Raw genomic sequence first — 57,671 nt, forward strand, 5'->3', positions numbered from 1 at the left:
GCCAGGTAATCCACCACCTCTTTCACGTCCCGCAGTTCGCCGTGGGTTACTGTCCCGCCGAGCGTCGGCACCTCATCTTCCATCCCAAAATGCGCCAGCAACACAGTCCACGCCGGTTCCCCATGCATCTCATTCGTCTCCTTGATCCCCTTCGCCACTTGCTGGAGCGCCTGGTCTGTCTTCGCACCGCGCCACTGCAGCCCGAACACGCGAATCGGCCCGTCTACGTCCGCGGCATCAATATCATAAAACCCTGCAGACTGCCCCGGCTCTTCCGGCTCGTACGGATTGAACCACGCTGTCCCGGGATCCGCATTCAGTTCGGCCTGCAAAAACACGATGTGTCCGCGCTGATGCAGGTAATTCAACCACGTCACGTCACGCGGCGTCAGATTTTCATCGTGGTTGCCACGCGAGACTAACACCGGCACCTCATCAGGTATCCGTTCAAGTTCCTGTTCGATCTGATGCAGGATCTTCGGCCGCAGATCCCGCGAGTGGAACAGGTCACCCGGTAATAGAATCGCATCCGTCCCGCGCTCCTCAATCATCTCTTGGAACGCAGCACGCGTGGTCGATACCATGTCGTCCTCGCGTTGTTTCAACCCGTACTGTCGATGGCCAAGATGCGTATCAGCGATGTGCGTGAGTGTCAACATTCTCAGTGTATCGTGGAGGGTACTTGTTCAGCCGAGCGTGCTACCAAATCACGGGCCTGAAAGTATGTGACTACGTGTAACCGGACGGCTATTAAATGCCAGTCAACCAGGGTGAAAGTGAATTAGAGACGACATACAATCATCAACCGCGCTCGTGACGCCGTCAAACAAGGCCGCAAAGACAAACTCGGCCTCTTCATAATCACCCAAACCCCCGAAGACATCGACGGCGACATCCTCAAACAAACCAACACCAACATCTTCCTCGGCCTCCGCAAAGAAGTCATCACCAAAGTCCCCTCCATCCCCCGCGGCTACGAACAAGACCCCCAAATATACGGCAAAGGCCAAGCCGTCATCAAAGCCCCTGACGTCGAAGCCGTCGAAGTCAAAGGACTCCCCTACTGCCTCACCCAACACAGCAATTGAGGCTAGACAAACCATCATTTAATGGATAGAATTAAATGACTATTCTTCCACATAACGCAGTATGAAACGGGTCCCCGTCTCCTCAAGTAACCTCAGCAGTGTTGGGTATGATGAGTCGAACCAAGTTCTAGAGATTGAGTTCCACGGTGGAAGAGTCTACCAGTATTTCGATGTCCCCAAACGAATTCACCAGGAACTCATGAGCGCCAATTCGCACGGGAAATACTTCCACCGGAATATCGAAGATAAATACCGATACGATCAGATCAAATAATGCGTGTCAATTTAGTCCGTGTCCAAGATTCTCAAATCGAGAGGGCGGAGCCGTGAGTGACAGACGGACTCACGTTTCACGACTCTCAGTCGAGAACATCGGGAAATTCGAAGACTTAACACTCCAGCTGACTCCGTTCACACTCTTAGTGGGTCCTAACGACGCTGGAAAAACCACTCTCTTGGAGGCATTACAGACTGTATACGATCATTCGAGTCTGGACATTAAGCAGATCCGGCGTGATGTGACACGAGACACTGGAAGAGCACCCGACGCCTCAATCGAGGCGGTCATTGAAAACCCGCCGGACGATCTGGCAGATCGTGCCAATCTTGAAGAGGGTGATGCTGCAGGGCTGAAGATGGAATGGGAAGTAACTGGAGATTCAGAAGAAGATGTTTATTTGGAGTCCCCAGACCATTATCTGAGAGAGCGGGTTCCCGAAGATGAACGGCTCCACGAATGGCACTATTATGCGGATGGCGAAAAGGAGATTCTGGAGGATTACGATATTGAGCCAGGAAGCAACGCTGATGAGCGGGAAGAACAGTTTGAGGAATTAAAAGCTGAGATCCTCGAAAATCCCGAAGACACCGGTCTTGATTGGGTCTCTTGCGGAACCAGAGAATTCAGTCGTTTAGCTCCAGCCAGTGAGCAAATCGATACCGAGGATGTAGACAGTCCAATCAAGCTACTCTCAAAACTACTCCGTCAAGAAACCAAATCCTTCCTCTATGCCGAGGATGAGGATGGTGAGAAGAGTGGAGTTGACGAACTTGTCGAAATTGAGGAACAGGCGACGGATGCGCTTAACGAACGACTCGAAAGCCTCTCCGACAGGATGGTGCGATACCTTCCCGGTCTGGATAAGATCACAGTAGATCCTGATTGGAGTTTTGTCAACGGAGCAGATCTCTCCAATATCGTGCTTCGCCGAGATGGTGAACAGATCCCGCTTCAAGAACTGGGTGGGGGAACTAATGCCCGCTCGGCCCTCTCAATGCTTGAATGGAGCGCAGAGGCCAATGAAGGAAAAGAATCCGTCATCCGGACGATGGATGAACCGGATCACCGCCTCCATTTTGACGTCCAACGGAGGCTGGTCAATCTTCTCCGGAGCGACATCTCGGATGAAGATAGTTATCTCTCCCAGTGTATCGTCTCGACTCATAGTTTGATTATGGTCGATGGGACCCCCTTACACGAAGTAGTATATCTCCCTGAAGAAGTGGATACGAACGACGAACGAGCGCCGCTAGTTTCGAAAGACGAAGCAGAGGCTGAGGATTTCATGGGCAACATCATGGCCGGTTTGGGACTCTCTGCTAGCTGGGTCTATCTCGAACGAGCGATGATTGTCGTAGAGGGTGCAACTGAACACAAATATATCGAAGAACTATACCATCGAGTCACCGGTAGTACTCTCGTCGAGGATGGAGTCCAGATCTGGGATAGCCAAGGGTGTGGTCATATCGTTAAAACTCTCAAACGACTTCAGGATAGCGGCCGAGCACGAACGTTCGTCATCTTGGATTCCGATGCAAAAGAGCGAACCTATTCTGAGGATACTCTTGAAGATCATCTTGAGGAAATGTACGAAGTCGGTGGTTCAGAACCAGAAATCGCCTGGGTCGGTGACAAAGAACTTGAGGACACGTGGAAGAAGGACGACTTAGTCCAACTCGCTGAAAAACACTGGCCGCGTGCAGATGGCAACGACTGGGAGGAAATCCATTTTCAGTCAGTAGACGAAGCGGAGAAACCGAGTGGGAAAATAGTTGATGTTATTCAAAGTGGTTGCGCACGCAATATTCAAGACTGCCCTAGTGTGACAAAGCCAAATATTGGACTTAGGATGGGAAGATTAGAAGATGTGGATCACCCCACAGAGATTGTCGATCTTTTGGAACATGTGCATGAATACTGTAATCGAGAACGTTAGAGATTAGTTCTATATTGAGGTGGGGCTGGAGTTTTAAGAACAAGCGCAAATCTTTCCACTATTCACTGGATACCACGGGGAACCTTGAAAAAGCATTGTAGTCGCAGTTACAGTCAATCTCTTCTACTGGAGCTATCGGTGACAGAGGCGGCCGTGGGTTTAACACACGTCAGAACGTCAGCCAGTCGTCCTCTGCCTCTTCCGGGAAGAAGCTCTCTGCGTCGGGGAGCAACGGGTTCGACCCGCTTTCGGCATCGACGCCGGGCATACTAAATCCATCTGCCGGCGGCTCCGCAAACTCGTCTAGACCTAACATCTCTGCACCGAGTTCCGGATCCATCACGGGTTCCTCCATCGGCACATCGGGATCCAAGTCAGACATTCCAAATCCGAGACCTGGCTGTTCAACCGGTTCCACCATTGGCTCCTCGACTCCGGAGAATCCCGCGGCGACGTCGGTTAGTCCGAAGGGATCGCCATCCCACCGCAGAGGTGAACGATCCAGACCCGCATCGACCGTCGGCTCATCGACTATACCCACGTCTTGCGGTTCAATCGGTCCTTCGTCCATGACTGGCTCCCAGCCAGGGGAGCGACGGTCACCGAAACGGCCGAAACTCGGTGCGGTGGCATCTGAACAGTTGTCGTAGCCGGCTGTGTCATCGGTGGCCTGGCTGTCATCCACCGGTTCCCGGTCGGATGACCGCGGCCATGTTTCCGCCGGTTGCTGCCTTCTATCGGCGGCTGTCAGCGGGTTACGACGGCGGTCCACGTGCCAGTCCTGCTCACGGTGCCGCGTTTCCTGGGTATCGCGGGTAACCTGTCTCTGCCGGGCACGGGTATCGTCTCTCCAGTGATGTGCGCGACCGTCCGATGCATCCACGGACTGCATCGTCTCGTCCCGAGCATCGGCGCCAGCATTCCCGGGCGAGGGCATGAAGAGCGATTTGATGAACGACGAAATCTTGATCTCGATCGGACTGCGAACCAGTTCGTGACTCACGGCACTCGGCCCGACATCGACCTCAACGAGATCCGGGATCGGATCGAGACTGATGAATTCCGGTCCCCAGTCGACGTCGAGGTAACTGAATCTCGTGTCGACCTGGATAAACTTGATCGCGCGGCTTGAATCGACCGGCTTGAAATATGGGTTGTCGGTCTCGGTGGATAGGTTCCGGCGTGGCGACGCTGTGGCGGTGACGTGTCTTTGCCGGTGGGTTGACGTGCTCGTCTTTTTCCCCGCCCGAGAGAAATCGGTGTACGAAGCGGTTCGTTGCGCCGTCTCGATGTCGTCCGGGAGTGACCGTGGCTTATTCACCGTGGTCGACGCAGGTTCTGGTTCCTCCGAGGCCAGCGGCTCTGGTTCTTCCGATATTGGCGGCTTCGGTGGATTCGGGTCGTTGTCGCCTGCTGGCTCAGGTTCCTGCTCGGCAGATGCTGTGGACTCGGCCGTATGTTCCGTCTCCGTCGGCTGTGAGTCGATCTGCTGCGTCCCCGACTCCGTCGTGGACTCCTCGGATGTGCCCGGAGGCGCGGGTTCAGGAGCAGGCTGTGGACGCCGAGGAGGGGAAGGTGACGAAACCACCGTATACAGGACCATCGTCGTCCCGGCGGCGATACCTGCGGCCGCGTACCAGAGACCGGGAGGAGAACGCAAGCCGTCGACGAGCAGGAAGGCTGCCCCACCGAGGACCACGAACAGGGTGCCAAGACGGCCGAACACCGTCATTTCCCTATGATACCTTATGTTTCGTTAAATATCTGGTCCTAATACAGACCGTCTACGTGCGGGTCGCATTCGAGATTTTGACCGGAATAAAGCTTATACGTCCTTCAGCGGTTGGTTGACACATCAGATGGCGCCGGGACTGCTCAAAGCCCTCCTACAGACGGCGAACTACTTCCGGAACTGGCGGAATGGTGACCCCGAGAGTGCCATTCAGCGAGGCCGCAAGTATCTATTCTGGATACTGGTCGGTGGCGTCACTATCCTATGGATCCTCTACCAGCAAGGGATCGCCGTCCCAGTCGACTTCGCCATGTTCACCGGCGGCCTGCTACTTGTCGATATGTTCCAGTTCGGGACACTGCTCCGGATCGGGATGGCGGTCGACCCGCTGGTCGGCGGTATCCTCGGCACGATAGGGCTCGGCACCCTGGCGAAGTTCTTCCGTGACCTTGGCGGGCTATCTGCCGCCATCAATTACTTCTTCTCCATCTGGTAAGCGCCCACACCTTCACTGATTCAGACACTGTATTCCGGGCTAAACAGATCCATATCCAAATCCAACGACCACAACGACTCTTCATCACCGACGTGCTCGTCAAGATCATCAAGCAGCTCCTGTGGAATCTCGACGCTGACCTTCGGCATACGCCCGTATTCGCAGACGAATATCTTCATGTTGTCGCACATCATACCGAACTCACTAGCAGTTCTTTCTAATACACAGTAGAGTACCGATGTGGTTAGTCTGGTCTGTGGAAACTCACAGCAACTAATACAGTTTGATCCGGGTGCGGTCAGTACAGAGATTCAGTGTAACAGTGGGGGTTAGGTTTTTTATTATTTTAGTGAGCATTCGCTCCTATGACACCATCACCGGATACCGTTGTAAACTATGTGGAGGATGCTCTTGAAACACTATTTGAGGATGATAGGCCGCTCCTCGTCAATGACTCTAATGAACGAAGTATTACCCACAGGCTTGCCATCTATCTGGAACAAGAAATTAAAGATCTGGAACCAGACTATGTGGTTGATGTAGAATACAATAGGGTGACTGAGGAAAACGGTGCGACCGATTCTATAAAAAAACGCGTTTCATATGATGAACTTACCGATTCGTGCAGAGGCAGAAGAATACAAGACGATGACACAGATGCTCAAACCGTTTTTCCGGACATCATCGTTCACGAGCGGGAATCAAGTGATCATAACCTCCTTGTAATTGAACTTAAGAAAACATCCTCTACTGAATCAGGCGATTGCGACAAAGAAAAGATAGTGCGTTTCCGAGAGGATTTGTGCTATAAGTATGGTATCTTTCTCCAGTTGAGGACCGATAGTGAACCTGAGATCGCAGAGTGCGCTCTATTTTTCGACTGATTATTCAATATTCATTCCAGTGTATATGTCTATTTCAATCATATGTAACCGATTATATGTTCGCAGGATTCCGTGAGTGGCTGTTTCATACGAGAATGGATCTGATGACCGGATTTCAACGGAGCTGGTATTGACCAGTAGACTACGAGAACTCCGGCCGCTCAGCATACGCGATCGGATCACGTGACCCAGCATTCCGGAATGCCTCAAGGCGGAACGCACACGCATCACACGACCCACACGCCGGCTCCTCGTCACGGTAACACGACCACGTCATCTCGTACGGTACACCGAGCTCTAACCCACGCTCCGCAATCTCTGTTTTCGACCATTCGACGAACGGTGGCTTCAACTCAATCTCTGTCTCCGGTTTTGTCCCGACGTCGATTACGTTCTGAAAGGCGTCGAAGAACGCCGAGCGACAATCAGGGTACCCGGAGAAATCCTCGGAATGCGCTCCGATAAACAGCGCCTCCGAATCAGTCGCTTCCGCGTACGAGGTCGCCATCGACAACAAATTCGCGTTCCGGAAGGGGACGTATGACGTCGGAATCTCGTCACTCTCCAGATCCGCGTCAGCCACGTCCATCTCCTCGTCCGTCAAACTCGACGCCCCGATTTTCGAGAGGTGCCCCGTTTCGATGTGTAGGAAATCCGCCGCGTTAACCTCCTCAGCAAGCGCCTGTGCGCACTCGTACTCCTTGTCTTCGGTGCGCTGCCCGTACGACGTGTGCAAGAAGTACGGCTCATACCCTTGCTCCATCGCTTCGTACACCGCTGTCGCACTATCCATCCCGCCCGACACCAGAATTACCGCGCTCTCGTTACTCATGAATTGTCAGCCTCGTCGAATTGATTGCTATCCTGTCCACCACGCCACGGGCGACATCCGCGCCGCTCTCGTGGCACCACACTGCTTTGACCGGGACAACGTCGTGTCGTGCTCATGTTCCAGGCGCGTCGTTCCACAGGTCCACGTGGAGTCGCGGCGTGTACCGGTACCCGTACTCCATCGCCAACTCCGCGGCTTCGCTTCGCGTCCCATCGAGTTGCTCCCGCGTCATCCCTTCCGGCATCAACAGGACGTCATCGTCCGCCACGGTCGTCGCGGTCGCTGCCCGCACCCGCTCAACTAGGTCCGTGATCTCCGGCAGATCTGACTCGTCCGTCACGACGAACTTCAGCTGCGTCTCGTACGCATCGACCATCCGGGAGAGCGCGCCCATGTCGATCCGGTTCGCTTCGTGTTTCTCCTCCCACTCACCGTCACCTTTCGGGTCCCGATCCGGCGTCGGCGTACTACTCGCCAGTTTCGGACTGATACTCGCCAGATCGATCGTCGCATCCCGGTAGATCGTCCCGTTCGTCTCCACCGTCGTGTGATACCCTTCCGCGGCCAGTCGTTCGAGGAGTTCAACAGACTCCTCGTGGATCAGTGGTTCGCCGCCCGTGAGCACGACGTGGGTGGCTTGCTCGTAGGACTGGATTTCCTCTACGATTGAATCGACGTCGCGCCACGCCCCGGTCGGCTCCCACGACGTATGATACGAATCACAGAACCAACACCGCAGATTACACCCAGACGTCCGCACAAACACCGAGGGCACGCCAGCAAGCGTTCCCTCGCCCTGCAGCGAGTAGAACACCTCGTTAATCGGGAGGCCCTCACCAGCCGCATCAGCGTCCGCAACAGGTTCCTCTGCGTCACTAGCGACCGGCATCAGTACGATGCACAGAGCTCGCCAGTCTCGCTCACCGACACCGACACGTCCGACACGGTGTCTGGGAACGCCTCAAGCATGCGTTGTTCGAGCAAGACGCTCATCACCTCCGCCGTCGGCGGGTACTCCAACACGACGAGCGCGTCGCCGTCGCCCGACGCCTCAAACGCGTCAACGAGCGGATCGCCTTCCTCGACGAGGAACCGATGGTCCCACGCGTCGATGACGTCCGTGACGTCCCCTTTGTCGACGACCCAGCCCTCCTCAGTGAGTTCCCCAGTCACTTCCACAGTAATCTCGTAATTGTGGCCGTGTGGCCGCGAGCACTTCCCATCGTGATGCAGGATCCGGTGACCCGAGCTGATCCGAATCGGCTTATCATCTCCAATCAGCAGCGTTCGTTGCCCTGCTTCCTGAAGCGCATCTGCTTCGGATTCGTCTCTCGATAAACTTCGGGCCATACTCGAAGAATATTCGGGGAATATATAAATATTGAGTTTCGTTACTCCACCGATGGAACAGCAGCACCACCCGCACTCACGGACATCCCACCACCAGACCTCTTGTCGCCTACGTGTGACAATCCGATCCGAGTCGCACCAACGCACCACACGCACCTGTACGGTCACAGACGGTGGTGGCAGCTAATGGAGACTGAGGATACACGTGCGATCTTCACTGCCGTGTTCGCCGGCTCAATCGTCCTCGCAAACGTACTCGCCGCGAAACTCACGTGGATCGAACTGCCAGGGCTTGGCGGCGTCGCCGTCCCCGCCGGGTTCGTCGCGTTCGGCGTCGCGTACCTCGCCTCAGACCTGCTCGTCGAGTACCACGGGAAAGACTACGCTGCGACCGTGGTCAACGGAACCGTCGTCACGCTCGTCATCGCGTACGCACTCGTCTTCCTCGCCATCTGGATGCCATCCGCCCCGTTCTACGGCGGGCAGGAAGCATTCGTTTCGACGCTCGGCGGCTCCGCATCAATCATCCTCGCCTCAGTCGTCGCACTCGCCGCCGCCCAACACCTCGACGTCCGACTCTTCGCCAATCTGAAAACTCGCACCGGCGGTCGTCATCGCTGGCTCCGAAACTGCGGATCCACTGCGATTAGTCAAGGTGTGGACACAGTCGTGTTCATCACGCTCGGCTTCGCTATCTTTCCGGCACTCGGCCTCGGCGGAGACCCGACGTGGGGCTGGGCACTCGTCTCGATCGTTGCTGGACAGTACATCGTGAAATTGCTTGTCGCGCTGATTGATACGCTCCCGTTCTACGCCGTTACGGAGTTCGTGGAACGGCCAGCTTAAATAGACGATAGGTAATATCACCGGTGATCTGCAAGAGTGGATGTATTGAGTCGAACCTTATTTACTAACTGATCGTCGAAGTCAAATTTGCTAAGATCTCCGAAGTTGAATGTGGAGATTTAATCGTCAGAATCAATTCTAGTGCGTATTTTGTAGCCGAATAAGGAGTTCATGTGTATGCTACTGAGGTTGCACACCGAAGATGGTATTGAACAGATTTAGATAATATTGGACTAATTTTATGTACGGTCCTATGATGGGATTAGAGGATGAGTTCCAGATCAGATGTTCCACTGTCAGTTAGAAAAGTTCTGAGATATGGGGAGAGACAATACGGCCGCGAATTCGATGATAAAGATGTCGAGCTACCCGGAATTTTATCACAACTTGATGAGGAAATAGACAGCTCTAACGTAGATATTGATGACTTCTCGGATTACTTTTCCTCACTGACCAGGCGGGAGTTATACACAGAGGGACTGTTATTGGGGGCAGTTCTCAATGGTCCATATACGAAATTCACAATACCAGATTATCAGCGGAATTACTCGTGGGATAAAAAACAAAATCAGCGATTCTGGCTCAGTCTCTCTGACGCTATTAATAATATTGGCGGTGACGATGTCCCTGAATTCTACATGGGCTCGATGTATGTTGCTGATGAGCGGAATACTCTCGAAATCATTGATGGACAACAGCGGCTTACCACTTTACTTGTTATATTACTAAACATTCGTCGATATCTAAAATCACTTGGACAATATACGGATGTGGGTTCGCGTGGTAACGTATGGGACCTTGCTGAGTTCATTGTCGGGCCGGAGTGTCTCAAAAGGATGCTCTATGATGGTAATAATCCAGTGTTGCGCCCCAGCGATGTCGATGAACCATATCTGAACCTGCTATTCCGCGAAGAGCCTGACCGAATCGTCTCATATGCAGAGAGTATTGACATCGAATCAGGTAGTCGTCGAATCGGTGTCGAGACCCTAATTAATAGGCATCTCGGTCTTGACCCAATAGATATTGAAGACAATCTATCCTCTTCTGAACCTGGAACCCTCTATTACGGCAAATCACATGAAAGGCTTCTCAACGCAAACCACACTTATCGACAAGAGATCGGGAAGCTGATTGGAGCTGTCGATGGCTGCATCGAAAGAGAGCTTGACGCATCGGTTGAGCAAGTTGATGGTGACGAGGTGACGATTAACTGCACTACAAAAGGGTATCCGGCGATGAATGTGGAGGTTATCGTCAAAGATGGAGATGATGTAGCTCAACGAACTCGAACAGATGAAACCGGAACTGCAGTGGTCGACTTATCTTCCGCCCCTGATGGAGGTAAACTCATTGCACGCAGGCATGATGCACAGCAGACATTCTCATTTTCTAATGCTTCAAGCCTGATATCCAAAACGGACCGTCTCAAGGTGCTAGATTGCGATACCGATCAGGAAGAGGTGCGCCTGCAGATATGCCGAAACGGAGAACCAGAACCCGATACTGATGTTTCGATTAATAAACTAGAGAAGTTGACAGATCATGAAGGTATTGTTGAGTTTACCATCGAAGAAGTAAACGCGGCTACAGACGACACGTCTTTGGATGATGAAGATGATCCATATGAGTTCAAAGCGCTAAGTATAAAGAGACAATTCGGCAGTGTTGACGACCTGCAAAAGGTGGAGCCAACGCTAGATACAATATGTTCAGACAACGATCAGCGGGCCAACGTATTGATCAATCTATTTCAGATATTATTGCATGCAATGCGTATTGTCTATGCTGAATTCTCGCTAACTGACGATGAGTACAAAATCGAGATTTTTCAATCACTGAATGACCGTGGAAAAGCTCTCGATGTTTCCGATATTATTCGTGCACGAGTCATCGCTTCTGACGCTTCAAACCCTGAAAACTGGAATGAGATAGTCAAGCGATTTAACGACGATGATGATACTATCATTCAATTCCTGAAAAACTACATAGTCGCCACACAGGGCATTGAAGCTCCAAGTGAGGAAGATGTCAAATCTCTCTTCAGTCTACGGAGAGTTGGTGACCCTGAGATCTCGTCTCTCCTGTTAAATGATCCTGACGCAAACCTCGAAAAACTAAGCGAATACTCAAAACGCTATTATGAGATTAAAGAGGCCAAAATTCCAGACGATACTAGCGAGATTAATAGTCTTGACAATGATGATAATACTGACCGTAATTTGAAAGCTGAATGTGAAATAGCTTTCAAGCATCTCAATAAAGTTGGAAATGTCTGGGAGCCGTTTGTTCTGTCTGTGTATAAAAACTTCTCTGACGAGACAAATCAGGGAGAGTCTATGATAGAAATTTTCCGTATTGTCGAACGAATTATTTATCGATACTCATTTTTTGGACAAGATATCGCATCAACAGTTATCTCGGATTTATTCCCGACTGCCTGTCAGGAGTACAACTCAGGAACCGTTGATAAATACGACCAAGACGAAGTCCGAGAAATGCTCAAGAGAGAACTTCCAAACGGACTTGAAGGAGATGCAGTAACTAATCAGCTTGTTCGTAAAGAGGGTTGGACGACAAAGAAAGTTGAAACTCTATTCCTAAAGCTTCTGGAGGATTCACTTCTTGAGACCCGCACCCGAGGTACCTATACTTCTGGCCATTTCATGGTCGACCCGGAAGCTGACCTCACAGTCGAACATATCTTTCCACAGACGTTCGTTATTAGTTCCGATGTTGAGAACAAGATCGCATGGTTAGAACACTTTTTCGACGGTGTTGACAGTGGGAAAACGGTTATGCAGACAATAGATGGAATTGATCCTGATGATCCGGAGCTTTCCCAGGCTGACAACGATGATATCTCTGATTTATTTGTAGATGATATCGGAAACATGCTTCTGCTAATTCGGAGCGATAACTCAACCGTCAAAAACAAGTTATTCTCGAAGAAGGCATGTTTCTATTACCTAGTCTGCCGTGGTGATCTACGGCATTCTAGTGAGTATTTATTGCAAAACAGCATACATATGTTAGATATTGTCAATTTGATCGAAGAATTTGCTGACGAAGCAAGTATGAGCGACGGTGATCTCGCCAACATCCTGGGATTACTTATTGATTCACCCAGTGATGGAACCATTCCAGCGATAACTAATGAATTGGACCGAAGTATTTCGGGGAGTGACTTGGAACCCACAGAGTACGACGGTGAAGTCAAAAATGCAGTCTCAGAATTAATGTCATTCAATAATGTTGATGAAACTGATTCAAGTAATACACTTGTGTCGGAATACAACGAGATGTGGGATTATGAGTCAATGATTCAGCGAAAGGTGTATATTATCGAGAAATTACTTGAATCCGTTACGATCGAGGGCTACCCAGATGAGTTTGATTCCGATATTGAGCAGCTCGTAAAAGAGGATATGCAGCGACGGCTTGACTTACGCCGAACATCCTAGTCGAAAATATCGACAAAATTAACAAATTTACACAATTGGCTCATCTGTCACTGCGTCTTCGTCGTCATGAAGCTCTACGTCCAGGTGTCCTCGGCCAAGGATGATATTAGCGATGCGACAGTGAGCTTGATGAGAACCGCGGTGAACATAGACATGGTGATCGGGAGTCCCTCAACTGATTCACCGATATACTCAAACATCCTCATGAACAACAGAGAAGCCATAGAGAACTTACGGACCGTGATTTTCAGCAATCGGTAAGCGAGCTAGAAGGCCACCTCAAACGTGATATTTATTCGGATACCTGCTAGCGGCTCGGGGGACGGAGCGGTATAACTTGGATTCCGGTCAATCCCGGAATCCGGTATACACCTGTACGGAGACGGTCCGCCCATCGAGTTCGGGAACCTTTGTGCGAGAGAGTTGTATCGTCTCAACGGGGTCTCGGTCAGCGATGAGCGCTTGGTAGAGCTGCTTCCACGCTTTCTGTTGCTCGTATTTTTCGGGGTCACTGCTGACAGCCCGAAACAGGGATTTCGAGACGACGATGAAGAGCTTCCGCTTCATCCGACTGGCACCGACGTTGAACCGGTTCGCATCGAGCAGAAACTCAGAGATCTGATTCACGTACCCTTGGTTGCCGGCAGTCATCGCCAGCGCCATCACGTCACGTTCGCCGCCCTGGAACCGTTCAACGGTATCGACAGTTAGGTCAACGTGGTTCTGCATTCGCCGACGCATCAAGCGGAAGGGAACCACGACGCCCGCGCTCAGTTCGTCGGATTCGGGTTCTTGGGCGACAACTGGAAGCGGATCAAGCACCCTACCAGCCAAGTAGGCCTCGACGGGGCTGTCTTTGGTGTAGACGTTATCGTCGTGCAGTAAGACGGTAACACGCGTTTCTGGATCGAGCGCGGCGTTTACCCAGGGAGGGAGATCGTCACTGCGGACGTCCGGAATCGTTTGTGCCGACCCGGCCGACTCGAGCGTGATGTTGTCCCGGTGGTAGAACAGCTCGGTTTCGAAACGAGCCATTGCGGGAGGAAGCCGATAGGTTAGTTTCAGCTGGTCCATCGGGAGTACCGCATCCTTTTCACTCCAAGTCGGCGGTTCACGATCGAACTGTTCGAAGTTACTGTCCTGATCACCGCGGAGGAACCGGACGAAATCAAGTGCGGAGACTGCAGGAGTGTTCTCTTCAATCGTCTGGCGATCCTCTCTCTCCCAATCGTGTGCTTGGATGGGCTGCATCTGACGATGGTCTCCCACGAGCATCAGCTGCTTGTCCCGGCCGAGGAACGCGCCGACGAGAAATAGCAGGGGGAGATCCATCATACTCGCCTCGTCGACGAGGGCGAAATCGAAGAGCCGAGAACGGCCATCGGCCATGAACTCCTCGACCGAATCGGCGTCCTCATCGATACTCCAGCGCACACCGTTCACGAAGTTCCGAAGGGTTACCGGCGTCGTGAACACGATGAGGGGACCTGGCGCCTCGTTTCCGAGGACGTATTTCTCGAAGATATCTTGCAGTTCGTCACGGTCATCGTAGGCCCTGTACTCTCGGACGTTTCCGGGGAAGTCGCCCGAAAGAGATCCGGATTGCACCCGAATGAGAAGCGCGTTCTCAAGTACCCCATCCTCGGCGAGTCGTTGTTGTGCGTCTGCAACTGACCTAGCGAGTTCGTCGACGGCGTTGTGTGAGTGGGCCGTTGCGATCCCCGAAAACGACCCGGTCGAAGCGTTAGCGCGTGCGAGTATCGCCGGGGCAGACGCATACCTCGTTTTTCCGGTTCCGGGCGGTCCCTGGAGTGCGGCAACCGTGTGGTCCGTTTGTGAGACGAACGCCGTCTGGTCGTAGTTCGTCGATTCAGGCATTACTTGGTCGAACTCCTCGAGGAAGGATCGGACCGATGTAGGGTCGAACTGCGGGGAGTCCCGTCGAAGCGCGTCCGAGATCTCGTCGTCGTACAGATTGACCAGCCGATTATGTACGTCGTTTTGGCCGGCATTTTGCAGCGCGGCGTGAGCACGGTGGGCGACGAAGTCATCGAGTGCCGGGTCCAGCACGAACTGCATCCCTTCCTCGATGAGTTGACGGTCCCACTCGTCGTCCTCGTCGGTCGTCCAGCCAGAATGGTTCGGTTTGAATCTCTCCCTTGACCTACTTTGAGCTCCGAGGAAGGAAATCCGGACCGTACCCGTCTCGGTATCGACACGAGTGAGTCGTCCCAGCACCTGATTTGCGATCCGCTGTGGTGATCTCACGTCCTCAGTTAGGCTTCCGTCGCCGTTACGTTTCAACGGCGTCATTACGACGAAACTCCCCTCCTCGAGCGAGAGAGGAGTGTCGGCCTGAATCCCATCCTGTGAATCGTCCCCGAGCGACCGGAGTATCGACCCACCGAGCCACATCCGTGGCTCTGAGTCATCATCGCCCTCTTCAGGCGGTTCAGTAACCTCGAACGGGATTGCGCGGCCGGTCGTCGTGCGTTGACTGAGTGGTGTCCGGTAGTGGGAGACGAGCTCGCGCCGATTCGCACCGAATTCGAGTTCCTGATACTCCAGACATGTCGACTGAAGCTCAGATACGCCGAGCGTATTCTCGCGGAGGTCTCCAAGCTCAATAGGCTCTTTCGTCATCGTCGCGTCCTTGTCACGAATCGAGCGCTCGATATGCTCATAGGCCTCACAAATGGAGTGAACGACGTCCTCAACGTCGTCTAGTGTCACTCGTGATGACCCCGCATCGGTGTGGTGACGGTATCGCTCGATCTGTGACTGCATCTCCGGATCCTCAGCCAGATCTGGTTTGAGGAGATCGAATTCTTCGGTAGCGTAGAGGTACTCCAGCGGAAGCGTGTCCTGATTTCGACCGAGAATGGGGAATTCACCTCTCAAGTGGTCCGAGGCAATTTTGAGACCATCGTCGAAATCGAGGAGGATACGAGAGCCCATCTGATCGTACGAAACGGTCGTCTCGAAGAAGCCAAGGTCGAATACCTGCTTGAGTGGCACCTCTTCAGCGTCCCGTGGACGCTCCCAGTCGAGTTCCGTATCTCTCGAGTAGAACTGAGCTGCTGTTTGAACGACGCCCAGTCCCGGGTATCGGAACGCGTGTCTGTCGCGGAACTCGTCTCGAAGGACACTCACACTCGTCTGGTCGATTTCTTCACGGTAGCCGAGAAGGGTCCGAATCGCCTGTGCGGCATCCGATTCGGGATGGCGCTTAACAGCGTCAATAAGCGTCCGCCGCTGGGAGTCCCCGTACGGATAGATATGGACGAAGCCTTCCGTATCGCTATACCCCTCCTCACTGAGGTCAGGGCGAACCTCGTTGACCGCAGAGGAGAGCCTCTCGAAGAACCGCTCGATCAACCGGCGCTCTTCTTGATCTTTACGTTCGTTGTTTAGGTTCGGAAGCTCATCCGGGTGGCTGACAATAAACTTCCCAGTGTCGTGCTCATCCTCGTATCGGCTGGACGTTACCTTCGCCGCGAGAAGCACGACCCGATTGCGTACGAAATCGTACTGGACGTAGGGATAGACTCGCACGAGTGACTTCCGAGGATAATCGAGATTGAAGCTCTCCGGCGGATTATCATCGGGAAGGTTTCGACCGGAGCCGATGAGGTAGTCTCCCCACGGACCGGCCTTGTCGGATCGTTGTTGCCACTGATCTTCGTAATCAGGATCGATCTGCCGCAGGAAACGGTGGGCGATCTGTGCGGTATCGCGGAGGTTCGAGATCTCCGTTTCCCGTAGGATGCGCGTGACTAATTCCGGCTCCTTGGGGCGCGGGTGGACATGAGAAGTCGCTCTCCGATTACGTTCCTCAGTCGGCCAGTCATAGAGCGTTGCGAGGTCGTGGAGGTCTTCGATGCCGAGACTATTGAGGGACTCCTGTACGCCCTCACTGAGCCCAAGCAGAGCGAGGTTGTGGTTCGTCACCGAGTGCGCGATACATTTCGACTGCTTAGCACAGTCGTCACATCGGGCGTCGATTCGGTAGGTAGGCGGATCGCCGGATTCTCGCATCTCGTCGCCGTCAAGGAGCTCAGCGTCAAGCGCACCGTCGGGTTCAAGGAGGAGTTGGATATCGTTCTGGCGCGTGCTCAGATCGAATGTTCCGACTCGTCGTAAATCGAGATCACCGGTGGATGTCACGAGAGCCGCGAGGTCGTTCCGTTCCGGTTCCTGTGACACGATACTCGCTGAGACGCTCGTATTGATGTCCGCAAACAGAGACTCAAGCAGAAGCGAGTAGATGGCAGCTTGTAGCTGGTGGTGAGTTTTCACTGAACTCGAGGACTTGAGTTCGACAACGCGTACCTCCACGCTTCGGGGACCAGGAGCGGTCGTGTCCGGGCTAGCGATGACGATGTCCGCATCACCACGAATGGGCCACGCACCGACAGTCCCCTCGATCCGTGGTTGGAAGAAGACGATTGGGTTCGACCTATCGCCTGTCGCAAGGTCTTCGACGACTGTTCGAAGCCGTTCGATATTTGTCTCCGGGTCACCGCTCCACCGTTCGTCGAAGGGGTGGTCCTCATCGGCCGGTCCGATGCTGTATATGTCTGCCTCGAGAAGGTGGCGGAGCTGCCCAGCTTCGAACGCTTGGCCTGTTGCGGCGAGGAGAGGACTCAGGGAGATATCCGAGATAGAACCGAGGTTCTCGTCGACGTAACGGTGGTACAGGTACATCGGGCACTGCTGAAGTTTGTAGAACTGTGCGATCGCACTCGGACTGACGGTCGTTCGCTGAGAGTTAGTCATGGATCGAAATGTGTCGGGTGAGAGTCTGCTGGCTCTTGCTCGGGGCTATCGCTGTCACTGGAGGTGCTCTACGTAGCGATCGACGGCGTCACGTTCCTCCGGCCACGTATCGCTGCGAACGTTCCATTTGAAGCCGGTCCCCTTCTCATCGCCATTTTCGAGTTGCCACATGTAGAGACGCGTCTTGTGCGTCGATGAGTAGTCGTCCTCGTACTGGACGACGGCAGTCCACCAGTCGTCTGTCTTTTTGATCGTCTGTCCGCCGACCACGTTGTAGTGCTGGACGGGGAAGTAGGGCGTATCAGCATCAACGGTCGTACCGGCGTAGTCTTCGACGACGCGTCGCTCGGCCGCCCAGTGGTCTGGGTCGATGTTCCACTTATGTTTCGTAACCCATCCCTTGGTGTCATTGTCCCGCCAGAGGTACAATCGGATCTTCTCGTTTCCGTATTCGTCTTCGGAATGGACGATTGCGCGCCACCATCCCCCAGATTTGCTGAATGTGAGTGCACCAACTGGCGTGAGGTGTCCCTCGATCGGATAGCGAGATAGATCTTCCGTCATCAATACATTAGTGGAACAGCACCTTACTTAAATAGATAAACGGGACACGAACGAAACCAGCCAGCATCGAATATCTACAGTTGCTATCGAGCTAGAAGCTGGACTCCGGCGGGGAGAGTTCCCGAATATCTTGGTAGTGACGTGAAATAGTGACCGTCGAGACGTCGGCGGCCTCTGCTACTGCCTGCTGGTTGATCGAGATACCTAGGTCGGTCGCGGCAGCGTACACCGCTGTCGCAGCGATTGCAGCAGGATGTTTACCGATGTGCAATTCCTCGTCAGTTGCCCGAGTGAGATACCCGCTTGCTCTGCGTTCGACGTCCGGGTCGAACTCAAGCTCAGAGACGATACGTGGGAGGAAGTCCTGCGGGCGGGCGGGAGGAATCGACGGTTCGAACTCGACACGAAGGACACTCACGTGATTGCGGATTTTCGATTCCGAGAGCGGAGAGTACTGAGCGAGCCGGCTGAGCGTCATCGGATGTCGACGCTCTCTGGCGGAGAGGAACACACACGCGGCGGCGAACCCCTCAATTGATCGGCCTTTTAATAACCCCTTCTGGACGGTTTTTCGGTACCAGTACGCTGCCCGCTCACGGAGCGGCTGAGATAGTTCAACTGCTGCTGCGACATCGCGGAGTTCACGGAGGCCGCTTACGAGTGAGCGTTCATCACTCTGCAGCCGCTCATTGTACCGGCTGAGTCGATCCGTGTCACCGTGAACGGATCGAGTAATCGTGGTGCCGGTATGCACCCACTGTTGACTCTGCTTTGGCCCGAGTCGGCGGTCTTTGTAGTCGCGCCACTGGGGCTCGCTGTACTCGACCGGGGAGTCTTCGACTACAACGCCGCAGCCGTTACAATAGGTGACTCCATCCTCGGTGAGGATTTCGCCGTCGACGCAATCTGGACACTCTGTCCCCGAAGTCGTTTCACTGCGACTTTTGGGGTGGGGGCCGGCTGTTGTGGCCGAAGCTGCACTACTGGCGAGACGTTGGGGCTGACGGGAATTCGTTGTCGGTGCCAACAAGCCGGTGCTGCTGATGCAGCGGGTCGGTACTTATCCTGTTATGTGTCCGGCGTTCTCTTGAGCTTTACCCTCGGTCGACGCCTGAAAGGGTGGGCGATTGTCAGAGGCACGTTCTGTGCCGGGTTCGCCCAGTACGACAGAGCAACAGTATCTGACTTAAATTGATAACCGAGATCAGTATTCGAACCCTCGAGCGGAATCAGATGTGAGTGCGAAACCGGAAGACTCGTACACGCTCGAGATCGCGTTCTCCAGCTCATTCAGGTGAGAGTCTATGTCGCTGATTGTGTCAGATGGAAGCGCAGAAATGTACGCACCGAACCGAAACATCGCCTGTTCGTAGCGTCTTCCCTCGACATGTTCTGGAATTGTGCGTTGGAAGAACGCACTGAACTCGCCGAAGCGTTCCGGCGATTGGGTCGCACTCCTTGGAAGTGGCCGTTCTCCATCACGTCGTCTCGTTAGGTAGACATACGCGACCCAGCATCGAACATCAAAAATCGGGAAGCGAACGGAGTATTGGCCGGGACCGCTGTCAGCGAGATGGAGGAGAAACGCGGGAGTGACGACGGTCCGGTTTGCAAGTGCGCCGCGCTCCACGAGTAAGTCGGCTAACTGGCCGACTGCATCGCCGGGACTGTCTTCGAGGAGGTCGATCAGCTCATCAGTTGTGAGGACATCGGTAACTTCATCCACATCAACTCCGCGACTGAGGTCTTTCCAATCCCAGAGGGCTCGCGCGCGCTCAAGGGCGTCCGTACGACCTCGAATTACGTTTGTGTATGTCGCAGTGTCATCTTGTTGAGCCGAGTACTGGAGAGCCCAGTATTCGACATTAAGCGGTGATGTGGAAGCCATACTCTCGTTACACGTGTCAGGGTGATAATCCACCCGCCAGAAGACTGGCCGTCAAAAATTAGCGGGTTTCGTCAGGTATCAATTTAAATGGGATATGCTCTCTATACTGACTGAACGGTACCTGCCCGAAAAACTCCGACCAGGATGACTAAACGACCGAAGAGATTTACTGCTGCACACCCTCGCTGCGATCATCGGCACAAACGCCACTACCGTCGAGAACTGATGATTGACCTCACTGAAACTGAATCCGAACTCGTTGATCAGCTTCTCGACGTCCTCGGAGAGGCGATAGATTCACTCCCGGAAATCGATGAGAGCTACGCGAACAAGACGAAAATACAGAAGCTCCTGTTCTTCGCAATCGACGAGTTCGAGATTCCGGTCACTCATAGCTGGTATCTCGCCGGTGCTGTCGTCCCTGAACGGTCGATCGGTCCGAATGCACTCCAAACCGCTGACGGACCGACAGGACCAAGCAGTCCGTCAGTTCCGGAAACAGATTCTGAGGACGTGATTGAAAGCGTTAGCACGGTGGATCCGATTCTATTTACCGATTCAGGAGAGGAATTCGATTCGGAGCCATCGTCCGACCTCGAAGCGTACGTCTCCCGAAGCGATTTGCTGTCGTTCTACCGCCAAGAGATCCCCGACCTCTGGCACCAACGGACAATGCGATTCCTCCAGAACTTCTACCAAGAGACGGCTCCCGACGAGTACCGTCTTCTGTACATCGAAAGCACACATCTCCGGACGCATCTCGCGGACCTCGTCGACGCGATTGACACCATCATCGAGGGCGGCACCCCAGAACGGTCGATCGCTTCGATTCGGGAGTCCATCGGACTCTCGATTTCTGACCTCCACTACTATATCGGTCGCCACGACGACCTCAGTCAGACTCTCAGTGTCGTCGTTGAGGGTACCGATCTTATTGAGGACGCCGTAATGCGACTCGATCAGCATTCGAAGGCTGATCTCACTCCTGAACATCGGTCGGCCATCGAACGCCTTCAGGACTTCTTCTACTACTACATCTGGAAGTATCCCTGTCTCCTCATCTCAGCGAACACCGCGAGTGGCTCTCAGGCCGACCACTTGCACGCAGAGCAACTCGCCGCCTTCGAAGAGTTTGACGATCGCGTCCTCGACGAACGAAGCACAATCGCGGCTGATCTCGCTTCGGTCGACCTCCTCCCAGCACCAGGCGACTACGAACCGATCGACGATAATGTCCTGTCCGAAAGACTATGCGATTTATCAACACAGTATCTCGAATGAGAGAACATGCCCGGTATCGGAGATGATGATGCAGGGGTGGGGACACTGAGTCCCGACAACGTCTTCGTTGACACGAGTATCCTCCTCAACTACGCCCAGCGGGTTATTGAACGCGACCACACGTCTCCGTTAATCGATAGTGACGATGTCGAGATCGTCGTTGGAGTGACCGTCGCTAGCGAACTCGAGGAGGTCCGGGAACGCCGTGAACACATCTACGAGGATTTCCTCGCGTACCTCATCGACGAGGCGGAGGACATAGGTGAGTATGACCCTGCGTCACGGCGTCCATATTTTCAGACGAACGATGAGCGGCACGTACGAAACATTCAGATGAAACTTGCTCAGTTAGATGACCGGCGTAAGGTCCTACGTGAGCTCCGCCATGCACTCCGTTCGATCGAACGCCGGCTTAGCTATCTTGCCGATGAAGTCGTTCCAGACGGCTTGTTCGACCAACAGCCAGGACTGACCGTACTGTTCGCACTGCAGGACGTTATTCCGAACAACAAGGATCGAAGCGTCGTTGGCGATGCTGCACTCTGGTCCGCAGAGGGTGAAGAGAGTTCGGGCGTGTTTGCCACGACTGACCGAGATGATCTGCTCGATCTCGCGGACGAGATCAACGAGGTTCTCAAAGGCGCGAAGGGTGAGGAGTGGACGATCACGATTGTCCATCCAAAAGGTCTCTCAGCCGTCGATGAGGTTCGGCCACTCGATTCATCTACCTCGTGAATTAGTTCGAAGCTGTAATCTTCTTCTTAATTACTGCCTCTGTTGTAATCCTCAACCACTGATAGTTTGGAGAGGTCATGCTGGATACAGCGCGCGAGTCGGTCACCGAGGTCCCAGACTACGGACTGAACTCCGCAACGAGAGGTGCATGGTCACTACAACTGAAGCCCTTATGTCCGTACCAACACTCACCTGGGTTGAGGTCGGTTGAAGCTACCATATGATCAAATCGCTTTCCTTCAACGTCCGCTGGTGACACTCCCAACGCTTCCTCCGTTTGGGTAGCGTGACTCACGTCCAGAATATTCAAATCGCCGTAACCGTGTTGGTCCCGAAATACGTCCACCATTCCCTTGTCCTCTAACCCACGTAGGATATTCATCTCAGCCTCTACCCATCGTTCAGCGATCTCCCCCTCGTCCTCGTACCTCCAAGGAATGATTGTCCCATCCGCCAATTCTTGATTCGGGCTATTGAAATCGCCTGCCAAAATACAGGGCATGCTGCTCCCTTTCATTATTCGATTGTAGACATTTTCTAGAATCTTGATTTTCTCTTCGCCATGCATACTGCCCGGCACCGCCCGTACATTCCACAACTCGAGTGTCGTATCTCCAAGCGAAACGGTGGCGTTCAGGACCTTTTCAGGAACGTTCGTATCCCAGTCCTTCAAATCCGCACCCTCCCACGGCCCATATCGAATGCTCGCAGACATCCGTTCCAGATCACTTGCAGGACTCGTTTCGTGGACAGCAATCAGATTACCGTTCACGTGGTTGTAATCTTGATGGGGTGGGACAGTGCTTTCACGCAGTTCTGCCGCCCAATCCAACGTATCAACGATTTCTTCATATCCAATTTCCGCTAAGAGGTCTCGCCAACGCTCACGCTGAACTGTCGTCACCTCATTCAACAACACAATATCCGGCAGGCCCACACTATTTTCCAGATATGTTACTTGATTCCGAATTCGCTCGATACTTCCGTTCGGTGGAACCGCACCCTGAACATTCCACGATAACACCCGCAACGCAGTGCCGAGGCTCATACCTATCTTCTATCTCCGTGGAATGTAAACATCACTCACGGAATACAACATACTTATCTTAACCGTTGATACTATCGTCAAAACTGACGCTTCTGCCGACCACCAGAGTAATGGGTAAATGGTTGAATCCATACTAGAATTTAGCACACAGATTCGGTCGAATCTATTGACTTAGCAGAGCTAGTGAAATATAATCAACACTCACCACGCCTACGATATACCGTTCAATAAAGCGAACCAACGGCTAAAATTGGACTCTAAAGCGTATTTCGTACCCGAATACCGTATTCGCGTGCAGTTCTCTGGACCGGTCGTAGGGAGGGTCCAGCTTTTACTACCAACCAGTTTTTAATCGTATTCAATTTGACCGTTTTCCACTTTCTCCATCATTATTATAGATTTGTCAAGAGCTATTGCCTCATTTCCTGCTTGATAATAGTGAATTTCTTCTCTATCCAAAGATTCGTTTCCAGTCTCGTCTTCCGTTTTGTGCAGTCGTTCAAGCGGAATTCGATCACCTAGGGAGGAATACCAAATGCACAATTCACGAGATTCATTTACGAATATCCGTCTAAATCCCTGAGAATTTCGGTAAACCTTCCCTCCTCTCCAATCTCCCGGGAGATCGGTGTCATCTGGTTCAGGCTCAGGAGGGTACCTCATCAATAGCTTCCGTAGGGAACTAGGGTACGTGACAATTTAATTATGTGGGTTCGAAATAGGCTATTGAGAGAACAATACAGCGGTTCTTTCTTGACAGGCTCCCACCTTGTTGAATGATACTCATGCTGTAGAGCTACTCTTTACGGATAATATGCTTTATCGACGGTAAATACATACCCAGTATACATCAACCAGTACTATCAGATTCTGATTATTTCAGCAGAGCCGGTCTTCCCTAACATTATTTTCGTTTTTGTGTACGCTATTCCGATCTGATTCTGAGGGTTCTCCAGAGTCAAATCACCAGCCACTCTTAACGAAACTGAACGCGTTCATCACACAGTAAGATCGAGTGTCAGCTTGACGTACTCGGTCGCCGAACCGTACTCGTTTTCGATTACCTCACAGAGTTCCCGGTTGAGAGTAAGGCCGCCACGTGTGATATTTGCCGAGCCGAGGTAGACGAACGAGTCCGAGACGACAGCCTTCGCGTGGAGGCCGTCGATCTCCTGAACATGAACGTGCTCGGGGAGTCTCCGTTTGATGTAATCGTTGTGTGACTCCCCGGAACGAACCAGAAGATGGATCTCCTTCTCTGAGAGCGTTGCCAGCGCTTCGACGAGGGACACTTCCCGAGACTCGAATCGGTCGTTGATCGGGAGACTAAGGGAGACATCGCTCAGCCAGGGCGAGACTACGACGACAGGGTCGCAGTGCAGCAGCGTGAACCCGATGAAGTACGAGAGGCTCTCAGAAGGTAAGGAAAACGCTCTTGTCATCGAATTCACCTGCTGGGGGTATTTCTCGGTCGAACATCTCGGTACTAGTCTGGTCAGCGGGAACCGTTTCAGTAATATCCTCTCGAAGGGCTTCGAGTAGGACGTAACTGAGTGAGTCACTCTGATCCGTCGCGGCGATGCACTCCCCGAGATGGAGATTCTCCACACAGCCATCGATATCAGGCGAGAAGAACACCGTTTTTGCTCGGTCGACGTCGGAGAGATCTATGCTTAGCGCATCGACGGCAGTATCGGGGAACTCGTCCACCCCGTCTACCTGTTTCTGAGCGATTGTCTGCTTGACCCGAAACGCGTCGGTGGCGTCGATTTCCTCGTCGATTGCGAACTGTTCGGCTTTGTCAACGCTGGACAGGACTTCTTGAACGACCCGATCCACCACTGACTCGAACGGGGTATCGAGTGCTTCTCTGACCGCCGACTCGACATCGGGTTCAGCGGTCGATGTACAGAGCAGGTCGACGAAAGGTTCACTCGCCCACAGGCGTTCGTTGATAACTTGCGAGTTGTATCCGGCCCGGTTGATCGCTTCCAACACAGTCCCGGGATCGTTCGATAGGTCTTCGAAGACCAAGTCGACGACTCCCTGGCCACCCTCTGTTCGTTCGAAGATATACACCTCGCCTGCGTCGCGGTCGAATCCGTAGAACAACATCGAGGTGTTAACGGCGCTGATCTCCGAGACGATTTGGAGGTAGAAGTGTGCTGCCGTGTGATACGCGACGTACTCGTAGTCGATTTCCTCGAACTCGTGGTAGCGTTCGACGAGCGAACGAACGTCCTCGTCGACGACTCTCTCGAGGAACGACTCGAGATCGAACACGAGTCCTCGTGTGTCGATTTGGAAGCCGAGTTTCTCTTCCGGGCTGTCGAGTTCCACCTCGAACGGGTCCCGCTGATCGAAACTCACCTGCGTCCCCCATGACTGAGCAGGACGGATACTCAGCGTAACTCCGTCGAGAGTTACCTCCGAGGAGACGTCCGCAAGCGTTACCGAACCTGTCCGCTCCGTTTCCGAGCGGAGTTCGACGTTCGTACTCACCTGGGGGTTCGAATGAATTTTCCCCAGTTCACTTTTGTTGTGGCGTAGGCAGCTATCGATATCGGTGATTACCTGGTAGCAGACGGGACAGTACCGGACGATGTTCATGGCATCCTCACTCAAATCGGCCATCGCGGACAGCTCAATTGAGTCAGGTATGAGGATGCCGTCCTGGATCTCCCCGCTGACGTGCTGGGAGTAGTCCAGTTCCACACCGTCTTCTGTGACCCGAGTACGCGGTAGGAACGCGTACATCTGGTTGGTCTCCGATTGGTACTCCGATCGATACGGCGTGTAAGTACTCACGAGCTTGTCGATCGACTCATCAGTGCTGTCGCCGTTATCGGGGTTGAAGACGCTAAAGAAGCGCCCAGCACCACCGAAGTAGTTCTGGGGGATGTACCAAACCTCTCCGAGGCTACGATCGTTCACGCCGAGGTACTGCTCGAAGTAATACGCACCCCGGAGGAGCCGCTTGACAGCGTAGAGACTGAGGTGCGGGTTGCTAAACGCGACGTATTCTTCTAATTCGTCGAGTGCCTCGATGAGGTAGTGGATGCGTTTCTGTGTGCGGTAGTAATCCTTGATCCGTTCATCGTCGCTTAGACTGTCGAGCTGCATAGCCGCGTCTTGTACGTCGCTGAGCCTGTCCGTCCGAACTTGTGGGATCGTCCGATCTGTAGCACGATCAAGCCGGCTTCGGAATTTCATCAGCGGACCGGTTAGACTGAATAGGTCCGCGAGTAAGTCATCGAAATGTCGTATCTTGGTCTGTGTATCCCCTTCAGGAATTTCCGACGCAGTCTCTCGAAGGTCTGCTAAACTCGATTCGAGCGATGCTACTTCCTCCTCGTATCCCGTTTCCCCGAGCGCCTCGAGTTCGTCCTCATAGCCCGACACCTGCCCGGAGAAGGCGTTGATCAGTTCGAGTACCTGATCTTGGACCTTGTGGACATAGGTGTTGACCGTTTCTTCGCCCCGTACTACGTTTCCGTCATCGAGCTCGAAGAATGACTCAATCTCCTCGAACGTCTCGCGTTGGTCTTCCAGGTCTGACCTGAGCGCCATACGCGCCTCGCCGACGAGTTCCTCTGAGAGCAAAGGCTGTGAAGCGACGTCGACTCCGAACTCCTCGTCAAAGAATTCCCCCGGCGAAAGCAGTAGATCACGGTAGGCGTCGAACTCGAGTCGATCGCCGAGATATTCGTCGAGGAACTGTTCACCGGGGTCACGAAGGCTGAGACTGGGCTGATCTGCGATTCCGAGCGACACCTCGTAGTACTCACGGAACCGTGAGTGGATCCATTCAATGACATCGTTGTCTGTCTTGAGTGGTGTGCGGATGTCAGAGTCGAGGAACCGGTCCGCCCGGTAGAACATGTTCGAGTCCCCCGTCAGACTGGAGAGCATCACCGCAACGTGTGCGTCCATCCCTTCCTTCCGTGCGGCGCGACCGGCACGCTGCTTGAACGAGGAAAGGTCCCAAGGCGTCCTGTACTGCGTAATCGTCTTGATTTCCCCGACGTCGATTCCTACTTCTAAGAACGACGTGGACAGAAGGACGTCGCTGGAACCGACGTCACCCGAGTCGAAGCCGTGTTCGGCAGAGACCGGCATGAACGAGAGGTGTTCATCGAGGAACCTGTGATCCATCGCCTCAGCAACGGCCGCCCAGTCTTCGACATCATCGTCGCCGTCGCCGAGGTGGTAGCGCCAGAGCTCTCGGTTGTGGTCCGCGTCGAGAAGCTGCGTGTATTTTTGATTGATTTGCGAGATACTATCGATGAAGGCGAGCATCTTCCCACGCTGCCCGGAGGACTGCTCAAGGAGGCTGTGTCCGAGGAGAAGGTGCTGTTGGATCGACATCGACGACGCCCCTGGCCCATCAGGCGCGGCGAGCATGAAGTAGTAGTGTTCGTAATCGTCGTGGTCGTCATCGAAATCCGATGCGCCGGGTTCGACGGTGCGGATGTCGTCGTTCGACACGCCGAAGAGGCGCTTTCCGAATCGAGCCGCATTGTCGATGGTAGCGCTCGACCCCAACCAGAGGATGGGCTGCTCGGTAATCGCGTTGACGTTCTCGATGATCTTCGACGCATGAGCCCCTCGAATCTGGGTGTTCATGTGGACCTCGTCTAGGACGATTGTTTCGAAGTCATCGACCAGCGAATAGTGTGGCTTGAGAGCGAACCCTTCCAGTGACTCAAGTGTTGTGAGAACGATGTCGGGCCGGTTGTTGAACACCATGTCGTGGCGCGACAAGATCAGCTCACGATCGGTGAACGAGTGGTCCGGGTTGGCCTCACAACGGAGCGTGTAACTCTGGGAAGTTCCGTGGTACTCGAACGCGTTCGGACTGCCTTCCTCGCCACACCAGCAGTTGGCTAGTTTGAACCGAGGGCGGCCGCTATCACCAGTGAAGAAGGTCCGGTCGCCCTCGACCTCATTCATTTTGTACGGCATGCCACCGACGTAGACACCAACAGAGAGCTGATCATCGGTGTTTGAATTGATCTGGTGGATATGTTCGAGGACACGACCCAGTTGATCCTGTAGCAACGCCCGACTCGGGTAGACGATGGCCGTCGACTCCTGACGTCCATCACGAAGCAGCTGGTAGAGTGGACCCAGGAACGCCTCCGTCTTGCCGAATCCGGTAGGTGCAGAAAACACGGCAGCCTTGTTCTGATTCGACTCTCGCCGTTCCCGGTCGAGTTCATCGACCGTCTGCCAACTCTCGACTTGGAAGTCTAGTGGATCGAATCCAAACAGGTCGATGATCCCTTGAACAAACTCATCAGACCCGGTGTACGGGCTCGTCTGTCGTCTCTTCTGCCGCTCACGCCTGTACTTGAGCGCCTCGGTGACGAACGGAGGGTCTTCCTGATCCGCCCTGAAGATTCGGCGGTTCTGAAGTATCGCCTCGATCAGCGGCTGAATATCATCGTTCAGCCGAGATGACTTCGTGTTCCGGTCTACGAATTGCATGAGAAGAACGGGATACTATTGTCGTTCACCCGCCCGTTCTTCAAGCTTACTAACACCTCGTAACGAGGGGAGAGAAAGAGACTACGAGAGTGTCAGCTCAATATATTCGCCGATATCTGACTCAGCGAGCAGCGTCCGCTGTTCGGGTTGTAGATCGGCGTACGAGAGGCGTTCGTCGTCGATCATCCGCTCGATCAACGACCTGATATCCGGAGGATAGTGGCCAAACAGCGTCTCTTGAAGTTCATCAAACGCCTCACGCATCTCCTGACCGTATTCGCGGGCATTCTGAGCTAACTCTTCAAACTTCACGTCCTCCTCCGAATAGACGTGCTCCTTCCACCGCCAGTCGTCAAGGAGACCGCCAAGCGCCCGGAGGCGTAACTCGTTGACGCGCTCAACCCGGTCGTTCAACCGCTGCATCGCGGTAACCGTTGAATTGTGCTTCAGTCGAAGCTCCTGAATCCGGTTCTGTACTGTCGTCTCTGCACTCTCTACCTCTGATTCGAGCGCCGGGAGACGTTCCTCAATGGTTTCGTATTCCCCGCGTTCGAGCAAATCCATGACCTCGTCGACAGACTGGCGTGCCGAGGTGTCGATGTCGACACGTTCGTCGAAGAACGCACTTGCGAGTTCACGCTGGAGGAGTGTTTCCTCCATCGTCTCCGCTAGTTCGTCCAGTTCGTCAGCGAGATGCTGACGTCGATACTGCTTCTGTACGCTTTGTAGCTTGGCTTCGAGCGACTCACTGTCAGTCGACATAGTAGCCTCCGATCTCGAGGAAGTTCTTTGCAAAGTTGGATTCGGTGCCACCGCCGACAATCGAAATATCGTCGTAACGCTCGTAGACGTTGGTTTTCGTGAGTGTCATGCTGATCAGTATCGCTTGTAGCCGTTCGTCAGCCGACCTGTTCTCAAGGTCACCAGCGAGACGAGCGGCGTCCGCCGCCTCGTCGATAGCTTGCTGATCTAACGCCACGAACTTACCGAGTGACTCGACCATGTCGGTGTCCACGTGGTCATACGTCCGGAGCGTTTCGAGAATACCATCGATATTCGAGATAGAGACTGAGGCGAGTTCGTCGGAGACTGTGGTGACCGTCTCCTCTCTATACTCGCCTTCCAGCTCTTCGAACAATTGGTTGAGGTCGTACGAGATATCCGCAATATCCCGAATCTTGCTGTCCGTATCGAAGCGCACACGAGACGAGACACGCTGGATTCGACCCCGACCAAGCCCTTCGAAGACGGCAGTAGGAGGATGCTCTTCGAGCCGCTCACGGACACGAGCCACATCGAGCGTGTTCGCGTTAGCGCCATAAAAGGCACTGACCATCTCCTCGAACCGGTCGGCTTGGTTCATGAACTTGACGAGGTCATCGAACCCATCTTTCGAGACCTCTTGCCTCAGTGCTTCTCGAAGTTCCGAATCAAGCGTGTAGGAGCCAGATTCGCTGAATCGCTCACTCAGTCGCTCGGCGGTGACTTCCTCGAACGGAGAACTTAGAAGAACCACGTACGCGTAGCCCGCGAGAGCGAAATCCTCGAATGTGTGATCTGCGTTCTTTTTGAAGAATTTCAGGTCCGAACGAAGATGATGTTCGACGATCTCCTGCTGCCACTGTCGTGCATACCCTGTCAACTGTGTTCCAAGGCCTCTGAGCAACTCGTCGAAGTCCGCCTGTGAGTTCTCTTCCTCCCGGTAGATCCCGAACTTGAGGAGCTTTTTCAGATCGGATAGCCGGAACTCTTGTGGATCGATCACGATCTGATCGTCATCAGGCGACCGCTGTTGACTCGCAAAGACGAACGGATCCTTCTGGCTGCTCAAATTATACCGCAGTCCCATCCCATCGAACAGTTCCAAGTCGTTGGTGAGATGTTTGATCGAATCGGTCAGCCCGATACGGAGGTATCGGGTGATATCAGAGAACTCCCCCGGATTGCTCTGCCACGGCTGGACGTTCGGTCGGAGGTCTTGGATTAACCGTTCGGCTTTGCTGAGCTGTGGCGGTTTAGGAGGTTCCGGTCCCGTAGGTCCCGGCCCTGTAGGTCCCGGTCCGGTTGGACCCGGGGACTCGATATCAGTCGGGACTGTGACGAAACCATCCGAACGAGTGACCCCGTCAGTTCCCTCCACTGCTTCAGATTCTCCGAAGGCGTCGACGAACCTAGCGTCGACCTTAATCCCGTCAGTTGTCGGAACTCCATACCACCGCGCAAGGTTTGCGAGAGATTCTGCGCTCTCATAGATTGGAGTGGCTGGATCAACATTGTTAGTTAACACTGTTAGACGGTCAGCACTCGACGGGGCGTCGACGTACCCTTCGTAGTAATCACGGAGCACATCGAATACGGCCATAACGTACTCTCTCGGGGACTGCTCGTCGTCTTGAAGCCCAGCGTAGACGCGTTCGAGGAAGGGCTCGTTGAACGGGAAGAGGTCTCGGAATGACTCATCACAGAACCCGCAGTCAGCACAGATTGACTCAGAAGGAGCGGGATTCAACGAGAGGTCAAGTCCATCCCCACTACGGTCGTACTCCACGCTCCCGTCGAAGGACTTGAAGTAGCCGAGGTACGGCCGGATGAAGTCGACAGCGGAGTCCTCGTCGAGGAAGAGGACGCTGTTCGAGTTCTGGCGGTTCGTTCGATAAAATTCGAAACGGTCCTCAGCAGTCTGCGTGTGGAGAACGTCCGTTGAGTCTCGAGTGCCAGCGACCACGAAGTCCCAATTGTCGCTTGGTTTATCACGTTCCATGTAGTTCCGGAGCCGCTTCCCCTCCATTGCCGTGATAGCGAAGTCCTCGAAGATGATTACTGGGCGCGTATCCGTGAACCGGTCTCCCACGCGCTCAAGAACATCGCCGAGGGATGCCGTCTGGTAGCGCTCCCGGATCTCCCGCCAGAGTTCCTCGTTGAACGCTTCAACGGCGTCTTCGACATCAATAGAATCCTCAATAACCTGTAGGAAATCGTTCCGGCGGTACGCTTGCTCGGTAACAAACTTGATCTCTTTCGCGTATTCACCCTTTTCGACGAGAAGTGAGAGTTGGTCCTGAACAAATTCTCGGATCTTTTCTTCTTTCCCCTGTGCGTCAACTTCGTTGCCGCGCGCACTGAGGTTGAGAATCGCGCCGGATGTTGCGTTGTTGGCGACAACACTCGCGTTTTTCTTGAGGTCCTCCCGGAGCTGCTGAAAGTTCGATGCGCCGGGCAGTTCTTCGTCGAAGTGCTTCTCGTAGAACTCCGGGATTCGTTCCGAGAGGAGCGTCATCAGGTCGTCGTCCTTGTCGACGTGCAGGATTGGTCGACCGTCTTCCTCAAGTTGGTGTGATAAGAAAGCACACAACTCTGACTTCCCGGTCCCTACCTCTCCTTCAATAACGACCGAGAAATTCCCGACTCGCTGGTCGGTGAACTCGCGGTACACTTCCTTCTCTCCGACGACTTCCTCTTCTGATCGAGTCCCCTGCGGCGACCGGAATACCTCGATCGGCCGGTGTGTGAACTCGAACAGGTCTTTGTTGTCTGAGCGTACCGCTGCGACTTTCGAGAACAATTGTCGGAGCGTCTTCTCGTCGACTGCCTCGAAGTGCGGGCACTGAAGCTCCGAGTCTTGCTGAATAGTACTCATCTTAGATCAATTTAATCGCGTTTGCTTGGCTATCAATTCCATCATACGGAGGGATACCGCCAAGGGTAACGGCGCCGGCATCACCGTACTCAACGACCCGTATTTCATCATCTCGGATGAGTTCGAACAGGACACGAGCAATCCCTTCTGGGATCGCACCGTCAGACGTCGTTTCGACATAGAGCAGATTCTCACGGAGCCAGCGGAGATACTGCTCAATCACGATGCCGGGTGTCCCATCGATATTTATCGCACTGTCTTCAGCAGCGAGATCAAGTGAGTATCGAATTAATGCTGGATCAGGGTAGACGGTATGCTCCCGGCCACTCACTTTGTGTACCAGTCCGAGGAAATGGACGAGCCGCGTCCAGTTTGCGAACTTATTATCATTATGCATTATTAATCCCTGCTGGGACTGTGGCCGATAATTGATTTCGGCGTACCAGTCGTCGATATCGGAGTAGATCGGTTCTTCGTTATTTTCGAAATGCTGGATGTCCTTGTCGAGTAAGAACTTGTAATTGAGCAAGACAGCGGCTTGCTTGCCCCAGTCATTCGACTGGCACTCCTGTGCAAGGTTGTGGAGTACGGTGAGTCGGAAGTTCCAGCGCTCGTCTCCGACATCCCACTCATACTCACGAGCGTAGTACGCTTCCTCCTCTTTGCCGATCATCCGAAGGAGCCGAAGGCCGTCTAGGATGGAATCAAGCCCAGAATCGATTTGGGTGTCACTGTTGATGTGAGACTTCGTCTCGCTCCCGTGACTTATCGATCGATATACCGGGAGGAGTGGCCCTGGCGTCTGAATCGCGTTCAGGAGATATCCTTCGCTACTACTCATCTGTTAGGCTGTTGTAACCAGGCATGGTATCGTTTATGAATTGATGATTCGTCGGGGTCGATCTCGGCCGCCCTGTCTGCGGCGTCCTTCACTACCGGCGTCCGTGACGCGTAAGACGGGTCGAACGTCTGTCCATCGTCGCTCACCGCACGGTTGAGGCTTCGAGCGACATCGGACGCGGTTTCCCGGTCCCACTCAATGCGCCGGCGTAGCCACCGTTCGAGACCCGTCACGTCGTCCTCGTCGAGTGGAACGGAGCCGTACTCGTCTGGTCGCGCAAATATCTGCCCGAATACAGCGTAGAGCGGCAGGAACGGTGCATCGGGAAGAACTTCGAACAGGGCTTCGGTATCCTCGAGTTCTTCCCCGGTGATGAACTCATAGAGGTTCGCGTTGTCGTGGATGAAGAGGTTCTTTGTGTCCAGTAGCGGGAGGTCCCACCCGGCGTCCTCATACACCTGCTCGAATCCGGTATACAGACGCTGATAGGACCCAACGTTCTCGACGAACTGTTCCTGGTAGAGCGGACGCTGTCCACCGCGTGGCGTGAACCGACGTGAGTCCGTGACCACGATGAGCGTCTCTGGACGAGCTGCGTAGCGGCTGACGAGATGATCGATCGAGTACTGAGTCTCGGCCTCATAATACTCACTCGTCGTGACGACCAAATCGTTGCGAAACGCGTCCTCCTCGAGTTGGCCGAGGACTTTGTAGTCGTAGTCGAGGTAGTCGTACTGATGCGTGTACGACGGGAACTCCCCACCGGTGTTGAGTGAGCGCCACGACGTAGGGTAGGTGAACGTCTGGAACCCGAGATAGTTGATGGCCGGAAGCGATCGAAGCATCCACCAGTACGTCTGTCCGGTGTCGTCGTGGATGGCCGCGACATCGGCGTTCCTGAGCCGCTTGAACGTCGATGGCTCCGTCATGTGTTTGAGGGAACGGTGATTAGCGTACTGAGCACCTGGTTATCGAGTAAGTCGTTCTCGAGGTAGTAAGCGGGCGTGCGCGAAAGGAGTAAGCACTCGTCACAGTAGTCCTCGCATCGGTCGCAGTCGGCGACCTCTTCGACCCGGACCTGGATGTCATCGAGCGCGTTCCAGACCTGCCAAGCGATCCCGTTCCCACCCTGGCGGCTATCCACGATGTTAACGGTGACCGTCGATTCAGTCTTGTCCGTATCGACTCGGAAATCCGACCGTTCGCATTGTGCAACGACGGCAATCGCTTTCTCGAGGGCCTGCTTCAGGCTAACGAGCGCCTGTGGCCATATCTCCTCACCGTCACTGACATCGAGTCGGTCGGCAACGTCATTCTGGTCGAACTCAATAGTCAGACCCTGCGTGTGATACTGTTGGCCGACCGGTGCGTACTCTTCGGTCTCGCTCTCCTCGAGCCGATCCTCCCACGACTTCCCGCTGTCGGGCGACGATGAAGACGGGTCGCGCTCGATGAGCGCTTGCGACCGGAGGATCGACTTATCAGGACTCGATGAGTGGCGGCGCTCGAACGCGTAAACGAAGTCCGTCACGTCGAGTTCCCCGTAGCTCGCCTCGCAGTCCAGTCCGAACACAGTCATTGAGCCTGTCTTTTGCGGGGGAACGTCGCTATCGGAGACGGCGGTAGTCATCAATCCACGAGTGTTGTACCGCTTCTGTCCGCCACGTGCCGGTTTACACTCGACCGAACTCACCCCATGAACGTTCGTTTCTTCGAGAGGGGTGTCACAGTACGGACACCGCTCCGTGTCGAGTTCGTAGCTTTCGAACGGACGCTCACAGTCTTCGTTCGTACACACCATAACCGTCGTGAGCGGTGTCGAACTTCCGCGGACGTCATCCACGATATAGTCCGTACCGTGGAGGGTGACGAGCGATCCCAAGTCATTCTCTGGGCCGGGGAACATATCGTAGAGTCGACCGGACCCCTCGAACTCGATCCCCTCGGAACGTCCCGAGAACTTCACGGGGAACTGCTGGCCGAAGCTGCGGTAGTTCGCTAGATAACCGAGGCGGCCCAGCCACTGATCGAGGCGGTTGTTCGATTCGGTGAACGCTTTGTTTGTCTCCGCCGACCCCGACATCGATATGATCTGTGAGAACGTTTTCTCGATACGGTGAGGCATCGAAAGGGGCCCACTGTCGACGAACACGGACTCGAACGCATCGATGCCCTCTTGACCAAAGATTGAGCGCAGATGCCGCTCAAGCGCATCTCGGCGTTCTGCAAGCAGGAATTCTTGTAGAATGTCGAGACTCTCCTCAACACTGTGAACGAACGCGTCCAAGTTCTGGTTGGTCTCATTCAGGAGGTATTTCCTCTCGAAGACGTTGGAGGGATGCGGGTTGCGGGCCAAATACGCGAACGTCTCAGTCACGACATGGCCAGCGAGGAGCTCTTCGAACTGGTAGGGGTCAGGGACACGAACGGGTTCGAAGTCATCGAGGAACGTTTCGAGATTCCCGTAGTAGTGCCCGTCTACCGGGTGTTCGCCCCGAATAGCGGTGGCGACGAGCGAGGAACTCCCGCGAGTCCGGCCGGTTCGACCGCTCCGCTGGACATAGTTCGTAAGCGTGGGCGGGATACCCACTTGGGCGACAGTATCGAGGCTCCCGATGTCGACACCAAGCTCCATCGTCGGCGTCGCGCTGACGATGTTGACGTCCGGGTCGTCTTTACGGAACCCCTCCTCGATCGCCCCGCGAAGCGTGTGTGGAACGTTTCCCTTGTGAATTCCAACACTGATGAACTCCGGGTCAGCACCACCTCTTATCGGCGTCGTAATGTCGTGAGCCCAGTGGTCGACGGCATACGACCAGCCAGAATCGACATCCGCATATCCAGGGTCGGCGACGAGCGTTCCGTCCTCGTCACGAGTGAACCGCTGGTACGATTCGATCGGGGTCCCACATTCGGGACAAGCCGAGAGTGAGGCGTCGCCGACGGGGTACGAGCGGTAGCAATCCGTACAGAATGACGCTCGCTCTAAGAGTGTAAGCGTCGACTTGTCGCGGCGCGTGACACGCGTGAGAATCCCCGTTTCTGACTCCTCGTCACGAATTCCGGCCCCGTTGAACTCGTCGCGGACCCGCTCGACGTATTCGACGGTTTCCTCTTTTCGGTCTTCACTGACGTTCGCGTTCGCTATCGTCTGCCTGACCTCTTCCCACGATTGCTCGACGACGATTGAGTCGTCGAGCAACGCACCAAGGACTTCAGGGAGGACGTTGTGGACGGTTTCGGTATCGTAACCAGAGCGAGACGAAATTCGCTCGGCAATCTTGGGGAGCGATAGCCCCTCAATTTCGATGGTGTTCTTCGAGAATCCCACCCGAGGATCTTTCACGAACAGCTTGTAAGCCTCGTGCGCGACGACACGTTCGACAGGGCCGTCGAACTGGATGACAGGCTCCGCGGTGACAAGTGCGCTATCGAGGAGGTTCTCCGCATTGTGAAGCATCGCGTGACCCTCGATATCGTCGAGAAGCGTGCGGAGGAAGTTGTACGCCGTCCCGTCCTCGTCGATTTCGTTCTGGATGAGTGGCTCCCAGTACGCTTCCCGGAGCTCATCGGCGACTGCACGGAACGCCTCGTAGTTGCCGGCACTACCCCCGTTCTCGATCAGATGTTGCACGTAGAGCGTCTCCGCCATCAAGCCGTACTCTGTCCCGATGATACTGTCACCGACAGACTCGGCGGCGCTGTGGGAGTCCGAGAAGACGAGCGTCTTCTTCGACGGGCTCGTTCGGCAGACCTCCGTCAACATGTACGACAGGAGGCTCGTCGTCGGCACGCCGATATCGGTGAGCCGAGGCCACTGACCACAGCCCGGGCAGTCGTCGACGGGGGCAGCATGGTCAAACGGTCGGAAGCTCTCCTCGTCGTCAGCCGTATCGTATTCGACAAACGGATAGTGACACCGCTTACAGAACTGGATCTCCGCGTTTCGTGTATCGCACGAGGTACAGTGTTTATCCCGTGTAACGTCGCTGCAAGACTCACAGAGGTACGCTTGGGTCGGCGGCTTCAGGAAGACGTGGTACTTCTCCGTCACCATCCCCGCAAGGCGGCCGAACGCCATCACCGCGTCCAGCACTCCGGCGGTCTCGTCGACACCTTCGTCGGCGAGTTCCGCGAGGAGGCCGTCATAGTGTCTGAACCCGACGTCGCCGGTCGTCCCTTCGTCGAACCAACTAGCGAACGCCGCAGCCTCCGGTACCTGCGAGCTGACGAAGTCGAACCACTCGCTATCAAGGCCACCGGTCTCAAGCAGCGTGTCGGCAAGATGGTTCTGTCCCGATTCAGTGGATGCAATCTCCGCCACCGAGTCGAACGTGTCGTCCGCGAGGAAAGCCTCCACTTCGTCAGTGAGAGGGTTCCGAACCCAATCGAGGCTTGTTGGGAGAGTTACGACATCCGCAGCACTGACAGACACGAGGCCGACCTCGCTGACCGTTTCGTAGGCGTCCTCGAGGCCGGCTTCGGCGAGGTCATCGGGAGTTGATTCGCCGAGGTCGGCAAGGGCGAGTACACCGGCAATCTCACCGAGGTCACACGGCGCAAACCGATCGAATGAGGGCGATGATTGGATCGGGAACTTCCGCGGCGTGAAATCGATCGAGTTGATTTCAGCTTCGGGCGTTCCAGTGAGTTTGTGTGCGAGTTCCCTAGGGTTGTCCACGGTAGCAGAGACCATCGTGATCTGGGGATCTCTCTCGGCGTAAAACGATTTGAGCCGCTCCGAGAGGAGCCGGACAGAGGCACCGGAGATGCCGCTCCAAACGTGGGCTTCGTCGAAAACGACGTGCTCCACAGGGTGTTGCCCCGGGTCTTCTCCGAGTATCTGGCGTGTTTCGGAGTTGTTGCTCACGAACATATGGTCGAGCGCCTCAGGGTTCGTGAGCAGGATATCTGCGCCGTTTCTGATAGCGTCCCGTGTCACCCGGATCCACGAATATTTGTTATCTTCCGTCCCCACCGTCATGTCGCCGAGCATCCGGAGCTTCTCACCCTCCTCTCGCGGACATTCGAGTCCTCGAACGTACGAACCCTCCTCGATTTCGTGTTCACGGGTCCCTATCCGAGTGGGTGTGTCGGAATCCCAAATCCCGATCGTAATCCTGTCTTCGGGGTCACGGTGGCGGTTGATCCGATCGAGGTAGGAAATAAACCGATTGAGCTGGTCGACGCCGAGAGTCTTCATCGGATAGACGATTAGCGACTTCAATCCCGGTTCGTCCGTGGAAATACAGTGATCAAGGATCGGGAAAAAGAACGACTCCGTCTTCCCCGTCGCAGTTGGCACCGCCAAGACGTTGTCGTTCGAATCAGCCGAAATCGAATCAATCGTCTCCGCCTGATGTTCGTAAAGCGATCCGCTCGGGTCGCCGTCAAATAGGTCACCGATGATCGCGTCAATGAGTTCGTCGCTGTAGTCAAGGTCACCGAGGAACTCTGCCGCTGACCGCTCATGGAACTTCGGAGCGTCGACGAACTCGACGTATGGACCCTTTTGTTCGACGATTTCGTTCCGGATGAACGATGTCGCTTCCTCATCGCCGACTACCTCATCGAGTCGAGTCATTTGGCGGTTCCACCAAGTGATCTCTGCCGCACGGTCAATCGCGGAGTCGAGTGTTCGCTGTGGTGAATGCATTAGAAAGTTAGAGTAGTTATAACGAGATGTTTGCGTGGTTGTATTTCTTCCGTATCCTGATTATCCACCGACATCTAGTTTGATTCGCAACGCGATTTGTTCGCTGACGCCGTCAAGCTCGGTGAGCTCGTCTATTGACGCTTTTTTGAGATCACTCCGTGTGTTGAAACCGGATTCGCGAAGCGAGCGTCCTATTGTATCGTTGACACCGTTCACTTCCTGCAGCTCTCCTGAATTAATAGTCGTGTCTGTAGGAACATCATGACCGTTGGAATTGTCTGAGTTGTCGTCCGAAGTGGTGTCGGACGATGGGTGGGAGGATTTTGTTTTGTCAAGGGCTTCATCAGTAGCTGCGGAGTACGTGCCAAAGTAGTTAGCAATGGTACTAGAAGTCACATGACCATGTTCGTTCATTTCCGTAGTGGTGGGCTGATGACCGAGTTTGTTGGCCACTCGTTGTAGGTCTTCAATAAGTCGGGCTTCGTTGTCGACCCCGGCCGCATCAAGAACATTCTGCCAGGATCCGAACACGCGAGTGATATCGTTAACTGAGTACTGTGTGGTGTTGCTTACGTCAGTCGCCTTGAGCGGTCGGTCAAGTGTTTCGGCAACGTGTTGAACTGCGTCAAGGAGGTCACGGCGTCTTGGAGTACCGCTGCTTCCTGTGGTTGTTTCCCCGCTACTCGATGTTGCGCCTTCGCTTGGCGATGATGATGAGCCGGAGTCAGACGTGCTGTTCCGTGAGCTGGTATCGATTCGTGTGGCTTGGAGATCTTTCGTGCTACTGAGCTCCTGACCAGTCCCGGCATCTGTCTCCCATCTCTTATGCCGAGCTTGCTCAATTGTGTATGTGGCCCCGATGGTCCAGTCCAGCGAGAGGTTGTGTGTTGTCCAGATATCAAGCGGCAGTTCGCTACCGTCTTGGAGTTCTACTTGGAGGCAGGCGTCGCGTTTGCTACCGGGATTCGAGTCAATTTCGAGGACGGTGATAGTTACTTTGTCGACGCGGCCGTCGGGCAGCGAAACCGTCGAGGATGCGGAGGATGTTGTTTTATCAGACACCGGTTGGTCTGTCTCGCGGTGCCCGGTGGTCCCTGCGACCGGACCGGTATGGTCATCCGGTGGTTGTGATCGCTTTGGGTTTCTCGTGTTTTCTTTGTCTACTGTTTCAGCGTCAACAAGGCCTGCTTCGATGAGTGCATCCTCTATACTTCCAAAGGCATCTTCGTATTCATCTGGGTGGTGACTGCCAACGGAATACAGAAGTTTTCGATCGATTTTGTCCCAGTCGCTCGCAAGGTTTTGGAGCTCGGTGATGAGCTCCTCTTGTTCCTCTGTTAGTGATGACTGATTTATTTTGAACGTTTCCACTGTGTCTTCGTCGGCGACACCTGCTTTGACGAGTGCGGCGTCTAAACTCCCGAAAGCGTCTTTGTACTCGTCCGGATGGTGATCACCAACCGAGTAAAGGAGCTTCCGGTCTATCTCGTCCCAATCGCTGGCTAACTCCCGTAGTTCGCTGATGAGGTCATCGCGCGTTGAGGTATCGCTGCTTGTTCTCGTGGTGGTCGTGTCGGAATTCGAGGTACTGGACGATGTACTAGTTGTGTCCGCTGTCTCGTCTACATCTTGTGTGGCAGTGGTAGGGTTGCTCTCTGTGGGTTCGGGGCCAGTTTTAGTCGACGGTGTTGGAGACTGTCTCGAGTCATGGACACCGGCGGCAGCGATTGCGGCGTCGAAACTTCCGAAATGTTCGCCGAGTGTGGCTGGTGTGAAGTGGCTGTGCGTGGCGATATCGCCCATCGTTGGGACGCCGTCGACCTGGTCAGCAACGCGTTGTACGTCACTGATAACACGTTGGTCTGGGTCGATGTCGGCGGCGTGTAGCGCATCGTTCCACGATTCGAACGCGTCCGTGTAGCGTGCGGGCGCGTACCTGCTGTGTGTGTCCATCTCACTAAGGGTTGGATATCCGGCAAGGACACCGTCAACACGCCGAATTTCGGTACGGAGTTCGTCTCTGGTCGGAATTCTCGGCTCGTCGGACGACTCAGCGGGTTCTGTGGTGGTGTCGGATGCCGTTTTTTCCGCCGTGTGCGCGCTCAGAGCAGTGTGGCTTGCATTCGGTAGTGTGATCGTGACCGTGTCCTCTTCGCCTGGAATATTGTGAGTTTGGTTCTGGTACCCGGCCCGGGAAACGAACAAGCACGGGTCGTTTCCGGAGGTGGGGAGCGTGATGGTAACGGTTCCGTCCGCATCGGTGATCTGTTCGGTTGAGTCAGTGGTCGTTTCGGCGATGACTGCGGCGTTCTGTATCGCGGTACCGTCGATGTCAGTAACAGTGACGGTGAGACGTGTCGGAGTAGTCTCGTCTGTGGCTTCGGAGGACCCCGGAGTCTTGGTTTGAGTAACGGAGTCCTGAACGGGCATCGTGCCTGGAGTGAGCGATTCAGGCTGCCAGTACGTTGTGAGAACAGCCTGCTCTCGAGTGTCGCCGAGTGTCGATTCGATCTCATCGATGAGTTCGTCTAACAGTGTGCGGGCGACTTCGTCGTCAACCATGTCGCTCGTGTCGCGGTTGTCGGCGATAGTAGCGCGTGCGCCGGCAGTTTCGAGTTCTCGGAGTATTTGACTGGTGGTGTCGCTGAAGGCGACGAACCCGGGGTGTTCGCGGAATCGGGAGCCGAGTGCGCGGAATTCGCTGGCGCGGCGGAGGAGTCGCCGGCCGTCTTCGCCAGCAATACGCGCATCGGCATCTCCGGGGATGGTAACGACGTGATAGAAGTGCGCGTGCTTGTCGCCGGTCGGGTTCCGAAGGATCCGCCCGATGCGTTGAATAAGCGATGCGTTTACCCCACCTTTGGCGAGGTTAACGGCGATGCCGGCGTCGGGCAGATCAACCCCGATACCAAGCACGTCGCCGGGCCCGACGAGCACGCCGGCATCTGCTTGTTTGAACGCCGTGATCGTGTCGTACGGCGCTTCTTCGTCTTTCGCCGGCGTGTACACGGTGTCTGTGTCGAACCACTTACCAAGATGTTCAGAGACGGCGTCGGCTTGCGCGTAACTTTGCACGAGGACGACGGCTTTCCGCTCCGGGACGTGTTCGGTGAGGAGCTGCCGGATCGTGTCGTGCGGCGGGTTGAGTTGCCAGCGTTTTGGTCGGCGGGAGAACGCTGCAGTGGCGAACGTGTCGAACGCTTCCGACTGATCCCGCGCGTCTTTCCCGTCTTTGCTCTGCGCGAATGATCGGAGGTCACGGAGCGTTTCAAACGTGTCTGGGACGGTTGCTGGAACGTCGCCGGAGAGTTCCTGCGGCATGAATTTGTGCGTGCTGGTGTCGTATGCCGGTATGAGTGTGGTTGTCGAGTCTGCGACTCCGGTGAGCGTGTCGCCGGGTTTACTCGCAGCGTAACACACGTCCCACCGGAAATCCGCGATGACGTTCTGCTCGCGGGCTTCAGTGATACCGAACTCAATACACTGTGCGAGGTTCGCTTCAAGCGCATCTTTGACGCCCGAGTCACCGAGCCACTCGTCATCGATCGACCCGGACATCGCCAAGACGCTGTCGGCGTTTGTCGTGAGGTCGTCGAATAAGTCGCGCCATCCGCGACTGTCGCGCCGCCCGCTGCTGTACCGGTGAGCCTCATCTAAAATGACGAGGTCGTAGTGCAGCCCGGGGTCCGCTGCGAGGAGTTCCTGTGCGGTGCGGAATTCAATGTCACCCCACGCCAGTTCGATGCGCCGGTCACCGTCGCTGTCTGTTTCGGTGCGGCTCCGCGGGATATTCAGATGCTCGTCAAACTCGCTTTGCCACTGTTCAAGCAGTAAATCCTGCCCGGCGACGATAAGCACGGTTGCACGGCCCGTCGGTGACCGTGTTGCTGCCGGGATGTCAGCCGTGTCTGCAGGGTGTAAGTCGCCGAACAGGTGTGCGATGGCGGCGAGGCCGAGCACGGTTTTCCCGGTTGCGGTCGCCATGTTCACGTACCCGGTCGTCCCGTTGTCGACCCATCTCTTGATAGCGCGTTGCTGATGGTCCCACAAACGGGTGACCATTTGCGGCCGGTCCAGGTGTGTTAACAGGCTATCCCCACCGATACTGCTCCCAGTGTCTGCCGTGATTGAGTCGATGAGGATGTCCGCGTAGTTCGTCACCGCCGGGTCGGAGAACAGTTGATACAGCAGGTCGGCAACGGCTTCCGGTTGTTGCAGTGGCTGCCGAGACAACTCTTCGTCGCCGTGTTGCGTGATGAGTTTCTCGATGAGCGCTTCGGTTGCGCGGTTGAGATCTCCAATTTCGCTGTCGTCTAACCCGAGTTTCGTGAGTTCAACGCGGAGTTCATTGAGTCGGAAGACCAAGTCGCCGATGTCGCTTGCGTCGTATTCAGTGATGAGTTGTGGCAGGTCTGACTGTGACCCAGCAAGGGCTTGCAACCCGTCAACATAGTGTGATCCGCACGCCGTACCAAAATCCATACGGCCGATTGTCGCTCCGTGATCGAAGGCAGCGTCAGTCGTCCCGAGCGCGACGCCGTACGTAACATCGATTGCGGCGCGGTCAATCTGTGACGGCCAATCGCCCTGTGTCAACGAGTTTTTGGAGAGCCGCGCGTCATAGAACTGCTCGTCAAGATCCGTGTACGAAGTACGATCATCGACTTGATTTTTGAACGGATCCATTATTGAGGTGATAACTGCTTGCCATCCTGTCATCAACCGCCAAATAAAATAGTATCGCCGGTTCCGCTACCCCGTCGTCGCTTCGGCGTTCGGTATCGACTCGCGCTGCGTGACGGTCGTGTTCGGTGTCGTGCTTACCGTCACACCCGTCTCACCGTTCACCGTCCAGTGCTGGCCACGCACCGACTCGAATACGTACCACGCACCTGACTCCCAGTTAAATTCGCTTATATGTCGGTTCCACACGTCAAGCTGCACCGACTCCCCGTCAACGGTGACTGCGCGGAACACGTGCCGTCGACCGTCTTCAGTCAGGTGCTCACGAATCTGTAACACCACGGGAGTGGAATGCTGTGCCGTTTCGTCGATCTTGTCTACGGTCCGTACGAACGAGCGCGACTCCGCCGCATCATGCTCTGGTTCACTCGGTTGTTCCGACGCAGCTGACTCCACGTTCTGGGGTTCCTCAGTCGCTGTCGCCGCTGAGTCCGGCGTATCACCGGGTTCTTCCCTGATCAGAGACATCGCTTCAGTGTCCGACGTGGGTGGAGTGGACGAGGACTGTGCTGCGAGTTGGTCGGCCACTGATTCGAATTCTGTTACTTGCTCGCGTAGGTGTGACACGCGGTGTTCCAGCTCCGACGCGGTAATGTTATCAGGTAGACGCTCAAGCGCGTCTTTTCCGTCTTCGACAACCGATTGCATGACGTCTTCCGCTTCCCCTAGCTGGGACGTTTCTTTGAGTGATGAAACCCGCTGCGTCAGCGTGTTAATCGTTGCTTCTGCCTGCTGCACCTGTCTCTCGTGTTCAAGCCGGTCAGTAAGCGACTCGACGGTCTCAATCCGATTGTACACTGCAGCTTCTTCCTCAGCAAACCACTCTGCATTCGCTGATTGTCCCACATCCTGTGCCGCCCGATACGCGGCATGCGCATTCTTACAGGCTTCTAGCCCCGTATCGACATCACCAGTTTCGACTGCATCCTGCGCTGTTGTGACGTGTGCGTCTCCATCACTTACGACTTTGTCGTACTGGGCTTCAGCTTCGGATGGAATCGCGTCTAACCGATCTTCGACGTCATTCACACGCAGCCGCAAATCACGATCTCCTGACAGCGTGGTTAATGCTTCTCGTGTCTCACTCACCGCGGCACGCATCGCCGGTATCCGGTCGTTCGCCTCAGCCATCTCACCGGTTGCAACCAGTGTTTCGATCCGGTCGCACGTCGCCTCAAGTCCAGCCACTAACCGGAGTTTCTCACGGTCAGTGTGCATTTCCAGTGTGGCTGTGTCATCGGACGCCTGGTCAGGTGACTCGGTACCGGATGAAAGTCCAGCCCCATTAGTCGAACCGTCTGACTCCACAGTTGTCAAGCCATCTGCATTGCGCTCTGCAAACCGATCTTCAACTGATACGATGAGACGCGCGGCGAGCGCCGTCCCGATTCCATCAACAGTTGTCAACTCCGCTTTCGACGCTGCGAGAATATCGTTGGCGTCTTCATACCCAGCGTCACGCAACGCCGCTGCTTTCTGCTCTCCGACCCCTGGGAGTTCCTCAACGTTTGGGACTACAGCACTATCTGAATCAGGTGAGGCGCTATCTGTCGTGCTACTGGACGTTGATGACTCCGTGTCAGCAGTAGCGATAGCAACAAAAAAACAGGATTGTACCAATCACAAGCGACTGCCACACTGGAAGGTCAAGCGGCCCAGTCACGAGCGATAATAAGACACCACCCCATCCAGATACGACTGGCAGAACCGTCGATAAGGCGTTGAAACCCCAACCGACAACCGCAACCCCTACGCCAAGGAGATAAACCAGCATACCGAATCCATCCCACGCTTCGCTCTGCGTGAACAGCGCAATCAGAAGCAATACAATCGCCGCAGTCAGTAACATACCCACAACTCACCTATCGGCATCGTGGTACCTCTACCGGAGTGGCAACAATAAATTGTGTGGACAGTATGACAGTCGGCCAACAAGGTTAATATTCTAAAGACAAGCTCCGACAGTGTTTGATCTTTAGTAGAAATATCATGTGGTTATCAATTAATAATGCGGAGTCAATCCAAGAGTCATAATAATTACTATGTGACAAGAATTCTATAATACTTTGGAACGCATAGATTACAGTCCGAAGGTGTTCTGGGTAGACAGCGGTACCCCGTACCTCCGCCCGCGGACTCGGCTAGGAAATTTATTGCGGAGACTGAGTGGGTATAGACGAATATCTCTTTATTAGGAATAGTGCACCTCCGTTGAGTGCATCATGAATGCACATGTTACCTTTGTCCTCGATTCGTCGGGGTCTATGTCGGCCATTCGAGAGGATACCATCGGCGGGTTCAATACATTTCTTGCTGATCAACGCAACGAGGAAGGGACTGCAACTGTATCTCTCGTTGACTTCAATTCGACAGTCAATATAACGTATCGCGGAACGGCGATTGAAGGCGCTCCCGAGTTGTCGAAAGATTCGTACACGCCAGGTGGTCAGACTGCACTCTACGACGCGATCGCGACTGCAATAGAAGATACTGCAAGCTTCATCGACGGTATCGACCCAGCGAACCGACCCGAGACGGTCGTCGTCGTGATTCTGACTGACGGTAGGGAGAACGCCTCCGAAACGCCGCAGGATGTTATTCGGGAGCAGATCGAAACGCGGCAGCAGGAGTGTGAATGGGAATTCCTCTTCATCGGCGCGAATCAGGATGCTGCACTAGCTGCTGATAGCATGGGTATCGATGCGGACAGATCTCTCAATATGGCTCATTCGGGGAAGGGGGCCAGAGCCGCATACGACTCGACGTCTCAGCGTATCAGTGACGCGCGCTCAACTGGAACGGTGTCAGATTTCACCGACGAAGATCGGTTGCGACAGGATGAAGCAGATCGTTAAATCGGACTGGATTCAATCACATCTCTGAGCCGCGGTTCGGGTGCCGGAGCATGCGAGAGTTAATTGAAGCCAACTAGGCTACCCATCAGTATGGCAGTTATTGATCCTCGTCTACGGTATCTGAGTCAACGCTTTGTGAAACGCGTTGGTAGACACGAGGTAGGAACCGGAGAGCGTGACAGGGAAGGCGATCAGTTTTCCCACTGAGGTAGTCCTCAACGCCTTCGAGGTGATCGGACCAGCTTGAGCGACAGACAGCCGAGTTACATCGACTGTGACATGGTGATAGCCTATCTAAAGTTCCATTTTTGCGGAAGTGATATCTTATTGACTAATATGGCGAGCGAAGGGCGAAATACACTCTCGGAGGAGGCAGTATAATAGAGCGTGCTTCTCGAATTAGCCGCCGGACCGCTACGTGGGAAGATTTTAGGTCCCCCGCGTCGGATAAGCTCTCAATGCCTTCGCTGCTAGTACAGTCCTGCTCGGCCACAAAGAATCAGGTGACAGAGCCGACACGGGCACTAGATGTTTACGACGGATACTTTTTCAGAATAATCAAAAAGGCGAAACGAGAGGAGGCCTTCAAATCCGATATTGACATTTGTATTCTCTCTGCAGAATACGGACTTATCGACGCTGAAGACACAATTACTACGTATGACCGGAGAATGACCGCTTCTCGTGCTGAGGAACTCCGTGAGGAGGTGACCGGTGCCGTTCGTAAACGTATCGAAGAAGAGAGATACGACCAAGTCGTCCTGAACTTGGGGAAGGAGTACCTAGAAGCGGTTGACGACTTATCTGACCGATACGATGTCGACATATCGACAGTCCAAGGTGGAGGAATCGGAGAGAAGGGAAAACAGCTGAAGCGTTTCGTCCGGTCGGATACTGTACCCTCGGTGATTGCCTGATGGCCTCTTCCGGCTCACAGCGCCTTGATGATGGAATATTTGAGATTGTTGACGAGGCTGGAGACGCTCGAAGTGGGGTGATCAGTATAAACAATACCGAGCTGGAGACGCCCAATTTGCTACCGGTAGTGAACTTCTACGCTGGTGGCACCGATTCCAGCCTATACGGCGGTGGTATCCATCGGACAATCAAGGAGTTCATGAACGGAGACGAGGTCATAAACGGTGGGGATTACAGTCGATATTTCGATGGTGTGATGACCTCCGTTGCGTCACTCACTGACTACGGCATCTCGAGAGAACGGTACGAAGACTACATCGCCGCACCGATCAGGGAACGCGACGTATTCGATTTTAATGGAACCCTCTTTCTTGACTCAGGTGGATTCAAATTCCTCGGCGACGGTACCTTAGATGGCAGCAATTTTGAGGTGGACGTCGATCAGGAGGCAATCGTTGAGATACAGCGGAAACTAGGGGGAGACGTCCTCGTAAATCTAGACCGACCAATTGAGCCGGACGACGACTACTCCACTCGAGTCGAAAAAGCGCGGCTGACGGCCGAAAACGTCGACGAGTTCCTCAATCTAACTACCCAAGACGACACGCGATATCTGACACTCCATGGGTACAACTACTCAATGCTCGACACGTTTCTCACGGAGATCGAGAAAGCCATCGGCCGGGACCGTGTCCATCGTGAGTTCGATGGCGTCGCCCTCGGGAGTCTCGTTCCACTCAAAGACAATAAGGGAAAACTGATCACCGCTGTGAGTGATTGCCGTGAAGTCCTTAGCGACTGGGGGTTCGAGGAACTCCCCCTCCACGTGCTCGGGATCTCGTCTAGTGCGATTCCTCTCTTGGCCGCAGTCGGGGCAGACACATTTGATTCGTCATCGTACATTCACTCCGCAATCAACGGGAAATACGATACGTCATTATACAATTCAGAGCCCGTAGACGAAGTCGATTTTACGGAATGCGACTGTCAAGTCTGTAGTGATGACGTGTTAGTCAACCGGATGAAAGGGGACGTAGAGTACCAGAAAGACAAACTCGGTGCCGTTGCGATGCATAACCTGATTATCCAGAAAGAAGAAATAAAACGGATCCAATCCGCGATCCAAACACCGGGAGAGGAAGCGTTGAGATCATATATCGAACAGTCATTGGGTCGAGAAAAGTCGATGCAACAGCACGCGCATCGCGTTGTGAACGAATCACTTGGAGGGTACTTCTGAATGTCGACAACTAAAACGCCACAAGTCAACGAAGTAAACGAATTTTTAGAGATCGCTAGCGACTTCGAGGATCCGCTTGAAGTGATCCGCGAGTCGCTGTCGAACAGTTATGATGCGGGTGCGACGGAAGTCGAAATCACCATCCGAGACCGACCGATCGGGTCGGAGATTATCATCGAAGACGACGGAGAGGGGATGGATCACGCTGATCTCGAGTCGTTCTTCGATCTGGGAAATTCCACGAAGCGCGGCCGTCAAAACGGCTCTATCGGGTACAAGGGTCACGGAACGAAGATTTTCTACAAAAGCGAGGAGGTACTCGTCAATACCACGAAGAACGGGACCAATTTACGCGCACAGATGGAGCAGCCGTGGGAAAAGCTCAATAACCGGACCATGCCCGAGTATGTGCTGAACGAGGAAGCAGTCAAAGAAGGGAACTCCGGGACGCACATTCGCATTACCGGATTCAAATCCGGCCACGGTTTCTCGCCAGCATCGCTCACTTACAACAAAATCGAGCACTACCTGAAATGGAAGACGCTCGCCGGGTCAACGGGCCACTTCTTCACAGATGACTTCCGAGAGATGGAGATAACGGTCACCCTCGGCGACGAGATCGACGATACACGAGACCAACTGGTGATGAACAACAAGCTCGAGTTCCCAACCGAGCAACTTGAGCCTGGAGATGGCCAGTTCTCTGAATCTCGGATGTGTAAACACTACCCGCCCCGGGAACTCACCGTTGAGACCGAAAATGGAACTGAAACAACTGTAGAGGTGGTTGGAATGGTGGGAGGCAAAGAGGCTCGTAACGAGCTCCCTACTTACGGAAAGCACTCGGCACAGTTCGGTGTCTGGCTGGCAAAAGATCATATCAAAGTTGAGCGGGTCAACGACACCATCTCACACGACAACGAGTTCCTCCATTTCTTCTTCATCGCAAACTGCCAAGACCTTGAGTTATCGGCAAACCGTGAAAAGATACGGAACAAGTCGAGCCCGGTGTACCAGGCGATCGTAGAGGAACTCAGTCACTACCTTTCGAAGGTCGCATCAGATCCGTGGTTCAAAGACTACTTGTCTCACCGTCGTGAGGCGAAACTCACCCGTCGCGCAGAGTCCCAACAATCATCCATCGAGAAGCGTGAGCAACGGATTCAAGACCGAAACCGATTCACGCCATCCAACGACGCCGAAGTCGTTCTCGGGTTGGAGCGCTCGAACCGCTTTGGGGCTGAACCGGAGATCACAGTTGAAGATTACGACCCAAGTGCGGAGGTCAACGCACTGCTTCGTCAGGATACCAACCTCTATGCGAGTTCGATTCACCGTCGGCTCACGGATCACTTTGAGGAAGATAAACCGCTTGAGAGCGTCGATAAAATCGTTTGTTGGTCGTACGGCGACCGCGACGAGCTGAGCGAGCTTGAGCGCTCAGGATACCATAGTGGAGAAGTCACGATTGATCTTAAGAACGACCGACTGATCTATAACAATGGTCGTCGGCATAACATCCATATCGTCAGAGTTCAGGATCGACTGTAGCACAGATCCGATTGAGACCGTCTCATCGCGGAACGACCGAACTTATCACATCCCCTCGTCAATGACGTGTAGAGAATGGCATCGTTTGAGACCGACACGACTGACGATGCTGGCAACGCACGCCGCGGTACGATCCACACACCACACGGCGACGTCCAGACACCAGCGTTCTTCCCCGTAGTCAATTTCATCGGTGGACCCAACGAGAAGTCCGGCGGAATTTGGAGTCGATTGCGGAATCATCTCTTCGGAGAACCCGAATTTCAAGGCGCGATGTTCCAAGCGATGAGTTTCTTGGATTTCAACATCACTCCCGAGTCGCTTGGGAACTGGCGTTCAAAACCGATCCACGACCACTTCACTGATCACGACCCAGTCAAGCCGTATCACTCACAGCCGGAGAGTTTCACTAAGCCGTTATTTGTAGACTCAGGCGGATTCAAACTCCTGAACTCCGATACCTTCGGCGACCCGCCAACGGAGGGGGGCGATGATAATGACTGGGCAATCTACACGAATCCAGAGAGTATTCTAGATTTACAGCTCGATTATGGCGCTGACATCATCGCTACCCTAGACTATCCGATTCCACCGAACCTGAACGATGAGGAGACGACCAAACGAATGGAGGACAGTATCGACAGCGCCATTCGCTGTCTCGAACTCTTAGAGGACCAACCAGACCCCCCTGCGGTATATATCGCTATTCACGGTCACGACTACGAAACTATCAATTGGTACGTCGGGACGTTCCTTGACCGTGCGACGCATATTGACAAGTCATTTGAAGGATTTGCAATCGGGTCACTCGTCCCGCTACGGACGAACGTCGAAATGCTGGTTGACATCGTGCAAGGCGCGAAAGATGCGATTCCTGACGACCGGGAAGAAGATCTCGGGCTTCACCTATTCGGGATTAGTGGAAAATTCACGGCACTCCTAGCACTTCTTGGTGCGGATTCATTTGACTCGTCAAGCTACATGCAAGCAGCACAGTTCAAGAAGTTCATCAATCGAGAGATTGGGGTTTCAGATGAGGAGCTCGTCCGGAATCCAAACGCTTCGACACACGACTTGGGTGATTTTGGTGTTGACGTTGACCGGACAGCCGACGCACGTTGGGCAGCGGACTGGTCAAAGTTCACTGCGGATCAGATTCCCGAGGGCTGGGGCTGTCAATGTCCTGCATGCGAGCAGCTACGACGGATAGGTTTCGAGCAGCTGCAGGGCACAATGTACGACAGCAAGTCGTATGATCGAGACGGTGAGTACATGAAGAGCGATTTTTACGCACTAATGAGCTATCATAACTTCTGTGTCTACCAAGACGAAATGAATCACGTGCGGGAGCTGATCAACGACGGTGACGGGGAGTTGCTTGAATACGTTGCCAAGATGGCTCGCAACGATGTCGGGAACATCAAGCGGGCATTAAAACGGGCAACAGTCCGAGACCGTGAATTGGCACAGCAGCTCCGTGAACGCGGCTACAATCGACTCACCGCCGATCAAAGCGATGCAGAGCAGGAACGGCTTGATTTGGATATTCCGGTCGATGACCAAGAGATTTCACTTGAGCACACACCGGAGGATTTCAACATTCTTCAGCGGAAGGACTACCGTGTCGGCGATGAGTGCGTACTTCTCGTTATCCCGTGTAGCCAAACCAAGCCGTATTCTAATTCCCGAACACACCGCGTCGTGGCAGACGCAACCGCTGAGTGGAACGATCAGATCCACAAAGTGACTGTCTCTGGCATGTACGGCCCTGTACCCGAACAGTACGAAAGCCTCTCGCAGATCAAATCATACGAGTACGTGCTGACAAACGCTGAGAAACAGCGCCAACAACTCGTCGTGAACCGTTTGGTCTCCTACCTCGAAGAATACGGCTCACAGTTCGATGCCATCGTTGGCTACGCCACCAGCAAAACCTACCGTACCGTAATAGAGCAAGCGTTCTCAGAGTACGGAGATGGTGTTGTCCTCCCAAAAGACCCGAAAATGCGCGCACTCACTGAACACTTCAGAACAACTAATCTTGAAGAGCTATCTGAGCACCTAGATGACGTGCTCTCATCTACACCGCCCCAGTAGTCGCTGAGCCCGTTATTGATCGCTTCGAGGCTCTCAGACCTCAGATCGGTTGTTCTAATCGCCAGTTGCTCTCCTGTGGTTCAAGATTACTCGAATCAGATCCGGACTCCGCAAGGATGCCAGAATGGTACAGCATCTGTTTAAATTGATACGCGACCACCGAACGATATACCTGGGATTCTAACAGTGAGGCTGTAATCAAGTCACCATCGCCGGTCAGTACTGCAGACCGTGCCTCTTCTGTATCTCGAATGAAGAATTCGACCGCAAACGTAGGCGAGGTGTCAAACAGATACTCCACTACGGTAGGCAGAATCGGTGGCTGATCGTTGTTCTGAAGCTCTTGAATATGTTTTACGAGCATCTGTGTTGCGGGAAAAGAGAACACTACCCGTCGGGCAATTAACGCCCAGTCAGGTGCTAGCTGGGTGAGTCTCGTCTGCTCTCCTTTCCATGATTTGAACTCTTCTAACACAGATTTCAATGATTGCTCGTGTTTTTGTAATCCGAATCGAAGCAGTTCCTCACCCAAAGGGGATAGAACATCAGACCCATCCGGTTGCTTCTCTATCAGCCCGAGGAATGCAGCACCGTCTCTGGCACTTTTGAAATCTCTCACCACGTATTCTTCGAGAACGTCCCTAGTCGGTTCCGTATGGTAGACACAGAACGGATACCCAAGATAGTTCTTTGGGCGGTTGAGATGGAACGACTGGCCAGCAACGCGCTGTGGACCGGCTTGGAAACGTATCGTCGATGCTTCTCGACCGACCTGTGTGCCAACTACTCGCGGTTTCTCAAGTACGTCTACCGATTGATCTTCTGTTACTCCGAGAACACCGATATTTAATTCTCGACCAAGAGCTCGGGTTTCTGGCGAAATAGAGCTGCGAGGAGCAGCTAAAAACCCGAGGTTCGCCTCCTGTAGCCGGTCATGAGCTTGAACAATCCCCGTCTCTGTGTCAACCTGCCCAGTCGATCCATATCCCTTCGCTTCAACGACGGTTAGAGGTGGAGAATCTATATCTCCGTGGTGACCACGAAAGGAGTCACCTTCAATTGAACCAGCGCCAACAAGATCAGGATACCCTGAACCCACACGTACGTGATTGAATGGCGCTAGGGTTTCGGTTACTTCCTGTGGGATTGGAACATCATTCAACCACTGGTCGGTCGAGAACTGAGTGTCGACAACGGTGTATCCTGAGCCAGTCTCATGTCTGGTAAATAATTGCTCTTTTGTTGTTGCTAGCACTTCGGGCTCAGTCATTGACAGTGTTCCCATATACAAGGGAGACTGTTCCAACAATAATACATCTATTGCCAGATTTTACATCATATACGCAAGAGGTATTTATATGACATTTTCGTCAGTTGTCCGTGTCGAAGCGCGTCTTCCTACAAGTATAACATTCAGATGAATATTAATATAGAGTGACTATGGATCAACACGAATTTTCGGAAGGAGTGGAAGTGACCCATTCACAGCACGGGCGTGGCTGTATCCTAGATATGATTACCTCTGAAACCGGAGGTATTGACGATGCAAGAGTGATTTTTTATTTAACAGGAGAAGAAGCAGTGGTACCAACCTATTCTCTCGCTCCTGCTTCTGAAGTGATTTCTGTAGAGGCTACTCGTGGAACACTTGGCGCTATGATCACGATCGACGACGGATTCTACACAATCACCGTCGAGCCAGATGGTGAAGGAACCGGATTCAGAGTGAGCCTTCAAGCAGGTAATGCAACTCTCGACCAAGCAGACTTAAGCAGTGAAGATCTATTTTGATCCGCCTATTTTGAATCCGATAACGCTGTCAGGTCAATGTTATAGCGCTTTTCGAGACCGCAGACGGCTATGACCAACGACATCTCTATAGAAAATAAACTTCCTCCATAGCAGTAAGCGCTTCTGTCACGTCTTCAACAGTCGTGCAATCTATCTCTATCCGTACTAAGGAGATAGTTTTATTTTTGAGTTCTCCAGTATCAATATCTACAGAGTATCCGACAATAATATTTTTCCTTCTAATTAATTAATATATTTTCGCACAGTCCGTTCCGATACACCGACTCGGTCAGCAAGCTCACATATTGTCAACCGTGCGTCAGCAAGTAGAATATCTAGAATGCGTTCGGCAGTCGAATTAGCCGGTGAATCATTCGTCGCGTAGTTTGAGAATCGGTCTGAAGTGTGTGCTCATCTTCTGATGACGCTTCTACCGAGATCTCTTCGAGTAGGGAATCTATTTCTTGCAAAGCCTCGTCTGCGTCAAATTCATCATCACTCATATAGGACCTAATTGTAGACTAATCAATAGTATCGTGGCGTATCTCTATCGATATCGCTCTGTAGTGTTAGGTTGTGCTACGACCTATACCGGGACTTAGTCCTGCTCCATACCCATCATCTGATCGTCGAACGCTGAGACAATTTTACCTAACGTCCCTTGGTACGTCTCCGTGTCTTGGTGATTTCTGATATAATTGACCATCGCGTCCGTCGGATCCCCCGCAGTTTGGCCGAACTCCTCCTCAGCGATATTCAGTCCTCCTGCGGAGTACTGTACGAGGATTCTCTCTTGGCGATCGACATCAACGAGGGCCTCGGGATCGCCGGTGTCTTGAAACGCGAGGCTCGCCATAATTATGCGATATATTTCTCTGTTCAGCAGGTTCTCAAGACCGATTTCACCGTCTCCTCTGTAGTCTTCTCGCTCCGGCTTTCCTTCTCGGTAACCCATAACCGCGAGAAAGGCCATGAACTCGTAGCCGTAGTCAAAGATCTCGTACTCATCGACCACCTTGTCGTATAGATCCGATTTCTTGTAGTTGACCGTCTTTCCCATCGTTAGTCACCTCCGACCGCTGCCCGCTCCGTTCTGATAGTGGTCTGCGGGTGGTCGTCATCGCCGTCTCCGTCATCGAAGTCGAGCCAGTACTGTCTGCCGACCCTCGGCGACATTTCCTCCTCGACGGGGCCCTTCCACTGTGAGTCGGTTGCGAAGACGACCACCTGATTTGCGAGTTCCGGAATCACTCGACTCACTTCCCTTCGATGTTCCATGTCCAGCGCACCGAACGGCGAGTCCATCACTAACGGATAGATACCGCCGGTGAAATAATCGGAGTCGGAATCCGCCTCATACCGCTGTCGAGCGATAGCGACCAGACTGCCGATAAACGCCAGACTGGCAATTTGCCGTTCGCCGGTCGATTTGTCCACCTCGACGCGTTCTCCGCCGATACGTTGCCAAATTTTCAACTCGAAGTCTTTCGTTATCTCTGCGGTCAACTCCTTGCTCGCAATCGATCCGAAAGTCTCTCTGATCTTCTTGTTCGAGAGCTTGCGGACCTTGTCCTTGAGGTTCTTGAAGGCCTGATCGAGCTCTTCTTCGACGAGTTCGGCTGCCCTCTGCCGTCGTTTCGCAAGCATGGCTTCCTCCCGTTCATCGCGCTGATCATCGATCTCGTCTTCGAGCTCATCGATTTCGTTCTCTTTGTCCTCAATTTGCTGTTCGATCTGGCCGATTTCGACGTTTAGCTCCTCCTTCTCCTTCTCCTTGGTTTCCCGTTTCGCTTCGAGCTCTTTGATCGATTCACCAGACTCCGTGGTCTGGTCCATGTCCTGTAACTCGGAACTCACCTGATCGATCTTTTCGTTGAGATCATCGATATCGTCGTGGAGACGCTTTCTTTTCTCGATAATCTCGTCGACATTCTCAAAGAACGACGACCGCATGTCGGAGAACTGATTGAGGTGACTGATTATTCTGAGTGCACTCTGTTCGACTCCCTCGGCCACGCTATCGCCCTTCAGTGCCTTTATTTGGCGGTGATGTTCGGTTCCCGGTTCCAGCGACCGGCCGCAGATACACCGTTCGGCTTCGAGGAGAGAGTCGATATACGAATCGTTTAGCTCAGACGGGATAACCCCGTCTTCGCGCATCTCGTCGAGCTTTTCTGCCGTCTCTTGTATGAGCGGCATGCCCAGCGGAACGAACCCCTTTTCCTGAATTTCGTCTCTTATATCTTCGTTGAGATTTTCGACCTGTGCCTCAATTTTATCCCTATCCTCTTGATATTCAGACCGGCGTTCTTGTAGTGCTGCACTTTCGTCAAGCCGTTCCATTTTCTGTTCAATATCTCTGATCTCCTGTGCGAGTCGGTCCCGTGCACGCTCGGTGTCCTGATGTTTCCGCTCCAAGTCATCGATTTGGGCTTCGATGTCTCGCTTCTTTTCGATAAGATTAGACAGCTCTTCGCTGGCGTTCTCTTCGACTTCGTCCTCGAACCTTCCCGCGACAGCCTTCGAATGGCGCGTCGCCCGTTCGAGGATTGTCAGACCCATTATGTTTTGTATCGATTCCTGAATCCGCCCCTGATTATCGATACCCGCCAGTTCCTCGATGTCCTCACCGTCGAAAAAGAACAGGCTACTCAGACGCTCCGGGATGATTTGATCCAGCGTGTTCCCCGGATTGCCGCGCTCAGACCACGAACCTCCATCCAGATATTTGACGCTCAGATCCATATCGACCAACTCCCCGTCGAAGTCTGTCGCTGAGCGCTTTTCGTAGACTGCCTGACGTTGTGCGACGTACTCCGTGTTCTCGTGTTCGAACTTGAGCCGAACGGAGACGGTTAATTGGTCGCCAACAGAGGAACCCGCAATCTCTCCTTCGTTGACGAGGCGATCAGGACGTGTGTCGAAATCAACTTCTTCGTAGAACAGCCATGTGAACGCGTTTAGGAGCGTCGTTTTTCCAGATCCATTCGATCCGTGGATGACCGTGACTCCCTTGTCGGATCCCTGAGAGAACTCGACAGTGTCATCCTTGAACTGACGGAAGTTCTCCAGATCTAGTTGTACCAACTCCATCAGTTGATCTCTTCTCTAACGATGTCTTCGATGTCGTTGACAACACCGCGTGGATTATCAAGGTGTATTTTTTCTTTTTCGGCTTCCAGCACCCGTTCCCGGATCCTACGAAGCGTAGCCTGATCGAGTTCAAGGTCGTTCTTGTCGATTTCGCTCTGGTCGTCCGGGAGTTCACTCATTATACGAACTGGCGACGCCTCTCACTTATATGTTAATCGTCCGGGGTCAGTCAAGCGGTAAGAAGATCATACCGCCGTTTTACCTCCTGTAGCGACCGTTCGGTCGTTGGAACTCCCTCGACATCTGCGTCCGGATGGTTTCTCGCCGACTCGGCGAATGTGGTCACTCGTTCGAGTTCTTTCCGGATGAGCGTACGCTCGGCATCGTACTGATCGTCGGATAGCACCTCAGGGTGACGACTCGTATCGGGTATCGTAATGAAATCGTGGATGACGGCGAACTTCTTGTCCTTATGTTGTCGCAATATTCGTCCGCGTCGCTGAACGTACTGCCGAGGATTCGACGTGCTGGCGAGGAGGTACGCCGTCCGGGTTGC

42 protein-coding genes and 1 pseudogene (2 of these 43 cut by a window edge) are annotated in these 57,671 nt (G+C 53.9%); 15 read left to right on the forward strand and 28 right to left on the reverse strand.

Going from position 1 to position 57,671, the window contains the following annotated elements:
- Together B4V04_RS17450 and B4V04_RS17455 are read right to left on the reverse strand one after the other, a co-directional pair.
- Positions 1 to 659: the start of a metallophosphoesterase family protein gene (locus B4V04_RS17450; protein ID WP_498232932.1), read on the reverse strand. Its footprint begins 859 nt before the window's first position; 659 of the gene's 1,518 nt are visible here — the first part of the coding sequence; the start codon lies at positions 657 to 659; its stop codon lies beyond the left edge, outside the window.
- Between the two features lie 102 nt (positions 660 to 761).
- Positions 762 to 1,079, reverse strand: a complete 318-nt coding sequence (locus B4V04_RS17455; RefSeq protein WP_498232933.1) for a hypothetical protein — start codon at positions 1,077 to 1,079, stop codon at positions 762 to 764.
- A 70-nt stretch (positions 1,080 to 1,149) separates the two neighbouring features.
- Here B4V04_RS17455 and B4V04_RS17460 point away from each other — a divergent pair, with 70 nt between their 5' ends.
- Both B4V04_RS17460 and B4V04_RS17465 read left to right on the forward strand, forming a co-directional pair.
- Positions 1,150 to 1,362: a KTSC domain-containing protein gene (locus B4V04_RS17460; protein WP_144922340.1), complete on the forward strand. Its 213-nt coding sequence runs from the start codon at positions 1,150 to 1,152 to the stop codon at positions 1,360 to 1,362.
- Positions 1,363 to 1,414: 52 nt separating this feature from the next.
- A complete protein-coding gene (locus tag B4V04_RS17465; protein ID WP_498232934.1) occupies positions 1,415 to 3,304 on the forward strand; it encodes an AAA family ATPase in 1,890 nt (629 codons plus the stop codon).
- 169 nt (positions 3,305 to 3,473) lie between these two features.
- Here B4V04_RS17465 and B4V04_RS17470 read toward each other — a convergent pair whose 3' ends face one another.
- A complete protein-coding gene (locus tag B4V04_RS17470) occupies positions 3,474 to 5,036 on the reverse strand; it encodes a hypothetical protein (RefSeq protein WP_498232935.1) in 1,563 nt (520 codons plus the stop codon).
- Positions 5,037 to 5,163: 127 nt separating this feature from the next.
- Between B4V04_RS17470 and B4V04_RS17475 the strand changes: the two genes are divergently transcribed.
- Positions 5,164 to 5,532, forward strand: coding sequence for a hypothetical protein (locus B4V04_RS17475; RefSeq protein ID WP_498232936.1), 369 nt, complete (start codon positions 5,164 to 5,166; stop codon positions 5,530 to 5,532).
- A gap of 80 nt (positions 5,533 to 5,612) precedes the next feature.
- On the opposite strand, the pseudogene B4V04_RS17480 reads toward B4V04_RS17475, so the two are convergent.
- Positions 5,613 to 5,681, reverse strand: a pseudogene (locus B4V04_RS17480) (CopG family transcriptional regulator); the annotation flags it as partial.
- A 216-nt stretch (positions 5,682 to 5,897) separates the two neighbouring features.
- On the opposite strand from B4V04_RS17480, the gene B4V04_RS17485 reads away from it, so the two are divergent.
- A complete protein-coding gene (locus tag B4V04_RS17485; RefSeq protein WP_144922328.1) occupies positions 5,898 to 6,416 on the forward strand; it encodes a hypothetical protein in 519 nt (172 codons plus the stop codon).
- 142 nt (positions 6,417 to 6,558) lie between these two features.
- Here the strand turns inward: B4V04_RS17485 and queC are convergent, their stop codons facing one another.
- The 3 genes from queC to B4V04_RS17500 form a co-directional block, all read right to left on the reverse strand.
- Entirely contained in the window at positions 6,559 to 7,248 is a 690-nt protein-coding gene (gene queC, locus B4V04_RS17490; protein WP_498232937.1) for a 7-cyano-7-deazaguanine synthase QueC, read from the reverse strand.
- A gap of 112 nt (positions 7,249 to 7,360) precedes the next feature.
- Positions 7,361 to 8,137 carry a 7-carboxy-7-deazaguanine synthase QueE gene (locus B4V04_RS17495; protein WP_498232938.1) on the reverse strand — a complete coding sequence of 259 codons (777 nt, stop codon included), beginning with the start codon at positions 8,135 to 8,137 and terminating at the stop codon, positions 7,361 to 7,363.
- Complete coding sequence (locus B4V04_RS17500; RefSeq protein ID WP_498232939.1) at positions 8,137 to 8,598, reverse strand: 6-pyruvoyl trahydropterin synthase family protein; 462 nt, start codon at positions 8,596 to 8,598, stop codon at positions 8,137 to 8,139. The genes B4V04_RS17495 and B4V04_RS17500 overlap by 1 nt, the downstream gene beginning before the upstream one ends.
- Before the next feature lie 186 nt (positions 8,599 to 8,784).
- Here B4V04_RS17500 and B4V04_RS17505 point away from each other — a divergent pair, with 186 nt between their 5' ends.
- The 3 genes from B4V04_RS17505 to B4V04_RS17515 all read left to right on the forward strand — a co-directional run bounded on the left by B4V04_RS17505 (position 8,785) and on the right by B4V04_RS17515 (position 13,169).
- A complete protein-coding gene (locus B4V04_RS17505; RefSeq protein WP_498232940.1) occupies positions 8,785 to 9,444 on the forward strand; it encodes a queuosine precursor transporter in 660 nt (219 codons plus the stop codon).
- A 269-nt stretch (positions 9,445 to 9,713) separates the two neighbouring features.
- Positions 9,714 to 12,908, forward strand: a complete 3,195-nt coding sequence (locus B4V04_RS17510; RefSeq protein WP_498232941.1) for a GmrSD restriction endonuclease domain-containing protein — start codon at positions 9,714 to 9,716, stop codon at positions 12,906 to 12,908.
- 66 nt (positions 12,909 to 12,974) lie between these two features.
- Positions 12,975 to 13,169, forward strand: a complete 195-nt coding sequence (locus B4V04_RS17515; RefSeq protein ID WP_498232942.1) for a hypothetical protein — start codon at positions 12,975 to 12,977, stop codon at positions 13,167 to 13,169.
- An 87-nt stretch (positions 13,170 to 13,256) separates the two neighbouring features.
- On the opposite strand, the gene B4V04_RS17520 is transcribed toward B4V04_RS17515, so the two are convergent.
- The 4 genes from B4V04_RS17520 to B4V04_RS17535 all read right to left on the reverse strand — a co-directional run bounded on the left by B4V04_RS17520 (position 13,257) and on the right by B4V04_RS17535 (position 20,139).
- Positions 13,257 to 17,615, reverse strand: a complete 4,359-nt coding sequence (locus B4V04_RS17520; protein ID WP_498232943.1) for an AAA domain-containing protein — start codon at positions 17,613 to 17,615, stop codon at positions 13,257 to 13,259.
- 126 nt (positions 17,616 to 17,741) lie between these two features.
- Positions 17,742 to 18,251 (reverse strand): hypothetical protein, encoded by a 510-nt coding sequence (locus B4V04_RS17525; protein WP_498232944.1) that lies wholly within the window; start codon positions 18,249 to 18,251, stop codon positions 17,742 to 17,744.
- Between the two features lie 91 nt (positions 18,252 to 18,342).
- Positions 18,343 to 19,005 carry a transcription initiation factor IIB family protein gene (locus B4V04_RS17530; protein WP_498232945.1) on the reverse strand — a complete coding sequence of 221 codons (663 nt, stop codon included), beginning with the start codon at positions 19,003 to 19,005 and terminating at the stop codon, positions 18,343 to 18,345.
- Between the two features lie 450 nt (positions 19,006 to 19,455).
- Entirely contained in the window at positions 19,456 to 20,139 is a 684-nt protein-coding gene (locus B4V04_RS17535) for a hypothetical protein (RefSeq protein ID WP_498232946.1), read from the reverse strand.
- A gap of 225 nt (positions 20,140 to 20,364) precedes the next feature.
- Here B4V04_RS17535 and B4V04_RS17540 point away from each other — a divergent pair, with 225 nt between their 5' ends.
- Together B4V04_RS17540 and B4V04_RS17545 are read left to right on the forward strand one after the other, a co-directional pair.
- Positions 20,365 to 21,420 (forward strand): DUF8098 family protein, encoded by a 1,056-nt coding sequence (locus B4V04_RS17540; RefSeq protein ID WP_498232947.1) that lies wholly within the window; start codon positions 20,365 to 20,367, stop codon positions 21,418 to 21,420.
- A gap of 6 nt (positions 21,421 to 21,426) precedes the next feature.
- Positions 21,427 to 22,155 carry a DUF8169 family protein gene (locus B4V04_RS17545; protein WP_498232948.1) on the forward strand — a complete coding sequence of 243 codons (729 nt, stop codon included), beginning with the start codon at positions 21,427 to 21,429 and terminating at the stop codon, positions 22,153 to 22,155.
- A 118-nt stretch (positions 22,156 to 22,273) separates the two neighbouring features.
- On the opposite strand, the gene B4V04_RS17550 is transcribed toward B4V04_RS17545, so the two are convergent.
- The 11 genes from B4V04_RS17550 to B4V04_RS17600 form a co-directional block, all read right to left on the reverse strand.
- Entirely contained in the window at positions 22,274 to 23,203 is a 930-nt protein-coding gene (locus B4V04_RS17550; RefSeq protein ID WP_498232949.1) for an endonuclease/exonuclease/phosphatase family protein, read from the reverse strand.
- 348 nt (positions 23,204 to 23,551) lie between these two features.
- A complete protein-coding gene (locus tag B4V04_RS17555; protein WP_498232950.1) occupies positions 23,552 to 23,866 on the reverse strand; it encodes a hypothetical protein in 315 nt (104 codons plus the stop codon).
- A 335-nt stretch (positions 23,867 to 24,201) separates the two neighbouring features.
- Complete coding sequence (locus B4V04_RS17560) at positions 24,202 to 24,645, reverse strand: phospholipase D-like domain-containing protein (protein ID WP_498232951.1); 444 nt, start codon at positions 24,643 to 24,645, stop codon at positions 24,202 to 24,204.
- Positions 24,617 to 28,693, reverse strand: a complete 4,077-nt coding sequence (locus tag B4V04_RS17565) for a DEAD/DEAH box helicase (protein ID WP_498232952.1) — start codon at positions 28,691 to 28,693, stop codon at positions 24,617 to 24,619. Before B4V04_RS17565 ends, B4V04_RS17560 begins: the two co-directional genes overlap by 29 nt.
- A gap of 81 nt (positions 28,694 to 28,774) precedes the next feature.
- The gene (locus tag B4V04_RS17570; protein WP_137711888.1) at positions 28,775 to 29,455 is read right to left on the reverse strand and encodes a hypothetical protein; all 681 of its coding nucleotides are present in this window, start codon (positions 29,453 to 29,455) and stop codon (positions 28,775 to 28,777) included.
- Entirely contained in the window at positions 29,445 to 32,330 is a 2,886-nt protein-coding gene (locus B4V04_RS17575; protein WP_498232953.1) for a P-loop NTPase family protein, read from the reverse strand. The genes B4V04_RS17570 and B4V04_RS17575 overlap by 11 nt, the downstream gene beginning before the upstream one ends.
- Position 32,331: 1 nt before the next feature.
- Positions 32,332 to 33,171, reverse strand: coding sequence for a hypothetical protein (locus B4V04_RS17580; RefSeq protein WP_498232954.1), 840 nt, complete (start codon positions 33,169 to 33,171; stop codon positions 32,332 to 32,334).
- Complete coding sequence (locus B4V04_RS17585; protein ID WP_498232955.1) at positions 33,168 to 34,100, reverse strand: hypothetical protein; 933 nt, start codon at positions 34,098 to 34,100, stop codon at positions 33,168 to 33,170. The genes B4V04_RS17580 and B4V04_RS17585 overlap by 4 nt, the downstream gene beginning before the upstream one ends.
- Positions 34,097 to 38,755, reverse strand: coding sequence for a DEAD/DEAH box helicase (locus B4V04_RS17590; protein WP_498232956.1), 4,659 nt, complete (start codon positions 38,753 to 38,755; stop codon positions 34,097 to 34,099). The genes B4V04_RS17585 and B4V04_RS17590 overlap by 4 nt, the downstream gene beginning before the upstream one ends.
- 132 nt (positions 38,756 to 38,887) lie before the next feature.
- Positions 38,888 to 43,513, reverse strand: a complete 4,626-nt coding sequence (locus B4V04_RS17595; RefSeq protein WP_498232957.1) for a homing endonuclease associated repeat-containing protein — start codon at positions 43,511 to 43,513, stop codon at positions 38,888 to 38,890.
- A gap of 66 nt (positions 43,514 to 43,579) precedes the next feature.
- Positions 43,580 to 45,190, reverse strand: a complete 1,611-nt coding sequence (locus B4V04_RS17600) for a helix-hairpin-helix domain-containing protein (RefSeq protein WP_498232958.1) — start codon at positions 45,188 to 45,190, stop codon at positions 43,580 to 43,582.
- Positions 45,191 to 45,792: 602 nt separating this feature from the next.
- Here B4V04_RS17600 and B4V04_RS17605 point away from each other — a divergent pair.
- From B4V04_RS17605 to B4V04_RS17625, 5 genes are all read left to right on the forward strand, one after another.
- Entirely contained in the window at positions 45,793 to 46,425 is a 633-nt protein-coding gene (locus tag B4V04_RS17605; protein ID WP_498232959.1) for a vWA domain-containing protein, read from the forward strand.
- Between the two features lie 458 nt (positions 46,426 to 46,883).
- Entirely contained in the window at positions 46,884 to 47,342 is a 459-nt protein-coding gene (locus tag B4V04_RS17610; RefSeq protein WP_435098421.1) for a DUF6884 domain-containing protein, read from the forward strand.
- Complete coding sequence (locus tag B4V04_RS17615) at positions 47,342 to 48,583, forward strand: tRNA-guanine transglycosylase (protein WP_498232960.1); 1,242 nt, start codon at positions 47,342 to 47,344, stop codon at positions 48,581 to 48,583. The genes B4V04_RS17610 and B4V04_RS17615 overlap by 1 nt, the downstream gene beginning before the upstream one ends.
- Positions 48,584 to 50,134 (forward strand): ATP-binding protein, encoded by a 1,551-nt coding sequence (locus B4V04_RS17620; protein ID WP_498232961.1) that lies wholly within the window; start codon positions 48,584 to 48,586, stop codon positions 50,132 to 50,134.
- A 75-nt stretch (positions 50,135 to 50,209) separates the two neighbouring features.
- On the forward strand, positions 50,210 to 52,231 hold the full coding sequence (locus B4V04_RS17625) for a tRNA-guanine transglycosylase (protein WP_498232962.1): 2,022 nt from the start codon (positions 50,210 to 50,212) through the stop codon (positions 52,229 to 52,231).
- A gap of 40 nt (positions 52,232 to 52,271) precedes the next feature.
- Here the strand turns inward: B4V04_RS17625 and B4V04_RS17630 are convergent, their stop codons facing one another.
- Positions 52,272 to 53,516, reverse strand: a complete 1,245-nt coding sequence (locus tag B4V04_RS17630) for a hypothetical protein (RefSeq protein ID WP_498232963.1) — start codon at positions 53,514 to 53,516, stop codon at positions 52,272 to 52,274.
- A 155-nt stretch (positions 53,517 to 53,671) separates the two neighbouring features.
- On the opposite strand from B4V04_RS17630, the gene B4V04_RS17635 reads away from it, so the two are divergent.
- On the forward strand, positions 53,672 to 54,022 hold the full coding sequence (locus B4V04_RS17635) for a hypothetical protein (protein WP_498232964.1): 351 nt from the start codon (positions 53,672 to 53,674) through the stop codon (positions 54,020 to 54,022).
- Positions 54,023 to 54,265: 243 nt separating this feature from the next.
- On the opposite strand, the gene B4V04_RS17640 is transcribed toward B4V04_RS17635, so the two are convergent.
- The 5 genes from B4V04_RS17640 to B4V04_RS17660 all read right to left on the reverse strand — a co-directional run.
- Complete coding sequence (locus tag B4V04_RS17640) at positions 54,266 to 54,364, reverse strand: winged helix-turn-helix transcriptional regulator (RefSeq protein WP_498233373.1); 99 nt, start codon at positions 54,362 to 54,364, stop codon at positions 54,266 to 54,268.
- A gap of 256 nt (positions 54,365 to 54,620) precedes the next feature.
- The gene (locus B4V04_RS17645; RefSeq protein WP_498232965.1) at positions 54,621 to 55,082 is read right to left on the reverse strand and encodes a DNA phosphorothioation-associated 4-like protein; all 462 of its coding nucleotides are present in this window, start codon (positions 55,080 to 55,082) and stop codon (positions 54,621 to 54,623) included.
- Between the two features lie 2 nt (positions 55,083 to 55,084).
- Positions 55,085 to 57,115, reverse strand: coding sequence for an AAA family ATPase (locus B4V04_RS17650; RefSeq protein ID WP_498232966.1), 2,031 nt, complete (start codon positions 57,113 to 57,115; stop codon positions 55,085 to 55,087).
- A complete protein-coding gene (locus tag B4V04_RS17655) occupies positions 57,115 to 57,294 on the reverse strand; it encodes a hypothetical protein (RefSeq protein WP_498232967.1) in 180 nt (59 codons plus the stop codon). Before B4V04_RS17655 ends, B4V04_RS17650 begins: the two co-directional genes overlap by 1 nt.
- Before the next feature lie 50 nt (positions 57,295 to 57,344).
- A protein-coding gene (locus B4V04_RS17660; protein WP_498232968.1) for a DEAD/DEAH box helicase family protein crosses the window boundary here: on the reverse strand, positions 57,345 to 57,671 show its final stretch. Its footprint extends 1,086 nt past the window's final position; 327 of the gene's 1,413 nt are visible here — the last part of the coding sequence; its start codon lies off the right edge, out of view; its stop codon occupies positions 57,345 to 57,347.

This window comes from Halorubrum sp. B52 (assembly GCF_059752555.1).

Excerpts from the sequence above, each read along its gene's own strand:
- B4V04_RS17590 (WP_498232956.1), bottom strand. The coding sequence starts at position 38,755 with ATGACTCGACTCGATGAGGTAGTCGGCGATGAGGAAGCGACATCGTTC.
- B4V04_RS17475 (WP_498232936.1), top strand. The coding sequence starts at position 5,164 with ATGGCGCCGGGACTGCTCAAAGCCCTCCTACAGACGGCGAACTACTTC.
- B4V04_RS17645 (WP_498232965.1), bottom strand. The coding sequence starts at position 55,082 with ATGGGAAAGACGGTCAACTACAAGAAATCGGATCTATACGACAAGGTG.
- B4V04_RS17595 (WP_498232957.1), bottom strand. The coding sequence starts at position 43,513 with ATGGATCCGTTCAAAAATCAAGTCGATGATCGTACTTCGTACACGGAT.
- B4V04_RS17470 (WP_498232935.1), bottom strand. The coding sequence starts at position 5,036 with ATGACGGTGTTCGGCCGTCTTGGCACCCTGTTCGTGGTCCTCGGTGGG.
- B4V04_RS17540 (WP_498232947.1), top strand. The coding sequence starts at position 20,365 with ATGATTGACCTCACTGAAACTGAATCCGAACTCGTTGATCAGCTTCTC.
- B4V04_RS17555 (WP_498232950.1), bottom strand. The coding sequence starts at position 23,866 with ATGAGGTACCCTCCTGAGCCTGAACCAGATGACACCGATCTCCCGGGA.
- B4V04_RS17575 (WP_498232953.1), bottom strand. The coding sequence starts at position 32,330 with ATGAGTACTATTCAGCAAGACTCGGAGCTTCAGTGCCCGCACTTCGAG.
- B4V04_RS17585 (WP_498232955.1), bottom strand. The coding sequence starts at position 34,100 with ATGACGGAGCCATCGACGTTCAAGCGGCTCAGGAACGCCGATGTCGCG.
- B4V04_RS17655 (WP_498232967.1), bottom strand. The coding sequence starts at position 57,294 with ATGAGTGAACTCCCGGACGACCAGAGCGAAATCGACAAGAACGACCTT.
- B4V04_RS17650 (WP_498232966.1), bottom strand. The coding sequence starts at position 57,115 with ATGGAGTTGGTACAACTAGATCTGGAGAACTTCCGTCAGTTCAAGGAT.
- B4V04_RS17515 (WP_498232942.1), top strand. The coding sequence starts at position 12,975 with ATGAAGCTCTACGTCCAGGTGTCCTCGGCCAAGGATGATATTAGCGAT.
- B4V04_RS17550 (WP_498232949.1), bottom strand. The coding sequence starts at position 23,203 with ATGAGCCTCGGCACTGCGTTGCGGGTGTTATCGTGGAATGTTCAGGGT.
- B4V04_RS17485 (WP_144922328.1), top strand. The coding sequence starts at position 5,898 with ATGACACCATCACCGGATACCGTTGTAAACTATGTGGAGGATGCTCTT.
- B4V04_RS17505 (WP_498232940.1), top strand. The coding sequence starts at position 8,785 with ATGGAGACTGAGGATACACGTGCGATCTTCACTGCCGTGTTCGCCGGC.
- B4V04_RS17625 (WP_498232962.1), top strand. The coding sequence starts at position 50,210 with ATGGCATCGTTTGAGACCGACACGACTGACGATGCTGGCAACGCACGC.
- B4V04_RS17520 (WP_498232943.1), bottom strand. The coding sequence starts at position 17,615 with ATGTACCTGTACCACCGTTACGTCGACGAGAACCTCGGTTCTATCTCG.
- B4V04_RS17510 (WP_498232941.1), top strand. The coding sequence starts at position 9,714 with ATGAGTTCCAGATCAGATGTTCCACTGTCAGTTAGAAAAGTTCTGAGA.
- B4V04_RS17560 (WP_498232951.1), bottom strand. The coding sequence starts at position 24,645 with ATGACAAGAGCGTTTTCCTTACCTTCTGAGAGCCTCTCGTACTTCATC.
- B4V04_RS17620 (WP_498232961.1), top strand. The coding sequence starts at position 48,584 with ATGTCGACAACTAAAACGCCACAAGTCAACGAAGTAAACGAATTTTTA.
- B4V04_RS17630 (WP_498232963.1), bottom strand. The coding sequence starts at position 53,516 with ATGGGAACACTGTCAATGACTGAGCCCGAAGTGCTAGCAACAACAAAA.
- B4V04_RS17635 (WP_498232964.1), top strand. The coding sequence starts at position 53,672 with ATGGATCAACACGAATTTTCGGAAGGAGTGGAAGTGACCCATTCACAG.
- B4V04_RS17545 (WP_498232948.1), top strand. The coding sequence starts at position 21,427 with ATGCCCGGTATCGGAGATGATGATGCAGGGGTGGGGACACTGAGTCCC.
- B4V04_RS17495 (WP_498232938.1), bottom strand. The coding sequence starts at position 8,137 with ATGCCGGTCGCTAGTGACGCAGAGGAACCTGTTGCGGACGCTGATGCG.
- B4V04_RS17610 (WP_435098421.1), top strand. The coding sequence starts at position 46,884 with ATGCCTTCGCTGCTAGTACAGTCCTGCTCGGCCACAAAGAATCAGGTG.
- B4V04_RS17525 (WP_498232944.1), bottom strand. The coding sequence starts at position 18,251 with ATGACGGAAGATCTATCTCGCTATCCGATCGAGGGACACCTCACGCCA.
- B4V04_RS17605 (WP_498232959.1), top strand. The coding sequence starts at position 45,793 with ATGAATGCACATGTTACCTTTGTCCTCGATTCGTCGGGGTCTATGTCG.
- B4V04_RS17460 (WP_144922340.1), top strand. The coding sequence starts at position 1,150 with ATGAAACGGGTCCCCGTCTCCTCAAGTAACCTCAGCAGTGTTGGGTAT.
- B4V04_RS17535 (WP_498232946.1), bottom strand. The coding sequence starts at position 20,139 with ATGGCTTCCACATCACCGCTTAATGTCGAATACTGGGCTCTCCAGTAC.
- queC (WP_498232937.1), bottom strand. The coding sequence starts at position 7,248 with ATGAGTAACGAGAGCGCGGTAATTCTGGTGTCGGGCGGGATGGATAGT.
- B4V04_RS17580 (WP_498232954.1), bottom strand. The coding sequence starts at position 33,171 with ATGAGTAGTAGCGAAGGATATCTCCTGAACGCGATTCAGACGCCAGGG.
- B4V04_RS17615 (WP_498232960.1), top strand. The coding sequence starts at position 47,342 with ATGGCCTCTTCCGGCTCACAGCGCCTTGATGATGGAATATTTGAGATT.
- B4V04_RS17500 (WP_498232939.1), bottom strand. The coding sequence starts at position 8,598 with ATGGCCCGAAGTTTATCGAGAGACGAATCCGAAGCAGATGCGCTTCAG.
- B4V04_RS17565 (WP_498232952.1), bottom strand. The coding sequence starts at position 28,693 with ATGCAATTCGTAGACCGGAACACGAAGTCATCTCGGCTGAACGATGAT.
- B4V04_RS17570 (WP_137711888.1), bottom strand. The coding sequence starts at position 29,455 with ATGTCGACTGACAGTGAGTCGCTCGAAGCCAAGCTACAAAGCGTACAG.